Source organism: Occallatibacter riparius, assembly GCF_025264625.1.
GTDB lineage: Bacteria > Acidobacteriota > Terriglobia > Terriglobales > Acidobacteriaceae > Telmatobacter > Telmatobacter riparius.
Genome location: NZ_CP093313.1, coordinates 1 through 57,671 on the forward strand (window position 1 = coordinate 1; position 57,671 = coordinate 57,671).

Annotated in this window: 39 protein-coding genes and 1 tRNA gene (1 of these 40 running past the window's edge); 12 read left to right on the plus strand and 28 right to left on the minus strand. The window is 60.1% G+C overall.

From position 1 onward, the window contains the following. Positions 1-112: 112 nt before the first annotated feature. The 5 genes from MOP44_RS00005 to MOP44_RS00025 all read right to left on the minus strand — a co-directional run bounded on the left by MOP44_RS00005 (position 113) and on the right by MOP44_RS00025 (position 10,018). Positions 113-2,044, minus strand: coding sequence for a serine/threonine-protein kinase (locus MOP44_RS00005; RefSeq protein ID WP_260793836.1), 1,932 nt, complete (start codon positions 2,042-2,044; stop codon positions 113-115). A gap of 258 nt (positions 2,045-2,302) precedes the next feature. Next, positions 2,303-3,928: a SpoIIE family protein phosphatase gene (locus MOP44_RS00010; protein ID WP_260793837.1), complete on the minus strand. Its 1,626-nt coding sequence runs from the start codon at positions 3,926-3,928 to the stop codon at positions 2,303-2,305. Between the two features lie 122 nt (positions 3,929-4,050). Next, positions 4,051-5,535 (minus strand): PAS domain-containing sensor histidine kinase, encoded by a 1,485-nt coding sequence (locus tag MOP44_RS00015; protein ID WP_260793838.1) that lies wholly within the window; start codon positions 5,533-5,535, stop codon positions 4,051-4,053. 144 nt (positions 5,536-5,679) lie between these two features. Continuing rightward, complete coding sequence (locus tag MOP44_RS00020) at positions 5,680-7,890, minus strand: OPT family oligopeptide transporter (RefSeq protein WP_260793839.1); 2,211 nt, start codon at positions 7,888-7,890, stop codon at positions 5,680-5,682. Between the two features lie 154 nt (positions 7,891-8,044). Further along, on the minus strand, positions 8,045-10,018 hold the full coding sequence (locus MOP44_RS00025) for a glucosidase family protein (protein WP_260793840.1): 1,974 nt from the start codon (positions 10,016-10,018) through the stop codon (positions 8,045-8,047). Positions 10,019-10,096: 78 nt separating this feature from the next. Here MOP44_RS00025 and MOP44_RS00030 point away from each other — a divergent pair, with 78 nt between their 5' ends. The 4 genes from MOP44_RS00030 to MOP44_RS00045 all read left to right on the plus strand — a co-directional run bounded on the left by MOP44_RS00030 (position 10,097) and on the right by MOP44_RS00045 (position 14,732). Beyond that, positions 10,097-11,044, plus strand: coding sequence for an EamA family transporter (locus tag MOP44_RS00030; RefSeq protein ID WP_260793841.1), 948 nt, complete (start codon positions 10,097-10,099; stop codon positions 11,042-11,044). Between the two features lie 182 nt (positions 11,045-11,226). After that, positions 11,227-12,387, plus strand: a complete 1,161-nt coding sequence (locus MOP44_RS00035; RefSeq protein WP_260793842.1) for an acyltransferase family protein — start codon at positions 11,227-11,229, stop codon at positions 12,385-12,387. Positions 12,388-12,395: 8 nt separating this feature from the next. Beyond that, on the plus strand, positions 12,396-14,006 hold the full coding sequence (locus MOP44_RS00040) for an alpha-galactosidase (protein ID WP_260793843.1): 1,611 nt from the start codon (positions 12,396-12,398) through the stop codon (positions 14,004-14,006). Between the two features lie 9 nt (positions 14,007-14,015). After that, positions 14,016-14,732, plus strand: a complete 717-nt coding sequence (locus tag MOP44_RS00045; protein WP_260793844.1) for a CPBP family glutamic-type intramembrane protease — start codon at positions 14,016-14,018, stop codon at positions 14,730-14,732. Positions 14,733-15,126: 394 nt separating this feature from the next. Here the strand turns inward: MOP44_RS00045 and MOP44_RS00050 are convergent, their stop codons facing one another. Both MOP44_RS00050 and MOP44_RS00055 read right to left on the minus strand, forming a co-directional pair. Then, positions 15,127-15,648: a hypothetical protein gene (locus tag MOP44_RS00050; RefSeq protein WP_260793845.1), complete on the minus strand. Its 522-nt coding sequence runs from the start codon at positions 15,646-15,648 to the stop codon at positions 15,127-15,129. A 130-nt stretch (positions 15,649-15,778) separates the two neighbouring features. Continuing rightward, positions 15,779-16,747, minus strand: coding sequence for a stage II sporulation protein M (locus tag MOP44_RS00055; RefSeq protein ID WP_260793846.1), 969 nt, complete (start codon positions 16,745-16,747; stop codon positions 15,779-15,781). Here MOP44_RS00055 and MOP44_RS00060 point away from each other — a divergent pair. The 5 genes from MOP44_RS00060 (at position 16,746) to MOP44_RS00080 (ending at position 28,615) form a co-directional block, all read left to right on the plus strand. Next, positions 16,746-17,564 carry an RDD family protein gene (locus tag MOP44_RS00060; RefSeq protein ID WP_260793847.1) on the plus strand — a complete coding sequence of 273 codons (819 nt, stop codon included), beginning with the start codon at positions 16,746-16,748 and terminating at the stop codon, positions 17,562-17,564. The two genes, MOP44_RS00055 and MOP44_RS00060, sit on opposite strands and share 2 nt — an antisense overlap. Before the next feature lie 513 nt (positions 17,565-18,077). Continuing rightward, entirely contained in the window at positions 18,078-21,644 is a 3,567-nt protein-coding gene (locus MOP44_RS00065) for a TonB-dependent receptor (RefSeq protein WP_260793848.1), read from the plus strand. A gap of 224 nt (positions 21,645-21,868) precedes the next feature. Further along, entirely contained in the window at positions 21,869-22,909 is a 1,041-nt protein-coding gene (locus MOP44_RS00070; RefSeq protein ID WP_260793849.1) for a tetratricopeptide repeat protein, read from the plus strand. A gap of 697 nt (positions 22,910-23,606) precedes the next feature. Beyond that, positions 23,607-27,263: a TonB-dependent receptor gene (locus MOP44_RS00075; RefSeq protein WP_260793850.1), complete on the plus strand. Its 3,657-nt coding sequence runs from the start codon at positions 23,607-23,609 to the stop codon at positions 27,261-27,263. Between the two features lie 179 nt (positions 27,264-27,442). Continuing rightward, entirely contained in the window at positions 27,443-28,615 is a 1,173-nt protein-coding gene (locus MOP44_RS00080) for a tetratricopeptide repeat protein (protein ID WP_260793851.1), read from the plus strand. Here MOP44_RS00080 and MOP44_RS00085 read toward each other — a convergent pair. The 10 genes from MOP44_RS00085 to MOP44_RS00130 all read right to left on the minus strand — a co-directional run bounded on the left by MOP44_RS00085 (position 28,612) and on the right by MOP44_RS00130 (position 38,766). Further along, the gene (locus MOP44_RS00085) at positions 28,612-28,839 is read right to left on the minus strand and encodes a hypothetical protein (RefSeq protein ID WP_260793852.1); all 228 of its coding nucleotides are present in this window, start codon (positions 28,837-28,839) and stop codon (positions 28,612-28,614) included. The genes MOP44_RS00080 and MOP44_RS00085 overlap by 4 nt on opposite strands. Before the next feature lie 172 nt (positions 28,840-29,011). Then, entirely contained in the window at positions 29,012-30,265 is a 1,254-nt protein-coding gene (locus MOP44_RS00090) for a lactonase family protein (RefSeq protein ID WP_260793853.1), read from the minus strand. Between the two features lie 166 nt (positions 30,266-30,431). Further along, positions 30,432-30,704, minus strand: a complete 273-nt coding sequence (locus MOP44_RS00095; protein ID WP_260793854.1) for a hypothetical protein — start codon at positions 30,702-30,704, stop codon at positions 30,432-30,434. Then, positions 30,701-31,465 (minus strand): ethanolamine ammonia-lyase subunit EutC, encoded by a 765-nt coding sequence (gene eutC, locus MOP44_RS00100; RefSeq protein ID WP_260793855.1) that lies wholly within the window; start codon positions 31,463-31,465, stop codon positions 30,701-30,703. The genes MOP44_RS00095 and eutC overlap by 4 nt, the downstream gene beginning before the upstream one ends. Next, positions 31,462-32,841, minus strand: a complete 1,380-nt coding sequence (locus tag MOP44_RS00105) for an ethanolamine ammonia-lyase subunit EutB (protein WP_260793856.1) — start codon at positions 32,839-32,841, stop codon at positions 31,462-31,464. The genes eutC and MOP44_RS00105 overlap by 4 nt, the downstream gene beginning before the upstream one ends. 132 nt (positions 32,842-32,973) lie before the next feature. Beyond that, positions 32,974-33,591, minus strand: coding sequence for an HD domain-containing protein (locus tag MOP44_RS00110; protein ID WP_260793857.1), 618 nt, complete (start codon positions 33,589-33,591; stop codon positions 32,974-32,976). A 93-nt stretch (positions 33,592-33,684) separates the two neighbouring features. Then, a complete protein-coding gene (glk, locus tag MOP44_RS00115) occupies positions 33,685-34,707 on the minus strand; it encodes a glucokinase (RefSeq protein WP_260793858.1) in 1,023 nt (340 codons plus the stop codon). Further along, positions 34,704-35,501 carry a 6-phosphogluconolactonase gene (pgl, locus tag MOP44_RS00120; protein ID WP_260793859.1) on the minus strand — a complete coding sequence of 266 codons (798 nt, stop codon included), beginning with the start codon at positions 35,499-35,501 and terminating at the stop codon, positions 34,704-34,706. Before pgl ends, glk begins: the two co-directional genes overlap by 4 nt. A gap of 281 nt (positions 35,502-35,782) precedes the next feature. Continuing rightward, entirely contained in the window at positions 35,783-37,084 is a 1,302-nt protein-coding gene (locus tag MOP44_RS00125; RefSeq protein WP_260793860.1) for a TolC family protein, read from the minus strand. Positions 37,085-37,332: 248 nt separating this feature from the next. Then, entirely contained in the window at positions 37,333-38,766 is a 1,434-nt protein-coding gene (locus MOP44_RS00130) for an MATE family efflux transporter (RefSeq protein ID WP_260793861.1), read from the minus strand. Between the two features lie 476 nt (positions 38,767-39,242). Here MOP44_RS00130 and MOP44_RS00135 point away from each other — a divergent pair, with 476 nt between their 5' ends. Then, on the plus strand, positions 39,243-39,620 hold the full coding sequence (locus MOP44_RS00135) for a hypothetical protein (protein ID WP_260793862.1): 378 nt from the start codon (positions 39,243-39,245) through the stop codon (positions 39,618-39,620). A 521-nt stretch (positions 39,621-40,141) separates the two neighbouring features. Here the strand turns inward: MOP44_RS00135 and MOP44_RS00140 are convergent. The 8 genes from MOP44_RS00140 to purL all read right to left on the minus strand — a co-directional run bounded on the left by MOP44_RS00140 (position 40,142) and on the right by purL (position 53,704). Next, positions 40,142-41,419, minus strand: a complete 1,278-nt coding sequence (locus MOP44_RS00140) for an RNA polymerase sigma factor (RefSeq protein ID WP_260793863.1) — start codon at positions 41,417-41,419, stop codon at positions 40,142-40,144. Between the two features lie 68 nt (positions 41,420-41,487). After that, a complete protein-coding gene (locus tag MOP44_RS00145) occupies positions 41,488-41,874 on the minus strand; it encodes a YciI family protein (protein WP_260793864.1) in 387 nt (128 codons plus the stop codon). Between the two features lie 797 nt (positions 41,875-42,671). Then, the gene (locus MOP44_RS00150; RefSeq protein ID WP_260793865.1) at positions 42,672-42,968 is read right to left on the minus strand and encodes a hypothetical protein; all 297 of its coding nucleotides are present in this window, start codon (positions 42,966-42,968) and stop codon (positions 42,672-42,674) included. A gap of 160 nt (positions 42,969-43,128) precedes the next feature. After that, on the minus strand, positions 43,129-45,279 hold the full coding sequence (gene fusA / locus MOP44_RS00155) for an elongation factor G (RefSeq protein WP_260793866.1): 2,151 nt from the start codon (positions 45,277-45,279) through the stop codon (positions 43,129-43,131). A 641-nt stretch (positions 45,280-45,920) separates the two neighbouring features. Beyond that, the gene (locus MOP44_RS00160; protein ID WP_260793867.1) at positions 45,921-47,264 is read right to left on the minus strand and encodes a glycoside hydrolase family 172 protein; all 1,344 of its coding nucleotides are present in this window, start codon (positions 47,262-47,264) and stop codon (positions 45,921-45,923) included. A gap of 94 nt (positions 47,265-47,358) precedes the next feature. After that, positions 47,359-49,455, minus strand: coding sequence for a fused MFS/spermidine synthase (locus MOP44_RS00165; RefSeq protein ID WP_260793868.1), 2,097 nt, complete (start codon positions 49,453-49,455; stop codon positions 47,359-47,361). A gap of 242 nt (positions 49,456-49,697) precedes the next feature. Further along, positions 49,698-51,248: an amidophosphoribosyltransferase gene (purF, locus tag MOP44_RS00170; protein ID WP_260793869.1), complete on the minus strand. Its 1,551-nt coding sequence runs from the start codon at positions 51,246-51,248 to the stop codon at positions 49,698-49,700. Beyond that, entirely contained in the window at positions 51,245-53,704 is a 2,460-nt protein-coding gene (gene purL / locus MOP44_RS00175) for a phosphoribosylformylglycinamidine synthase subunit PurL (protein WP_260793870.1), read from the minus strand. Before purL ends, purF begins: the two co-directional genes overlap by 4 nt. Positions 53,705-53,830: 126 nt before the next feature. On the opposite strand from purL, the gene MOP44_RS00180 reads away from it, so the two are divergent. Next, positions 53,831-53,918 (plus strand) — tRNA-Leu (locus tag MOP44_RS00180). Between the two features lie 565 nt (positions 53,919-54,483). Here the strand turns inward: MOP44_RS00180 and MOP44_RS00185 are convergent. Then, positions 54,484-54,666: an RHS repeat-associated core domain-containing protein gene (locus MOP44_RS00185; RefSeq protein WP_313901083.1), complete on the minus strand. Its 183-nt coding sequence runs from the start codon at positions 54,664-54,666 to the stop codon at positions 54,484-54,486. A gap of 795 nt (positions 54,667-55,461) precedes the next feature. Here MOP44_RS00185 and MOP44_RS27930 point away from each other — a divergent pair. Beyond that, positions 55,462-55,959 (plus strand): tyrosine-type recombinase/integrase, encoded by a 498-nt coding sequence (locus MOP44_RS27930; RefSeq protein ID WP_390905458.1) that lies wholly within the window; start codon positions 55,462-55,464, stop codon positions 55,957-55,959. 341 nt (positions 55,960-56,300) lie between these two features. Here the strand turns inward: MOP44_RS27930 and MOP44_RS00190 are convergent, their stop codons facing one another. Beyond that, positions 56,301-57,620, minus strand: a complete 1,320-nt coding sequence (locus MOP44_RS00190; protein WP_260793871.1) for a carboxymuconolactone decarboxylase family protein — start codon at positions 57,618-57,620, stop codon at positions 56,301-56,303. An 8-nt stretch (positions 57,621-57,628) separates the two neighbouring features. Then, a protein-coding gene (locus tag MOP44_RS00195) for a TonB-dependent receptor (protein ID WP_260793872.1) crosses the window boundary here: on the minus strand, positions 57,629-57,671 show its 3' end. It continues 3,290 nt past the right edge of the window; only the last 43 of its 3,333 coding nucleotides appear in the window; its start codon lies off the right edge, out of view; it ends in the stop codon at positions 57,629-57,631.

A 57,671-nucleotide genomic window follows, 5' to 3' on the forward strand; every position in this document is an offset into this window, starting at 1 on the left:
GCAAAGTCCGCATGACGGAACGAACAGAGCGGGCGAATCAGCAGTCGGAAAACGGCAAAACCTGCGAAAGCTGTTTTCCGGTTCCCTATTCCCTATTCCCTATTCCCTGCTTTTAGAACATCGCATCCGAGCGTTCGCTGAGGCTGATCCTCGCGCTGCGATCTAGCGCGCCGGCGCCCGGAACGGGCAGCGGCCGAACATCCGTGCTGAGAACTACGCGCTTGCCGGGAGTCAGATCGGCGCTCACGCTGTTCGACGCAACAATACCGGCCCCGGCCGTTGCAGTAATCCGAAGCTGATGCCGTCCCGTCGGGATCACAAACCCGGTGTAATTGCTCTGGCTCGACGGCGTCCCGCTCCAGTAAGGCCGGCCATCCACGTCGAGCGAAGTGGTCACGCTTGAAGGAATCCCAATGAGTTCGAGGCGCAGGTGGCCGCTTCGGCTGGGATCCAGACCGTGCGGGTTGTACTCGGTTGTGGCAGTGCTGGCACCGAGCGTCGGCCCCGAGGAAGGCGTGGCCGAGTGCGATTGCACCCTGCCGGTCGCTGCCTCTTCCATCGATTGCTGCACCTTGTCCTGAAGCATGTAACGCATCGCGAAGATCGCTCCAATGGCGATCACGACCCAGACCAGGATGCTAAACCCGCGTTTCTTCGGGGCTTCCTCATCTTTGCCGATCTTGATCCCGCTGGTGGTCTTGATCACCGGAGCAGCAATCGACGTCGTGTAGACCGTGGCCTTAGCAGGCGCAGACGCCGCAAGCGGCGCACCTGTCGTGGCACGCGGCGGCACAGACGAGCTCATCGGTGGAGCCGAGCCATTTCCAGGCGCTTCGGTCGGGGTGCGGCCAACGGGTGGAGGAGTCGATCCGATCGAAGCTGCGGTTCGCGGAGGAGCAGGCAGCGGCGCAGCAGGCGGCGCCACTGCTTGAGGCATGCGCGGTGTACCAAGCGGCTGGCCTGCTGGATATTGCACGGGTGGATACGAAGGTCCTGCACCAGCAGCTTGAGGATAGGCCTGCGAAGCAGGCTGCGGCGCCTTAGGATATCCTGCCGGAGGAATCGGTGGCGCAGAATAAGGCGGCTGCGGCGTTGGATTCGATACAAACGAACCACGAGGCGGGGTCTGGGCTACATCAACCGTCGCGTCGGAACGATAGCCCACGACAGTCACCTGGGCGGGATAAGACGCTGGCGCGGCAGTCTGTCCTGTGAACCGGACGGCAGCAAGTGCGGCTGCGAGCTCTTCTCCAGATTGGAAACGCTCCGCTGGATTCTTTGCCAGGCACTTCAGCATGACCGCTTCAACCGCCGGCCCTATCGCCGGATTCAGCCGCGCCGGAGGAATGGGATCCGTGTGGACGATCTTGTAGGAAACGACAGTCAGGGTCTCACCCGCGAACGGCTGTTCTCCGCAAGCCATCCGGTACAGGATCACGCCCAGCGAAAAGAGGTCGGTGCGCCCGTCGATCGGCGCGCCGGTGAACTGCTCAGGTGGCATGAAAGCGGGCGTTCCAAGAAGTTGGCCCGTGGTAGTGACCTCGCCCCCGGCAAGCTTGGCCACTCCAAAGTCGGTGATGCGGGGCCGCTCCGAACCGTAGACCTCGCGAGCGGTCATCAATATATTGGCTGGCTTGATGTCGCGATGAACAATGCCATTGCGGTGCGCATAGCCAAGCGCTTCGGCGATATGCTGGCCGATCTCGCATACCTGGTCGATCGAGTAGCGGGTCCCCTGTTTAAGGCTGTCGGCGAGAGTCTGCCCCTGGACCAGTTCCATCACCAGGAACGGCACGCCATCGTCCTCACCGGCGTCGAACACAGGGACAATGCCAGGATGCGCAAGGGCACCGGCGGCCCGCGCCTCGCGAAAGAATCGCTGACGATACTCGTTGGTCTGATCGCTGGAAAGCGCTGCCGCGTGGATACACTTCAGCGCAACGGTGCGCCCCATGACCGGATCGTGCGCGCGATAGACCGCCCCCATTGCGCCGCGACCAAGTTCGCCGACGATTTCATAACGAGCTATCCTTTTGCGGTCCATGCGGTTTCCGGGTTAGGGGCGAGTTCAATCTAACATGCCCGGAGTTCTGGGGCCTAATGCAGTTCCTGAGTCGCTGTATCCGGGACCCGATGCGATCAAGTCGACGCGACCTCAAGGAGCGGCGGCCCTGCACGCAATAGGCAAGGACACATTAACTCAGGAAATGCCGTAGCCCGTTAGGACCCATGAAGGCGGTCACTAACCCCAAATCGCAGAAGGAATCCCGGCTGCCGACACCTCAATGGTGGCACAAATCCGCTATGCGGTAACCGGCGTGCGATAGCGCAGGATCAGCAGAGTTACGTCATCCGACGGTTCGGCGCCGCGCGTGAAGTCCTCCACGTGCTTGAAGATGGAGCTTTGCAGCTCCTCCACAGTCTTGCTGCTGCCGCCTGCAACGATCTCGCGCAGCTTCTTCAATTCAAGCATTTCGCCGTCAGGGGCCGTCGCTTCAGAAACTCCATCTGTAAACAGCACGAGCGTATCGCCCGGATCGAGACGCGTCTGTGCGGCTGTCACCTGCGCGTCTTCGAGTATCCCAATGGGAAGCGAGCCCTGCGCGTAGAGATCGGTAACCTCACCGTTCCGAATCAACAGGGGTGAAGGGTGCCCGGCGCGCATGTAGTCGAGGGTACCGTCGGTCGCCAGAATGCCGAAAAAGAGGGTCACATAGCGGCCCACCTGGGTGTGATCGCAGAGGAACCGGTTTACGTGGTTGAGCACCTTGACCGGATCAACGCCCAGAGTCATGCCGGAGAGCGCGCCCTGCAGCATAGTCGTAACGAGCGCCGCCCCGAGACCGTGTCCCGAAACGTCAGCGATGAGGAACGCGGTGCGGTCGCCCAGTGGGAAGACGTCGAAGTAGTCGCCGCCAACCGAGTGACAGGGGATCTGCTTTCCGGTCAGCTCGACGTGAGGAAAGTCGCGCAGCCCGTGGGGCAGCAGACCCTGTTGGATCTGGTACCCGATCTCGAGTTCCTGCTCCATGCGCTGACGCTCGCGTTCGCGCTCCACCAGCCTCGCATTGTCGAGAATGCTGGCGGCCTCGCTGCCGAGCGCGGCCAGGATCTGGATATCGAGGGTGGAGAAGGCAGTCGGCCCGCGGGAGTCGAGGTAGATAGCGCCCAGCAACTGGTTGTCCGGCGAGGGGCTGGTCTCATGCGCGGTGGCGCGGGAAACCGGATAGAGCGGAATAGCGACAATCGCGCGCAGTTGCTGCGCCATGATGCTCTCTGCCGCCTGGAGATCGAGCCCGCCGATGCTCACGTCGTCGGTGATGATGGGCGAGCGGCGTTGAACCGCCTGGCGAAGTGCCGTCTGGCTGGGAGCGATGTTTTCAGGCGGCAGGTCTCGCTTGTCGGAGCTCCGCGCAACTCGCACTTTGAGCACGCCGTTTGCATCCGGCTCGATCAGCGCGGCCCGGTCGGCGCGGGTGAGCGAGATCGCGTGGTCCAGCATGCTGCCCAGCACCGCATCCAGCGGCAGCGTCGAATGCAGAAGCGAAGTCGCCTCGAGGAGAAGATTGAGATTGCTGAGCCCGACTCCGCCTCCACCGCCGACGCGATTCACTGAAGAAGACATGCTGCCAATCCGGGTGAGCATGTTCTCGACCGAGTCTTCCTGATCTTTACTTGAGCGGAACGTGATGCGGTAGGAGTCGTCGAGGCCGAAGCCGATCACATCGCCATCGCGCAGATCTCGACGTTCAATGCGGATGCCGTTCACGAAGATGCCGTGGCGCTGCCCGCGGTCTTCTATTCGGAAGACTCCGCGCTCCTCCACGATCGCCGCGCAGTTTCGCGAGATGCGGGGATCTTCGAGGACCAGATGATTCCCAGTCTCAGCTCCACGGCCAAGCAGGAAGGGATTGTGAGCAACGGGCACGAACTCTGGCATTTTGCCGGGCCGTGCTACTTCCAAAACTACTTCAGAAACAGACACAGGGGTGGACATGAGTAGAAAAGAAGATTATCACCGGCCCGCCTTGAATCCTGTAAATCTCAACTTCATTCAGTTTTCGGCTCTCCTGCGGCGAAGTCGAGAGACGGCGCCAGCAGGTTGTCAGAGATCCTCAGCGGAATGCACACGTCAATCCTGGTGCCACCCTGACCCCGAATGGAGAATTCACCGTCGAGACGCCGCGTGCGTTCGCGCATGGCCAGCAACCCGAGCCCGGAGCGTGTCGCCGCCACATGAAAGCCGGCACCTCTATCCCAGAACGCCAGGCGTATTTCAGCACCGTTGCTGGTGAGTTCGATCCAAGCCTCGCGCGAGCCGCTATGCTCAACCACGTTGCTTAGCGCCTCCTGCACAATGCGATAGAGGCAAAGTGCAATATCCGGAGGCAGAAACGCAGGCACACCTTCATGCTTGAACGCGACGTGGAGCCCATAGAGATGCAGCGACTGGCGGCAGAGCACTTCAATCGCCCAGGGCAGGCCGGTGTAGTCAAGACCCGAGGGATGGAGGCTCTGCGAGATGATCGCGATCCCTGAGGCGATGTCCTGGATCTTGGCGGAAATGGCCTGGAGTTCGCGCCCGCACTCATTGTGGAGGCTGCGGAAGAGGTGAGAGACCTCAAAGCTCACAGCGGCCACAGACTGGCCGAGGCTGTCGGTCAGCTCCGTAGAGATGCGGCGGCGCTCTTCATCCTGGGTTTTGATGAGCTGACCGCTTAGGTCCTGAAGCTCGATCTCCATCCGCTTTCGATCCGTGATGTCCATCGCGGCTGATAGAACGCAGGGTTCCCCGTCGATGTCGATCGGTTCGGCATAGCCCATGGCAATGCAAACCCGGCCATCACGGGTCCGAAAGCGATATTCGCCGCTGACTCTCTGGCCGGCAAGGGCAGCCCTGGCGATCATCATCCTCTGTTCCGGATCGAGGCAGAGATTCATTTCCATTGGTGTGTGCCCGATCGCCTCGGCGCGCGCGTAGCCCGTGAGGTGCTCAAATGCGTCGTTCACCTCGAGATAGCGGTGATCTATCGCGCTCGAAATCATGACGGCCATAGGCGTCTGGCGAAATGCCTTGGAGCATTTCTCTTCAGCCTTGAGCTGCCGGTCCCGGGCGGCTTTGTACTCGCTGATGTCGTCGATGACGGCAATAAGCTGGGTTTGCCCCTGAGTCATTTCGTCGACCATCGGCGTGACCGAGAGCTTTGCCCAGAAGGCGCTGCCGTCCTTGCGCATGTAGCGTTTTTCGATCGAGTACGCCTGGATGTTGCCTTCGCGGAACTTAGCGAAAAGTTCAAGGCAGCCGGGCAGTTCCTCCGGCGGTATGAGAGCGCCGACATCCGCGGCAAGCAGCTCTTCGCGGGTGTAGCCAGTGAGGTCGCAGAGCCGCTGATTCACGTAGAGGTATCGGCCGTAGAGATCGTTGATGGCGATACCGGTGGGCACCTGCTCAAAGGCTGCGCGGAATGTGTCAGGGCACTGCACGGGGCTCGTTTCCTCCCCTGGGATTGTGAAGTTCACCCGTCCCGCGTTCATCTAGCGGTCTTCGACCGGGGCTTCAGATATTCACAAGATGAGAATCATCGTAATCCCTTGGTGATGCGGTTTACAAAGGGATTCTGGGCGCACCTCGGGCGAGCGAAGAGTCACACGGTCAAAGTGCTTCAAGGATCAGGTCGCTTAGCTTTTCACCGGCTTACGGGCGAAGTAGTAGAGACTGTAGGCCAGCGCTGCGAAGGCGAGAACGCTGACGAAGCTGTTGTCGAGGAAGGTGTGGGGCACGTTGAGCACGTCGCGGTTGTCGTAGTAGGTGGCTTCCAGCGCCTTTAGCGCTACGCCCACCAGGCCTGCGATGCCACCGGCGGCGATCAGGCCCGAGGCGAAGAGAGACCCCGATGAGATTTCGCTATCAGCATCGGATTCGCCGGCACGGCGTGCGGCACGATCGACAAGCCAGCGGACGACTCCGCCGCAGAAGATCGGCAACGTGGTTCCGATGGGCAGATAGAACCCGACGGCGAATGTCAGCGAGCGTATGCCCAGCAGTTCGACGGCTATGACTAGGCAGACGCCGAGAAGGACGATCCCCCACGGCAGCTTGCGGCTGAGGATGCCGTTGATGACAGTCGCCATCAGCCGTGCCTGCGGTGCCGGCGCCGACGGGCTACCGATGCCTTGCACCCATGACACTTCGATCTGCTTTGTGGTGGGTGAGTAGAGATATTTGCCGTCCTGGAGTTCCGTCGAGCCGATGGCGTTGAGAATGACGTACTCGGATTTCTGATGGTTGGTAGCCGTCTTCCCGTCCGCTCCAACGACGCGGATTTCGTTAGGCAGGTGCTTGTTGTCGGTCTGGATGGCCACGCCGGCGTGCGGGGCGTTGATGTCCCATGCTTTGCCGAGCGCGTGGAACTCCTGCAAGCCGGTGTTCATGAGGTTGAGGGTGACTCCGATGATGAGCGTTGAAACGACGACGCCAATCATGAGGGCGATCTGCTGGAGGCGGGGCGTGGCTCCAATAATGTAGCCAGTCTTGAGGTCCTGCGAGGTGTCGCCAGAGTTTGAGGCCGCGATGCAGACCACTCCACCAATGGTGATGGCGAGTGCACCGAATGCGGGTGCGGTCCAGCCCTGGACAAGGAAGACGGCGGCGGTGGCCATGAGGGTGGCGATCGTCATGCCGGAGACCGGCGAGGCCGAGGAGCCGACGAGGCCGACGATGCGGGAGCTGACGGTGACGAAGAGGAATCCGAAGACGACCACGAGCAACGAGGCGGCGAGGTTAGCGGCCCATCCGACGAAGGCACCGGGAACAGGCTTGAACTCCAGAAACAGGAACATGCAGGCAACGATGAGCAGCGATCCGATGAGAACGACTGACATGGAAAGATCGTTCTCCGTGCGGACCGGCTTGGCTTGCGCGACCGCCGAACCTCCGCGCATGGACCTGACGCCTTCCGTGAGCGCGGACCAGATCGTGGGAACGGTCTTGAGCAGTGTGATGAGCCCGGCGGCCGCCACTGCTCCCGCGCCCATTGGCTTGATGTAGGCGGCCCAGAGGTCGCTGGGACCCATCTGCGCGATCGGAACCTGGCCGGGATAGATCGGCCCGGGCAGAGCCTTTCCGAAGAAGTAGATGAGTGGCATGACTACCAGCCAAGAGAAAACGCCTCCGGCGAAGATGACGCCGGCGACGCGCGAACCGATGATGTAGCCGACGCCGAGGTATTCCGAGGTTGCGTCGGCATTAATGGCTCCGCCTTTCAGTACGTGCTGGTCGCCGAAGTCGGGCGAGTAGCCGGGGGATCCCGGCCATACGGCGAGCAGATTTTTGTTCGCGAGGAAGGTGTAGACACCGCCCAGTCCGAGACCGAGGAAGACGCGCGATGCCAGGGAGCCGCCTTTTTCGCCTGCGATCAGCACGTCAGCGCAGGCGGTGCCTTCGGGATACGGGAGAGCGCCGTGTTCCTTGACGATGAGCTGACGGCGCAGCGGGATCATGAAGAGGACGCCCAGCCATCCGCCGATGAGGGCGAGCATGAAGATGCGCGCGTACTCGAGCTCGAAGCCGAGGAAGACGAGAGCAGGCAGAGTGAAGATAACGCCCGAGGCGATGGACTGGCCGGCGTTTCCGGTGGTTTGGACGATGTTGTTTTCGAGGATGGAAGCACGGCCCAGAACGCGCAGGATGGAAATCGAGAGCACCGAAATGGGAATGGATGCTGCGACGGTGAGGCCGGCGCGGAGGCCCACGTAGACAGTGACTGCTCCGAAGATGATGCCGAAGATGCAGCCGATGACGATGGCGCGGATGGTGAACTCGGGCGGCTTGTGATCGGGGGAGATAAAAGGACGGAAAGCCGGCTGCTGGATTTCAACTGCTTCGGGCATGTGTGTCTCCAAGGCGCTCGCGTTACGGTCTCGGGGCGATTTCCTGAAAGGGGAGTGTAGCAGTTCGAAGTACAGGAATTCGAGGGTGGAGATCACCGGAGTTCGTAGGGTGTGCTCAGGTCGAGCCCCCGCTGTGCATCTATTCAGTGCGATTTCACTGCTGCAGGATCCAGCGGGCCTCGCCGTGTGCCGGCAGAGTTATGGTTGACCGGGCGCCGACAATCCCGCGAGTTGTCCTGCTCTCCAGCCTGTAGTGCACGGTTGCTGACCCGAGCGCCGAAAGGTCGACCTTGTAGCGGCGCGGCTTGTCGGAGAGATTCTTCAGTACGAATCCGTCTTTGTTGCTGCTGTAATAAAGCGCGTACTGAGGAGTGTCGAGTTCTACGCTGCCGTAGCCTTGGCTATGCGGAGAAACGGAAACGTCGGCATCCGCGGGAATGGACAGGCCCAGGTATTTCCCGATGAGGACCGCGGCGAAGACGTTGGGGTATTCGTAGTACTTTTTGGCGCCGTGACTGTTCTTGCCATCGATGTAATAGAAATGGTCCATGTCATAGCGTTCATCCATGAAGTAGCTGTTCTTCGCGGCCTCCGTGGCGACAGCCTTCAGTTGATCGAGCAAGAGCCCGTTCTGCTTCATCGACGCGCGAAACGCCGCATCCCAATACCAGTAACGGCCGGCTGCACAAAGGTCGTAAGGGCCGCCGTCGCCAATCTCGGACTTGTCGTAGGCGGCGATATTGGCAGCGACGAAGCTGGGGAACCGCTCGAATTCCGCGGCATTGTCCTCGATGAGGTGGCGAACGGCATCCGACTGAGCTGGCGTTGCGTATCCAAAGAGCACGGGCAGTTCGTTGGCCAGCAGATGGATGTGGTCGTGAGGCTTGCCGTCGCGGTCGACCCAGTCGATAAACCTGTGGCTCTGCTCATCCCAATAACCCATCGGAAGAGGGGCGATGAGGGCGCCGGCCATCTGCTTTGAACTCGCGGTATAGCGCGCCGTCTTCTCGGGCCGACCTAGTTGCTTCTCCATGGCGACCAGGAGCTCGAAGGCGTGCGCGGCGAAGGCCTGGGCCATGGTTTCGCGGCCGTCCTTCATGACCTGGTCTTCGTAGTAGACATCGGACCACACGCGGCCATATTGATCTGTATTCGCGAGGATCCAACCGGCCGCATGCTCGAGGTTCTCGATATTCGCCCGTAGCCACGCAGAATTCTTGGTTGCGGAGTAGTAGTTCCAGGCCTCCTCGATCACTTCGATATCGCCGGTGAGTGGAAACATGGCAGCGTTCACGTGATTGTTCTGGCTGTTTCTGCGCACGTGATATTCGCGCCGACCGTCGGGCTGCACTGAGGTGGGCGCGCGATAGAGGCGCTCGGGATCGTTCTCCATCAGCCTGAACTGAAGTTCGATCATGCGCCGCACAACGTCGAGATCAGCGTCCGAGCCGATCGCCAAACGGGCTTTGATCTGGAACTCGTGGTCAACCGCCGGATAGGAGCCCGCATACGAGGTGATGTTCAGGGTGCTCAGAACATATCCATCGTGGTAGGGGAACTTCGCCGCCATGGTCTTCTCCACCACCGATGGCAGGATGGTGCCCCAATAAAAGCCCGCGAGCGCATTCTCAAGGTCTGCGCCGCCGTCGATGTGGAATGAGAATCGGTGACCGAAGATGTCGCTGTGGGGGCGGGCCTCAGAGGCTGTGAGCGTGGCGCGGTCTGCGTTCACCGTCACCTTCAATCCAGATTCGGTCTTCTCGGCGGAGAGATCGCCCGTGCTCAACTGAATAAACCATGAGCGATCCTTCGAGGCAGCGTCCACGGGAAGTATCCAAAGGCCCTGATTTCCCTCGATGCGCACGCCGGCCGCGCTGATGGGGAGGATCCACCACTGCTTGTTTTCAAATTCAACGCCGACCGCCTGAGAACCGGTGAAGACCAGCGTGATGGACGCGTGAGCGTCGGTTCGCTGAATGAGGAACCTATCGCCAGCCGAAGTAACCGCGGCGTTGTCTATCGACTGGAGAATGCCGCCGGTGATGTGAGTGGCCTCAGTTGAGGCGGTCTGTGCGAACGAATGAGCGAACACTCCAAGGAACAACAACGCTGCGAGAATTGTCTTCATCAGGTATGTGCTGTCTTGAGGATCTGATTCAAGTTTAAATGGATGGTGTTTACTCGAAGAGGAGCGTCTTTGTCGACAATGAGCGAGCGTCCTGCCTGGAAGACCCTTCTGGCATTCGGGATCGTGTACTTCGTGTGGGGTTCGACGTTCCTCGCCATCAGAGTAGGCGTGCGCGAAGTGCCGCCGCTGCTTTTCGCGGCGCTGCGCTTCGCCATTGCAGGCGCGGCGCTGTACGGGTGGACACGCATTCGGCGCGAAGCCGCACCGAAAGGCAAGGAGTGGGGTTCTGTTGTACTGCTGGCTACGCTGATTTTCGTGTGTGACTATGGGCTGCTGTTCTGGGCGGAGACCCGGGTGCCTTCGGGGATAGCCGCCGTGATGCTCGCAGGCATTCCGGCGTTTACCGCAATTGCCGAGGTGTTGCTGCTCCGGACGCGCCGCTTTACCGCCTGGCTGGCGGTCTCGCTGGTGGGCGGTTTGGCGGGTGTAGGTGTGCTGACGCTGCGGACCGCAGGCTTGAGTGGGACAGCGGTCAGCGTAACGGGAGCGGTGGCGCTGGTGGTGGCAGCGGTGAGCTGGTCTTTTGCGACAGTGATGACCAAGCGGCTGCCGCTTCCTCAATCGAAGATGGTGAGTTCAGGCGCGCAGATGCTGGTTGGCGGGCTCCTGATGGTTCCAGTGTCCGGCGCGTTCGGCGAGTGGCCGCAGTTTCATCCGGCTCAAGTGTCATTGGGTGCCTGGGGCGCGCTGGTTTACCTGATCGTCGCCGGCTCCATCATCGGATTCACGGCGTACCTGTGGCTGCTGCATCATGAGTCGCCCACCAGGGTTGGCACCTATGCCTACGTGAACCCGGTGGTCGCGGTTGCGCTGGGCCATTGGCTCGGCGGCGAAGAGTTGCGCATGAGGACGGTGCTCGGCACGGCGCTGGTGCTGGGCAGTGTGGTGGCGATCATGATGGAGCGAAAGAGCGAGTCGCTCAGAGAGCGGGTTAGCGAGCCGGCAAGTCAGAGGGTTGGGAAGTAAGCACCAGAATCCACTCGGCGAGTTGGCGAAAGCGGGGTTCTGCGCGTAAGGTGAGGGCACGAGAGATCCCGGTTTTGTCTCCCTCGCAGCCAGGTTCAAACGTTGCAGATTTGGAGATAAAGATCGGAGGCGGAGCGTTCTTCATGAGTCAACCGGGCCTTGCGGCTTCCCCTGCAAGAACAATGACCAACCCCAGCATAGCGGCGTCGGCTGTGAAGCGGCTGCTGTCGCTGGACGTGGTTCGCGGCATCACCATCTGCTTCATGATCATGGTGAACAACAACGGTGGGCCGGGCTCATGGGGATTCATGAACCATGCGCAATGGAACGGCCTGACGCCGACCGACCTGGTGTTTCCTACATTCGTATTCGTGATGGGAGTGTCGATTGTCTTCGCCGCTGAGGCGCGGCTGGCGAAGGGCGCGGTCAAGGCGCAACTGGCGAAGCATACGGTGATTCGGGCAGTGGTGCTGATCTGCCTTGGAATTATCGTGAACAGCTTCCCGTTCTTCCGGCTGGACCATATGCGGTTCTACGGCGTGCTGCAGAGGATCGGGATCTGCTATCTGGTTGTAGGGCTGTTCTACCTCTATGACCGACGCGCGTGGACCAAGGTGGTCGCTCTGGTAGTGGCGCTGGTGGGCTACTGGGTACTTGTCCGCTGGGTTCCGGTGCCAGGTTGGGGAACGCCGGGGCAGGATCTGCCGTTCCTGGACGTGAACCGTAACCTGGTGTCGTGGATCGATCAGCACCTGTTCCCGTATCACCTGTATCTGTATCCGCCCGACCATAACGTGCGTGATCCTGAAGGTATGCTGAGCAACCTGCCGGCGTTCGGCACGGCGCTGATGGGCGCGCTGGCGGGCATCTGGCTGCGATCGACGCGCGCGGTTTCGACCAAGACTTTGGGCCTGTTGGCGGGGTGCGTGGCGAGTCTCGCGATAGGCTATGTGTGGTCGCTTGAATTTCCGCTGAACAAGAACATGTGGACCAGCTCGTTTGTGCTGGTGGCAGGCGGGTATTCCCTGGCGCTGCTCACGTTCTGCTACTGGGCGGTGGAGCAGATGAACTGGCGCAAGGGATGGACGTATGTGTGGATTGTATTCGGGTCGAACGCGATTGCGGCTTACATGTTCAGTGAACTGGTGCCGGGAATCCTTTACAACATACATGTTGATGCCGGCCCCTGGCGCCGGCAGACCCTGCTCGAAGCGTTGGCCAGTCCGCTTCACCATATTCCCGATCCGGGATGGGCCGCGTTCTCTTACTCGGTATCATTCGCGGCATTTTGCTTCATCCCTGTGTGGGTCCTTTACCGGAGGAAAATCTTCCTGAAAGTGTAGGAAGGGACATGCGATTAAGAGTCTTCGCGACACGCGTCGCAGTTGCAGTGCTTGCAGTTGCCTTGGAGATCTCAGCCTATGGTCAGAGCGCGCCGCGGGTGATCCCGGTGGCGCCGCCGCCAATGGGCTGGTCGTCGTGGAACAGCTTCTCCAACACAGTGAATGCGCAGATCGTGATGGAGCAGGCGAAGGCGATGGCCGCCAACGGCATGCAGAAGGAAGGCTACCAGTACATCAACATCGATGAGGGCTGGTGGCTGGGCAAGCGCGACGCTGCAGGCAACTTCATTGTCGATCCGCAGGCGTGGCCCGCGCTGGCCCCGGGCGAGACCGCGGGCGACATGTCGAACATAGTGCGCTTCATTCACTCGCTGGGACTTAAAGCCGGCATCTACACTGACGCCGGCAAGGACGGCTGCAGCATGTATCCCGACCTGGGTCCGAAGATCTTCGGCGCAGGAAGCGAGGGACATTACGAGCAGGATTTTCTGCAGTTCGCCAAGTGGGGCTTCGACTATGTGAAGGTGGACTGGTGCGGCGGAGACAAGGAGAACCTTGACCCGGCCGTGCAGTATGCGCAGATTGCGCGCGCGATCGCCAAGGCAGAGAAGGCAACCGGCCATCGGCTTTATCTTTCGCTGTGCGAATGGGGCAAGCAGAGCCCGTGGACGTGGGCTCCGCACGTGGGCGGCGCGCCTGGCGATGTGTGGCGGACGAGCGGCGACATCGTCGATCCCATTGTGGCAGCCGGTGAACACAAAGATCGCAAGGCGGGCTTCGACAAGATGCTGGCCAACTTCGAGCAGGGGATTCATCCGGAAGCCCAGCACACAGGGTTCTATAACGATCCCGACATGATGGTAATCGGCATGCCGGAGTTCACAGATGTGCAGAACTGGGTGCACATGTGCCTGTGGGCGATGTCGGGTGGGCCGCTGCTGGTGGGCGCGGATCTGACGAAGCTGACGCCGGTGACGCTGCAGATACTGACCAAGCCCGAGGTGGTAGCGATCGATCAGGATCCGCTGGGGCTGCAGGCGGTGAAGGTGACCGAGCCGAAGCCGGGGCTGCAGGTGTGGTCGAAGCCGCTGGCGAAACCGGGGACGCGAGCCTTGCTGCTGCTGAACCGCACCGGCGACGCAGCGGAGATCACGGCGCAGTGGAAGGACCTGGGATTGGCGCAGACGCCGTCGAAGGTTAAGGACCTGTGGACAGGCGAGGAGTTGCCGACCTATGGCTCCTACACAGTGAAAGTGCCGGCAAAAAGCGCTGTGCTGGCGCGCGTGGACGGAATGGACCTGGGCGCGGTGACCTACCGGCCGGAGCCGCAGACGCGGACGCCGTGCCGCGGATGCGAGGTGCGGTTCTCGAAAGTGGCTGCACATGTGGGCTGGGCGCGCGTGCTGATTGCATATGTGAATCCTGATAAGGGGTCGCGCTTTGCGGAGCTGCATGTGAACGGGCAATCGCCGACGGCGATTGCTTTTCCGCCTACCGGACCTACGGCGGGCGCGGTTGTGGTTCAAGCGATGTTCGATCGCACGGACAATACGAACGTGTTGACCTTCTCGGCCGATCACGACGCGATGCCGGTCATCCAGACGATTGCGGTGCAATAGACGACCGGTATGGACGATGCGGTTGAGTTCGGCACTGACGCGGGACGGCGCGGCAGATGGCTGGCACTGGTTGAGCTTTGTGTTGGCTATGGGCTGATTGTGGCAACGGTGTGGACGCCGCGGCCGGCTCAGGCATGGCTCTGGTGGGCGTCGGCGCTTTGGATCGCTGCTTCGACGTGCTGGTCGTTTCCGGGCTGGCAGGCGATGGGTTTTCGGCGGGGCGGGTTTGTGGCTTCGCTGTGGGTGGTGGCGCTGGCCGCGGTGGTCTCGGCTGCGGCACTAGCGATTGCGATTCAGCTGCATACGCTGCGGATTCCGCACACGGTGAAGGGCTGGGTGCTGGCGTGGGGCGGCTACACGGTGTGGTCGTTCGTGCAGCAGTTTCTGCTGCAGGGTTATTTCCTTTTCCGGCTGCTGCGGTTGTTGCCACGACGTGAAGCTGCGGCAGTGACGGCGGCGGCGATCTTTGCGGCGGCGCATCTGCCGAATCCCCTGCTGACCGTGGTGACTCTGATCTGGGGCACAACGGCGTGCTTTGTTTTTCTGCGCTGCCGGAATGTATACACGCTGATGCTGACGCATGCGATTTTGGGCGTGAGCCTGGCGATCACCGTGCCGGGGCCGGTGATTCATAACATGCGTGTGGGAATCGGTTATCTGAGGTATCGACAGCCAGCAAAGGGGAAGCCGATGTTGATTGATCCGCAGACCGGCAGAGTGCTATAGACGGACTGTACCTCTTCTGTTTACTGCGAAGTAACCTCTTGAGTCTGATTTTCCAAAATGGGGCAGAAATGCATATGAATTTCTGTATTTCGTTAAGCCATGTATGTTGAGTCATTTAACTAAAATTTAGCTCGAAAAAGCGAATATATGGAGAAGCAAAAACAGGGGGAGGGGTAGCTAATTTTCTAGTAACCCCACTCTGATACGGTGAAGGGCTGAGCTCTGGTGAACAGAGCTCAACCCTTGTTGTGAGAGTAGCGACTTCGAGGCGCGGGGTCTGTGATGACGGTCACGGGTGCGAGACAGCCTCAAACGTAGTTAACAGGGGCCATTGCGGGCGGAAGTAGGCGGGTAAAAGGCCGGCCACTCGCCCAGAACATGAACGACGCTCTACTCATGAGATCGCGGACTGGGGATATGTTCCAGTGATGTGCCCCTCTGAATCGCAAATCAACGACCACTGATCTCGGTCAACATCATCTATCGGAAGCTCCAAGAACCAACTTTCTGCCCACTCAGGGTTGGTCCCCTGAATGTTCACGACTCGTCCGTCGGAAAGAATGAGGGTAAGGCCCCCACTCTCGTTTACCCGCAAACTGGAAATACCGAGGCCCAGCATTGTCATCAGGGTGCTGGCTTGAAGCGGCGCTTCCAACGGTATTGGCGGCACACCTTTGAAGGGGAACTGTTTTAGCGAGGTGGACCATTCTTCTTCGGAGCCAATCCACCACCTTCCGCGAAGCCGAACGCAGAATAGCGGGGGTATCCGGCGTTCGCCGAACCACTCGCGCAGTGCAGAGCGTGTCGTGGATTCGTCTCGCTGGAGCCGGATGATGAATTCTGCCCAGTATTCAAAGTTCGCAATCTCTGCCCCTTCAAGGAGGAGGGTTAGCAGACGGACGTATGGTTCGGCCATTTGGAGTCCCATTCTCGCAAGGAACTGGTTGCGGGCGAGCGGTCGTCAACAATCGATTCTGCTTTCAGTTCTGCCCTTTGGCCATGCTTCTCGAATAGGGCGTCGGCGAGGTTCAGCAGCTACTCAGGTGTCAGGACGGTAGATCTGACTTGAGGGGCCGGAAGAGCCAGAGGTTCAACAGCGTGAAGAGCATCGCGCCGACGGTGAACTTGAGAGCGACTGGAGCCTGCGAGGGCGAAAAGAAGCCTTCAAGGCATCCGGCGATGACGAGCAGCGGGATGATTCCGGAGACGAGACGCGTGGCTTCGATGCCGCCGCGGGCGACGGAATCTTTCCAGCGGTAACCGGCGGGAAACAGCATGGCATGGCCGAGGCGCAGTCCGGCGGCCCCGGCGATGATGATCGACGGTAGTTCGAGGGAGCCGTGCGCGGCAACGAAGCTCCAGAGCGAAAGCGACATGCCGTAGTGATGGCAAGCGGCGCCGATGACGCCGAGCATCATTCCGTTATTGAAGAGCGAGAACAGAGTGAAGAGGCCGAAGGTGATGCCGCCGGCGAAGGTCAGGAAGCTCACCGACAGGTTATTGGTCATGATGGCGCTGGTTTCCATGGGCGCGACGCTCACGATGGAGTGCGTCCACATTTCGTGGCGCTCCATGGTGGCGATCATTCTGGGCCCCAGGAAGTGGCGCATGAACTCCGGCTGCGTGTTGGTGAGGATGAGCCCGAGCGCTCCACAGGCCAGGGAGATGATGAGCGACGCGGCAACGTATCGGAGATTGTTCTGGAAGATGCGGGGGTACTCGTCGCGCAGGAAGCGGAAGAGGCCGGCGATGCTCGTCTTTCGGCCCGAATAGATGATATGGTGGGCGCGAGCCAGCAACTGATTCACGTGGGTGGCGTAAGTGCGGGCCGTCGTGTCCTGGCGAAGGACCGAGAGGTCGGCGGCGACCTGCCGGTAGAGGAGGGCCAATTCCTGCAGCTCGGCGCGCGAAAGGCGGCCGAGTCCGATCGAGTCTGCCTGGCCGAGCAGGGCCTGCAGACGGTCCCAGTGAGGACGTCGCCTGGCGAGCCATTGATTGGATAGGATGTGTGTCATGAACCCGGGTTCTGATCAGCTTAGCATCGACACGCCGGAACTGGTCTCGATTGAATTGCCGCTGGCGGGTATCGGCAGCCGCTTCATTGCTGTGCTGGTGGATACGGTGCTGTGGTTCGTGGCGTTGATCGTAGTTATCTTCCTGATCAGTTTTGTTGGGCCGGCGATTGCGGCGTTCAACAAGCTTTCGTATCAGTGGACAGTGGCTCTCGTTATCTTTCTGCTTTTCCTGTTCAACTGGGGCTATTTCACGCTGTTCGAGGCGTTCTGGAACGGCCGCACGCCGGGCAAGAAGATTGCGAAGATACGGGTGATTCAGAAGTCGGGCAGGCCCATAGGGCTGTTCGAATCGATGGCGCGGAACTTCATTCGCTATATCGATCAGATTCCTTCGTTCTATGCGGTCGGCGTGATCACGATGTTCATCACGAAGCAGCATCAACGGCTGGGCGACCTGGCTGCCGGGACGCTTGTGGTGCAGGATCGCGAGCAGGAGGCGCCGCTGTGGGGCGAGTCGGGGTCGCGAACTTTCACCGCGGCGAGCTTTACTCCGACGCAGGCGCCGAGCGAACCGCATACGCGTGTGGTACTGCCCGCTGGAGGAATCTCCAAACTGACCAGCAGCGATCTCGAAGTGCTTGAGGGATTTTTTGCGCGGCGTCTGGATATGCCTCTCGAGGTACGGCAGAAGCTGGCCGATCGGATCTGCGCTGCGCTGATAGCGAAGTCTGGTCTCGAAATTCCCGAAGGCGTGAGCGTTGAGACATTTCTGGAAGCGGCGGCACGGGATCTGCGCGACCTGGCGCGGATGAGATAGGCCTCCGAGTTATTCATTCATTCTTCCCTAACTCAGTCCAGTTATCTGTGCCATTTTGGGAATTGCGATATTTCCCCGAAATCGTCTCCTTGTCACACGCACGCGTGATCGCCGATACAAACCTCCCTCTATAACCCACGGTCCAATGTCATGGGTTGGAAGGATGCTTGGTTTATTCGCTCAAACGTTTGAGTGGATAGTTTCCATAAAACGGATACTGTAGATCATCTTCCTCCCATCTGACGTAGGTTTCTGGTTTTGCGGGAACGCATACGGGAAGTTACGTCTGGGACAGAAGCGCCTCGCCTGAATTAAGAGAGCTGCGATGGCGAGGATAGGACAGGAACGGACCCCGCGCGGCGAAAAGAGCCGACGGCGGCCTGAAGATGTGGCACGCCGGAGAGACGGGAGGCCATGGCGAGGATGCGCAATCGCAGCCCCAAGGGGAGCGTGAAGGAGGAAGACGCGCACCGGGATCCGTGGCGTTAACTGCAGTAGTTCTAGGACGGTCAAATGAAAAACGCGAAGTACTGGTTTTTGCTCTTGCCGTTATTCTTCGTGCTGGTGAGCGTGGGGGCATTCGCGCAGGCCAACTCGACGGTTACCGGCATTGTCACTGACCAAACAGGCGCAGTTGTACCCGGAGCACAAGTGGTGCTGACGGATACGGCCACTGGCGCAATAAGAACCACGACAAGCAGTGATACAGGCCTGTATTCATTCCCGGGCTTGAACGCCAGCTCGTTTGACATGAAAGTTACTGCCAAGGGCTTCCAGACGTTTGAGCAAAAGGGAATCGTCGTCAACATCTCGGCAACATTCCGCGTTGATCCCAAGCTGACGGTGGGCGCAGAGACGGCCACCATCACAGTGACGGCAAACGCGTTAACACCGCAGGTTGACTCGAACGTGGTGAGCACACTCATCAGCGAGGAGCAGATCACGGATCTGGCGACGAACGGCCGGAACATCGTGAGTCTTGCGACCCTCGGCCTGGGCGTCAGCGGCAACCTGCCTGACATGAACATGCCAACCTCAGTAGGTTCCAGTTTCGTGATCAGCTTCAACGGTCTGAACCAAGGCCACAACGTCTGGATGATCGACGGAGCTGAAGCTTATGACCGCGGCAGCGGCGGCAAATCGTCGATGATGCCGTCTCAGGACGCGCTAAGCGAGTTCCAGGTGCTGGCCAGCAACTATCCTCCGGACTACGGTATCTCGTCCGGCGGCACCGTCTCGATGGCGCTCAAGAGCGGCACGACAGCCTTCCATGGAGAGTTGTGGGAATTCCTTCGCAACGACGCCGTGCAGGCGCACAACTATTTCGACAACGATCAGGGGCAGAAGAAGGACAAGCCCGAGTTACGCCTCAACATCTTCGGCGGCAATCTCGGCGGCCCGTTCTTCATTCCTCACGTGTACAACGAGCAGAAGAAGAAGACCTTTTTCTTCTATAACCAGGAATGGCGCCGCATCATTCAGGGCAGCTCGCCTGCCGGAATTCACGCTGTTCCAACGGCCGACTTCATCACGTCCGCGCAGGACTTCACTTACGTGCTGCCTGCCTATGCGGCATCTGGCCAGAATCAGGTGTTCATTCCCTATACGGAGAACCCTGCTTATAACGCGAAGCTGGTTGCCGCCGGTCTGACGCCTCCCACAAAGAACGAGGACGGAACCATCAATTACGTGGCGTTTCCGGGCAACAAGATCCCGGCCACGCTTATTGATCCCGCGGCCCTCTCGTACAACGGCGTGGGCGCAATACCCAAGGCCAACACAGCGGGCGACTTGATTTCGGTCTCGAGCAAGCAGCCCACGAATGTGCACGAGGAGGTTGCCCGCGTCGATCACAATTTCAACGACAAGTGGCAGATGTTTGCCCACTATATTCACGATGGCGTGAGCCAGACCTACGCCACCTCGATGTGGAGCGGCGACAGCTATCCGACGGTTGGCTCGAGTTTCAGCAATCCGTCGGACATGGGAACGATCAAGCTGACCGGCACCATCACGCCGAGCCTTCTGCTTGAAGCGTCTCTCAACTACAACAGCAACCAGATCAACATCCAGCCCTCCGGTACCTCCTGGCAGAAGCCTTCGGACTATCCCGGCCAGTCGTTCTTCCCGGCTGAGAAAAACGCCAAGAACCGGCTGCCTACGGTGAACCTCAGCTCCTGGGGCACGGCGTTCGATCCGTGGTCGCAACCCTGGCACAATGCCGCGCAGGACATCAACGAGGTCTTCGGACTCTCGGTGACACACGCCCAGCATTCGCTGAAATTCGGCGGCGGCTACAACCGGTACACCAAGAACCAGCAGCTATTTGGCAACACGAACGGCAACTTCACGTTCAACGACGGCTGGACCAAAGCCAGTGGCGATACGCCCGGGCATCCGAACGGCACGCTCACGGGCGACTCCTACCTGGACTTCCTGATGGGCCTCAGCACCGGCTATGCCCAGATGGAGAATCAGGACATCCGTCACTACGTGAACCAGACCACATCGGTTTACGCGCAGGACAACTGGCACCTGAATAATCGCCTCAGCATCCAGTACGGCATCCGCTACGATGCCATGCCTCATGCCTGGGAGCGCAACAATCGCGTGGCCAGCTTCGATCCGACGCAGTACCAATCGGCTGCAAAGCCTATCCTGGATCCCGGCACTGGCGCCTTCTGCACGCACGCCGGCGGGGCATGCGCGCAGGTCAGCCCGGGGCTTCAGCAATTCGAAGGTAATACGTACTATCTGAACGGCGTCACCGTTGCCGGACAGGGCGGTACGCCGGCCGGACTCACCAAGAACGACTACAACACCGTGATGCCGCGCGTTGGCTTCTCGCTCGACCTGTTCGGCACCGGCAAGACGGTCCTGCGTGGCGGCTTTGGTACGTTCTACGAGCGCATCCAGGGCAACGACATCTACAATGTCGCCACTGCTGCTCCGTTCACCAACACACCAGGGGTGAACAATACGCTTCTGGCTAACCCGTACTACAGCTGGCAGAACGGTTCACAACTCTCCAGCGATATGCTGCCGGTGGTTCCGCAGGGACCCACCACGATCGCCAGCAATTACAAGAACCCGGGCGTCGCGCAGTATAGCCTTGGGATCCAGCATGAGTTCCTGCCGTCCATGGTCGCCGTCGCGCAGTTCGTCGGCAACACTGCATGGCACCAGCTCTTGCAGTTCCCCATCAACCCGTTCCCGCTCAGCACCTCGATGGCGACCCGCGAGGCAGCGGCAGGAGGACAGCTTAACAGCGCCCAAACTGCGATGGCCCGGACCTTCCCGGGATTCAGCAATATCGTCCAGGAATCGACGATTGCAACGGGCAACTTCAACAGCTTCCAGCTGGGACTGCGTCAGCAGGCTCGTCATGGTCTCAGCTTCGAGGTGGACTACACCTACGGGCACGAGATCGACTCTCAGTACGGCAGCGCCGATCTATCCGCCAACTCGAGTAATCCATTCAGCGTCAAGTACGATCGTGGATCTGGCAATCTCGATCGCCGGCACATCATGAACGCCAACTACATCTACAAGTTCCCGTTCTTCAACTCGTCTCAGGGCCTGACGAAGAGCTTGTTGGGTGGCTGGACTCTCGCCGGGACGGTCGTCGTGCAAACCGGTCTGCCGTGGGCGGGCAATAACACTCCCGGCTATGGTGGCGCAGACACGGTCGGCCTCGGTGGGAACTACAGGATCTTCCCTGACAAGGTGAAGAGCGTCACTTATCCGAAGAAGCATGTTGGGAACGTCTACCAGTGGGTTTCTGGCGATGCCTTCGCAGCGCCGATGGCCGGCTGGCTGGGCGGCCGGAACTACGGGTTCGGCAACGCTGGTCGCGATGCCGTGGTAGGTCCGGGAAACACCAACTTCACTACCAGCATCTACAAGGCGTTTGCGATCACGGAGCGCACTCACTTCGAGTTCCGCGCCGAGAGCTACAACACCTGGAATCACACGCAGTTCAACAACTTCCGTAACAACTGGAGCGGAAGCGACTACGGCCAGGCAAGCGGCGCGCGTGATCCGCGCACGTTCCAGTTTGGCGGTAAGGTCGTTTTCTAGAACATCAACAATGCGTGGCGGGATTCCACCCGCCGCGCATCTTTTCTCTCTGGCTCTTCACGTCCTTTATGCGGTTGGTTCAAATTATTGGGAGTTCAGCCATTGTTCTTACGGCATGGCTCGCACCATTGGTGAGTGTGTCTGCGCAGACCAGAGACGCTGCGACGTCGCGCGAAACAGCGATCTCGCTTGAACAGCAAGGAAGGATCCCCGAGGCCCTGGCGATGTGGCGCATCCTCGGGCAGAGCAAGTCCCCTTCCCCCGAACCTTACATCCACATTGGCTTGCTTGAAGCGCGCCTCGAGCATTACAACGAGGCAATCGCCGCCTACCGCAAAGCCATCGCGATGCAGCCCGCGGATGCCGCGCTTCGCCTCAATCTGGGGCTGGCTTTGTTCAAATCAAGTCAGTTCGCGGAGGCTGCCCGCTCGTTCGAATCCGCACGCAAGCTTTTTCCGCCCGACTCGCCGGACATCCAGCGCATCGACATCCTCCTTGGCATGGCGCATTACGGATTGAGGGAATACGCGACTGCTGCGCCCTATCTGAAGAAGGCGGCGGCGAAGGATCCCCAGAATCTCGAGTTGCGATTGGTGCTTGCGCACAGCTGTCTGTGGTCGAAGCAGTATCAGTGCGTGCTCGATGTGTACCGCGAGATGCTGCTGTTGAACCCGGATTCGGCGGAAGCCGACATGCTGGCCGGCGAGGCGCAGGATGGCCTGAAGAACCGCAGTGGAGCGATCGAGCAATTTCGGGCCGCGGTCAAAGCAGATCCTCGTCTGCCTGAAGTGCATTTCGGGCTCGGGTACCTGCTCTGGACACAGCACCAGTACGAGGAAGCCGTCAGCGAGTTCAACGCCGAACTGGCGAACAATCCGAACCACGTACAGGCGCGGGTTTATCTGGGGGACGCGCACCTGCAGATGAGTCGTCCGGACCTCGCGCAGCCAGTCCTTGAAGACGTGACCTCGCGGGATCCGTCTGTCTGGCTTGCTCACCTCGATCTCGGGATCATCTATGCCGACTCCGGCAGGCAGAAGGATGCATTGACCGAAATGCAGAAAGCCGCCAGTATCGCTCCCGGGGAAGTGAACACGCACTGGCGGCTGGGAAAGCTCTATCGGTCGATGGGCCGAAACGAGGAGGCGCAGGCGGAATTCGCTAAAGCGCGCAGCCTGCATACTGCGGAAGACCAGGATCTGCTGCACAAGATGAGCCCGGCAGCAGCCGTTGCGGACAAGCCGACGGGGCCTGGGTCACCTTAGGCATTTTTCGATAATAGGTATCTTATTTACAATAGTTTGCCCGCTTACACCTGACTGCGGCACCAGAGCGAGTTCCGGCAGAAAACGTTGTCATTTGCCACAGGTCAGTACCGACGGTTATAGCCCTCATTTGAGTCCAATTTAATTGCTTGACAAGCGTTCTCTGAGGCGGGTTAAATGTTCCCCGATCCATCCATTCGGGTTTTGTTGAACGCTTTACTTAAACGATTCAGTTTGGGCATTCCAAAAACTGGATAGGGAGTCGTTCCCTACTTCACGAAAGCGGAGAAATGCCGCGTTCTCCGGCCGGTTTTTAGTGAATAGCCTCGTGGTGATGTAACGGAAAATTCAGGCGCACGGAACTCCTACAGAGGGGAATTAGAGGCGATCTGGATCCGGGAAAAGCAAACCACTCCTTGCATTTTTCTTTGAGTCACCCCTGGGCTGAGGAAAGATTTGAGATGGCAGTAAATCGATATATCTGAGGTTTTCGGCGTGCAGAGAGATATCTCGCGGCGCCGTGTTCGTTTGGATAGGGATCGGTTTTCCGGGTTTGTTTTGACTTGCAGAGATGTTATGGGCCACTGGTGAACTACTCATTCAACTTCATTCATACGGGCTTCATACCTCACGGGGCACGAAGCAAAAAGAAGTAGAACCACCAAACGAAGCAACACGATTTGAAAAGGAAGGTCACATGAGACAAGCGAAATACAGGTTCTTCCTGTTGCCGCTATTCCTGTTGTTGGCATGCGCAGGGCTATTTGCGCAGGCCAACTCGCAGTTGACAGGCATAGTCACAGACCAGACAGGAGCGGTGGTGGCGGGAGCGACGATCACGCTCACCGACCCGGCCACTGGATTCACGAAATCAACCGAGAGCGGAGCTACCGGTCTGTACGTATTCGGCGCTCTCAACCCCGCAAACTACAACTTGAAGATCGCCGCCAAAGGATTCCAGTCGTACGAGCAGAATGGAATCGTGGTCAACGTTTCCGCGACGGTACGCGCGGACATCAAGCTGACCGTAGGCGCCGAGACCCAGACCGTCACCGTGGAAGCGAACGCACTCACGGTGCAGACCGACTCGAACGTGGTGAGCACGCTGATCAGTTCCGAGCAGATCAGCCAGATCGCCACTCAGAACCGCAACTTCGCTGCGCTGGCCTCGCTCGGCCTCGGCGTCAGCTCGGCTCTGCCGGACTCGAATACACCGAGCTCGGTGGCAGCCAACTTCACCATCAGCGTCAACGGCCTTCGCCAGAGCCACAACATCTGGCTGATCGACGGTGGCGAAGCTGATGACCGCGGCGGCGCCGGCGGCATGGACATCATGCCCTCGCAGGAATCGATCGCGGAATTCAACATGCTGACCTCGAACTATCCTCCGGACTACGGTATTTCTTCGGGCGCCACGATGAGCCTTTCGCTCAAGAGCGGAACGCAGAAGTTCCATGGAACGCTGTTCGAGTTCAACCGCGAAACGGCATACAACGCGAACTTCTTCTTCAACAACTTGAATAAGCAGCCGCGCCCCTCGCTCCACTACAACATCTTCGGCGGCAACATTGGCGGACCACTGTTCATTCCCAAGGTCTACAATGTCAACCGGCAGAAGACGTTTTTCTTCTGGAACGAAGAATGGCGCAAGATCATTAACGCCGCGGGCACAAACATCCAGAGCACCATGAACAACGCGGATCGTCCGACCGCGGGCTCGTCTTTGACGTATGTCGCTCCGGAGTTCACCAAGAGCAACGACAAACCGAACGGAAACCAGATCGTGGTTCCGAAGGTTGACACGAGCACAACCTACTACCAGACCAAGCTGAAGCCTCTGGGACTTATCCCGGGCGGATGCTGGAATACCGCCCAGACCACATACGACGCTAAGGGGAACGCCCAGTGCACGGTCGCGACGGGACAGGTGATTCCGTCTTCGCTCTTTGATGCGAACGGTGTGCTTTATCTGAACTCTCCTGCCCTGCCGAAACCGAACAACTCGAGTGATCAGGCTGTCTCGAGCAACTCGGTTCCGCTGGACGTTCGCGACGATGTAGTCCGCATCGACCACAAGTTCAATGACAAGTGGGCAATCCTCGGTCACTACATGCACGACACGGTGACCCAGGGCAATGCTTCACCGATGCTGGGCTGGCTGTGGGCGAGCTACAACTCGATCACCTCCACACTATCGAACCCGTCGAACTCGGCTGCCATCAAGATGAGCGGAACGATCAGCCCGAACCTGCTCGTCGAAGCCAGCATGAACTACGATGGCAACGTCATCAACATCACGAACAGCGCGGCCGGCAACCTTCCTTCGGGATGGAGCGTAACGCCGGTAGCGTCGTCGTTCAAGGTGACGAAGAACTCCCTGCCGGGTATTGGCTACCTTGCGCCCTACGGCACTGCGGAAGACACGGGTTCTGCTCCCTGGCACAACGCGGCGCAGGACTATGAGCCCAAGGTTGACGTTTCGTACACGATGGGCAAACATGCCATGAAGTACGGCTTCAGCTACAACCGCTACACCAAGAACCAGCAGCTGTTCGGCGATCAGCAAGGCAACTACGGCCCGAGCAACCTGACCAATGACAGCGCTATGGACATTCTGCTCGGATTGACCGGGAGCTACTCGCAGTTCCAAGCCACTCCGATCCGCCACTACGTCAACCAGACTCCCTCGGTCTATGCGATGGACAACTGGCACGTGACTCCTCGCCTCAGCCTGCAGCTCGGCCTGCGTTACGACGCCCTGCCGCACGCCTGGGAACGTGGCAACTACGTGGCCAACTTCGATGCCGCCCGCTACAACCAGGGAGCGCTTCCGAAGTGGACCAACGCGGGTACCATCGACCCGTCCAGCGCCGGAATCTCCACCGTCAATTCCGTGCAGTTCTATCTGAACGGCATGGGCCAGGCGGGCAAATATGGATTCCCGCGCGGTCTGGTTGTTAACGATTACCGCACTCTGCAGCCGCGCGTCGGCTTCTCTGAAGATGTCTTCGGCACCGGCCGTACCGTGCTCCGCGGCGGCTTCGGAACGTTCTTCGAGCGTATGCAGGGCAACGATATCTACAACGCGGCGACCAATGCACCGTTCGCCTACAACCTGCAAATCAGCAACACCTACTGGAGCGATCCCGGAACCAACTACCAGACAGGCAACTCGGCTGCTGCCGAGGGCTTCCCGGTGTTTGCAACCAGCGTGACCAACCTAGCGCAGGACTATCGCGCCCCGGCGGTTGCCCAGTACTCCCTCGGCGTACAGCACGAGATCAAGCCCTCTGTCGTCGCCGTTGTTCAGTATGTAGGCAACCTGGCGTGGCACCAGAACATTCAGCGCCATATCAACAACATCGATCCCAGCTTGGGCCTGCAAATGATCCCGACCGGGACCGGCGCAACGACAGCGGCAATCTCTTGCCTGGCGGGTGACACTAACAACAACGTGCCGAAGAGATTCGGTGATGACGGTGCTTGCAGCCCCGGGTTTGGCGGAAAGACTGCCGCAGGCGCGCCCCTGTATCCCGGCGGTCTCAACCAGTTCCGCTCATACCAGGGGTACGGCGACATCAACCAGCAGGAGAACACCACAAACGGAACCTACAACGGATTCCAAGCCGGTGTTCGTCTGCAGAACAGATGGGGTCTCTCCGGCGAGCTCGATTACACGTACTCGCATGAAATTGACATCACCAGCTACGACCTGAACGGCGTGGACAATCCCTGGAACCTCAAGTACGACAAGGGTTCCGGCGCACTGGACCGCCGTCACATCTGGTCTGCGAATTACATCTATCAGCTTCCCTTCTTCAACAAGGACCAGGGCCTTGTGAAGACGCTTCTGGGCGGCTGGGAGATCGCTGGAACGTTCGTCGACCAGACGGGCGTGCCTCAGAAGGTCACCGGTGCTGGTGGCAACTATGACCCCGTCGGACTTGGCGGAAACTACACGGTGCGTCCGAACGTGAGCGGCAAGATGCGCTACAACAAGAGCATGTGGAACTACTTCGATGCGAACATGTTCTCTGAAGTGCAGCCACAGTGGTTGGGTGGTCCAAACCTCGGCTTCGGCAATGCGGGCAAGGACGCGGTTGTCGGACCGGGACGCGTGAACTTCACGACTTCGCTGTACAAGTCGTTCGCGATTAAGGAAATCTGCCACTTCGAACTGCGCTTCGAGTCGTTCAACACGTTCAACCACACTCAGAAGAACAATCTGAACGTGTCCTATAACCCAGCGAACGGCGCCCCGTATACCGGTTTTGGCACGGGCAACACGTTCGGCCAGGTCACCAGCACGTGGGATCCGCGTACGCTGGAACTCGGCGGCAAGTTCGTGTTCTAAACCTCACCCTCTAACCAAAAGCGCGGCGGGCGATGCCCGCCGCGCTTTTTTGTGCACCTTGTTTGCCTGCGATCAGCGCAGGGAGAGAGAATCGAAGGACGAGTACGTCTAAACCATCCATGAGAGCTGCGGGGAAAACGCGGCGCAAAAGGACTATGAGGCCTGTAAATCAAGCAGGGGTGACATTGGCATTGTGCCTGGCGGCAACGGCCGCTGTGGGGCAGCAAAGCTCGTACACGATCCAACGTCAGCAGGCTCTCGCATTGGAGCAGCAGCGTAATTTCAGTGAGGCGGAATCCGCCTGGCAGACGTTGTCGAAGACTCACCCCGAGAATCCCGAGCCGTATGCGCACATTGCTGTGCTGGAGGCGCGGCAGGAGCACTACAAAGAGGCCATTCCGCTTTATCGCAAGGCGCTGGAAATGAACCCGCATGTACCTGGTCTCCGCTTCAACTTGGCGCTCGCGCTTTTCAAGGACGGGCAGTTGAAGGAGGCCATTCCGGAGTTCTCGGCGTTGCTCAAGACTGCGCCGCCCAACTCTCCGGACTCGCAACGGCTCACCATCCTGCTTGGCATGTCACATTACGGGCTGGCCGAATATGCGGAAGCAGTTCCCTTCTTGAAGCAGGCAGCGGGAAACGACGCGCAGAATCTTCCGCTGCGGCTTGCGCTTGCGCACAGCTGCCTGTGGTCGAAGCAGATGCAGTGCGTGATGGATGTGTATCACGAGATTCTGAATCTCAATGCGGAATCGGCCGAAGCGGACATGCTCGCCGGCGAAGCCCTTGATGAGATGAAAGACAACGAGGGCTCCACCAAGATGTTTCGCGCGGCGGTGAAGGCGAATCCGAAGGAGCCGAACGTCCATTTCGGATTGGGCTACTTGCTTTGGACCCAGAAGCAGTACCCCGAAGCTGCAACGGAATTTCAAGCTGAGCTGGCCAATGATCCCGCGCACGCGCAGGCAATGCTCTACCTAGGAGACACATACCTGCAATTAAATAAGCAGGAAGAGGCGCGGCTATTGCTGCAGAAGGCGGTCGGGCTGGATTCGTCGTTGTGGCTCGCGCACCTAGATCTTGGGATCATTGACTCGGATGCGGGTCGCAATGACGACGCCTTGCGCGAGTTGTTGGCTGCGGCGAAATTGAAAGACGACGACGTTAACGTGCACTGGCGTCTTGCGAGGCTCTATCGCACAATCGGCAAGAAGGACGAGGCGAAGGTTGAGTTCGATAAGGCCAGCAAGCTGAACAAGGCGGCGGACGAAGATCTGTATCGAAAAATCGCAAACGGTCGTCAGCGCCCGCCTGAGTCTTCACCGCCAGCAGCGGTAGCACCTAATCCCTAGCGAACTCCGACTGGCGGGGTGGGTGTGCTTTGGGTGTTGTGCGCGAGCAGTTCGGCCAAAGCGTGTTCCGGACACACATGCCGCGCTTCCATCCGATCGAGTTCCTCGTCGGACTCTACATCGAAAGCAACCGTCATGAAGCAATAGAGACAGCGGGTGTTGTAGGTCCCGTTCTCGTTCTGCGTACGGCTGTACATGCGGCTATACATAACTTCCTCTTCCATGCAGGTTTCCTGATGCTATGACGAAGCTGGGAACGTGCGACGTGACTTGTGTCACGATTGCAGGTGCTTTTACACTGCGAAGCGTCACAGGTGCGCGTGATAACTTCCCAAAATGAGAAGGCAGCTCAGGGTAACAGCAGCCTTCGTGCCTGAATGCTAGCCGGTGCGTGCCTCAGGGTAGCGACGTTGCCGGTGTATTTCGGACATCAGCGCGCGCTGACTGAGCCGCGCCAGGTTGGGTTGTGCTCCAGGGCAAGGGCCAAGGCTGAACGATGATGTTCTGTGCGCCGGGAATTGGCCATGGCGAACCGGGCGCGGAGGCAAATGATTCCTCGGTGGCAGTGAACACCCACAGCTTTCCGGCGGCCTGGCCGAGGGCATACAGATGGTCGTCGTTGTCCCAGAACATCTGGTCGACTTCCTGCCGGGTCAGCAGTCCCGTAAGCGGGGTTATGGGATTTGAGCCGTTGAAGCGGAAGAGCTGCAATCCGTTCGAGCCGGCCACGGCGAGCAGCTTTCCGGAAGGCGACATGTAGATATCGGTTACTTCGCCTACAGCGACCTTCGGCATGTTTTCAGAAGTGCTGGATGTGGTGAGCGTGCCGTTCTCATCCTGTGTGTAGGTTGCTAACTGATAGGGTCCGCTTACCTGATGTCCATTGGAGGTGGGATACATGGCGACCGCTACATGATTGGTCGTGTCGGCAGCGGCAAGGTGCGGGCACCATAATTGGTCCGAGGCTCCCGCTGGAACTGTGATCCGAGTATCAAGGCGCTCGAGTGAGCCATCACCTTTGCGAATGTAGCCGTAGATGGACGTTTTGGACCGACCGCAATTTGCGCCGTACGCGAAGCTGTTGTTGCCGGCAAAGCGCAGAATCGATCCGGTCATGCCGGCAGGAGTCTGGTTCACCAGGCGAAGACTTCCGGTGGTCTTCTCCACTGCAAAAGCCTGGTAGGCCGCATCGGAACATCCGGCGCCGTAATAATCGACGTTGTAAATGGTGGCACCCGTGTGGTCGAGGAAGAGAGCGCCGGCGCTGTCGCAGCCGTTCTTCGCCTGGACAACGCTGGTGGAAGCGGCGGGACGAAGTGAGCCTTCGGGACCAATCTGGTAGGCATGGATGTAGGTGCCGGATGCATCGGAGCCGAAGAGATAGAGCCCGTTGGTCGCCAGGAACGTCACGTTGTATGGGAACGGCGCGTCTGCTACCTGCGTCAGTTTTCCGTCAGATGCCGCTGCAAAGGCGTAGATCTGTGCGCGGTGGGTGTTTGCGACGGTGGCAGAGACATAGACGTAGGCACTGACGCCGGCACTGTCGTTCGTAGCTTCGGGATTCGAACTACCGGGGCCGCGTTGCGCAGACACACCTGCCGTGCACAAGCCCCCGCAAAGGCATGCGATGAGGAAAGCGCGGGTTTTCACGGGACACTCCACGGACGCCTGGGCCAGCGTTCCGCTCGACGAATGAAGGGGAGCTCTTGCGCCGGTCGAAATAGGGCGGAACGGCCGAGCCCAGCAATCTAATCGGGTATGATGCGGAATTTGGCTTTTGCGGCTTTGCAAATGCGGGTGGTGCCGTTACGCAGGATCAATATGTCGTGACCTGGTTAGTGTGATGGCGCAGCCACCAGCACGGCATGAGGTCATCTTGAGGATAGATACTGAGAGAACACGGGACGTCTTCAGACCCCACGTAGTCGATCTCTTCCTTGTTGTTCTTGAGTGGGGCCGAAACGAAATGGCTCACCATAAATTTCGAATGAGGCGACCCTGTCAACTTGAAGATGAACCAATCGAGCGCGAACGAGATGACGGCGAAGGCCAGTATGCCCAACGCGATGATGCGGGTCCAGCGCCTCATCGCCGCCCTCCTTCCGGCAGAGGAGGCCGGCTGTCGCGGGCACCGACGCCCGTAAGTTGGTTGCGCATTGCAGCGGACAACACCGATATCAACTGGGCAGCCGCGTCCATATAGCCCAGGCCTTCGGGGCGGATGTTCGAAATGCAGACGCGTTCGGCGTCAGTGCGGCCGTGCCGGGGCATCCATGTAACGTATGCGCCCAACGAATCGGGTGAGCTGAGGCCGGGACGTTCGCCGATGAGCACGACAGCAATGCGGACATGGAGTGCTTCGCCGATTTCATCGCCGATCGCAACGCGACCCTGCTCGACTACGCTGATGGGCGCGATGTTCCAGGCATCGAGTTGCGGCAGAGCGATCTGCAGGAGAGGAATGGCGTGACGTTCCACCGCAAGGGCCGAAAGGCCGTCAGCGATGACGATCGCGAGATCGAAGTGGCTCGCAGAGAAGACATTGATGAGATCACGGCTGCGGCTATCGAGAGTACGGCCGAGGTCTGGCCGCTGCAAATAGGTTCGCCGGTCTGCTGCGGCCGAATGCAACGTAAGCACCTCCCGCAGGCCCAGGCTCTCTGAAATCGATGCGGCGAACTGGATGGGATCAATAAGCGCGTGAACCGCGTCGCGAGCCGTTGCGTGTGCACGCTGGAATTCGAGCACATGGCGGAGCTGCTGGCTGACGCCGGAGCGACCCAAACCCACGCGCGCATGTGTGAATGCGCGTAAGCGGGCGGCCATCGACGGCTGAACGGGCTCGCTCATGCGGTGAGCAGTCTCTCGGGTTGGCGAGCCTCGATTGTGAGCCGCTCGAAGTGCTCGCTTGAGAGCCACGCTTCGAACTCCGGCGCAGGCCGAAGCCCGAGCAGGCGGCGCAGGTAAAGAGCGTCATGAAAACTGGTTGATTGATAATTCAGCATTACGTCGTCAGCGCCGGGTACGCCCATGATGTAGTTCACCCCCGCGGCACCCAACAGTGTGAGCAGCGTATCCATGTCGTCCTGGTCTGCCTCGGCATGATTGGTGTAGCAGACGTCGCAGCCCATCGGCAGACCAAGCAGCTTGCCGCAAAAGTGATCCTCCAGGCCGGCGCGCACGATCTGCTTGCCGTCGTAGAGATACTCCGGGCCGATGAATCCTACGACCGTATTGACGAGCATGGGCTGAAACACCCTCGCAACACCATAGGCGCGCGCTTCGAGCGTTTGCTGATCGACGCCATGATGCGCATTGGCCGAGAGCGCCGAGCCCTGGCCGGTTTCGAAGTACATGATGTTGTCGCCGAGAGAGCCGTCGGCGCAGGCTCCTCCGCGCTGCAGGGAGCGGCCGGCATCGTGAGCCTCGTGCAACAGCGAGAGACTGACGCCGAAGCTGCGATTGGCCGCCTCAGTGCCCGCGATGGACTGGAAGAGCAGATCGACGGGCGCACCAGATGCAAGCGCGGCAAGCTGTGTTGTGATGTGCGCAAGCACGCAGCTCTGCGTGGGAATGAGGAAACGCGTGCGTAGCGCATCGATGAGCCGCAGGAGCCGGGCCATCGTCTCCACGCTGTCGCCTGCGGGATTGATGCCGATAACCGCATCGCCCGATCCAAGCAGGAGGCCATCGAGGATAGACGCGGCGATTCCGGCCGCATCGTCGGTCGGGTGATTCGGCTGCAATCGCGCACTCAGCCTGCCGCGAAGCCCCACGGTCGTACGGAATCGTGTAACGACGCGAATTTTCGAAGCCACAGCGATGAGGTCCTGATTGCGCATCAGCTTGCTGACGGCTGCCGCCATCTCCGGTGTGATGCCGGATGCCAGGGCCGAGATACGCTCTGGCAAGGCTTCATCCGAGAGCAGCCAATCACGCAGGTCTCCGACGGTGAACGACCGGATCGGTGCGAATGCCACGGCGTCGTGGGAATCGACGATGAGCCGTGTTACCTCATCGGCCTCGTAAGGAACCACGTGCTCAGACAGGAAGCGCTCGAGCGGCAGATCGGCAAGCGCGAATTGCGCCGCCACCCGCTCGCGTGCGGACCCGGCCGCGACGCCGGCGAGCACATCGCCGCTTCGCAGCGGCGTGGCTTTCGCCAGCAGATCGCGAAGATCGGCGAAGGCGTAGTGAACTCCGTCGATGGTGTGACCGAGAGCCATAGCGATTGCTATCAGAATAGCGACAAGGGCCTAGAACACAATCGTTGCATGGGCGATTCACCTGTTGTTCAGGAATGACGTGCGATTTTGGGGGATTCGCGACAGCATGTTCAGCCGTGAGGGATAGAGCGTCTAGTCGTTGGCTGTTGCTCCGTCCAATTCGGCCACAACGCGTTCGAACTCCTCCACGATTCGGTTCATGGGCTGGGCCTTAAATACGCACAGCAGTTCACGGTAATACCACATCTGCTGGTCGCGGCCGCGTTTGAAGCGCTTCCACACCTCAGCGCCGATGTCTCGATGGTCGCTGAGAATGGTGCGAGCGTTGTAGAGCTTGTCGGCGGCGGAGATGAGTTGCACGTCGAGGGGCTCGTTGGCCAGCCGTTCGATATAGCCAGACTTGCGCTCTTCCCATGACTGCTTCTGATTGGAGTCCTCGGCAAAACTGTCGGACAGGCCTTCGACCATACGCGCGACGTTCGCTCCGAAGCTGTGCTCGATGTCGCGCAGGCGCATCATGCCGCCGTGGTCTTCGACTGCATCATGCAGGATGGCGGCGATCGCCATATCTTCGGTCACCGGCACAGGCGCGTGGCCGTTTTCGCCCATCACGAGCGAGGCAACACCTAGCAGGTGAGCCATCGCGGGGATGTCACTTCCCTTCCGTGTCTCAATGTGCAGATGGCGAGCGTAATCGATGGCGGCGGTAAACCGTGTGCTCAGAAACAGGTTCGTTTGACTGCTCTGCATGCGTACTTCCCCTCAACGTGACAGCTTAACGGAGCGAAAAGCAAAGAGGCCAGCCGCGCGGCTGGCCCCTTTGATAACTGAGACGAATCAAACTCAGTGATGAATCGAAGCTGCACGCGGTGAGGCCCCGGTGATCTCGGCGGCGCGGGCTTCAGCGTATGCCGCAGCGCCCAGCACGGCGGCACGGCTCTCAAGGATAATGCGAACCGGCATGTTGATGAGCAACTGGCTTAGGCGGCCCTTGTCTGTGAACGCCTTCATGAAGGTGCCGTCCTTGAGCTTCTCAAGCAAGCGAGGGGCAATGCCGCCGCCCACATAGAGTCCGCCCACCGACAGGACCTTCAGCGCGAGGTTGCCGGCCTCGGCACCATAAGCCGAAACGACCATGTCGAGCGTCTTCACGCAGATCTCGCTTTTGCCGCTCAGGCCGTCGACGGTGATGACGGCGTTGGGATCGTCGACTGAGGCAATCTCCTCCGCGAGAGACTTCGGCACTTCCATGCCGCGCACATCGCGCAGGAACTCGAAGACGCTGGTCATGCCCATGCCGCTGATGACACGCTCCCAGCTGATGCGGCCGTTGTATTTCTGGCGCAGGAAGCGGAGTAGGTCGATTTCATCTTCGTTGCGCGGAGCGAAATCGGCGTGACCGCCTTCGGATGCGTAAGGGACATGGATGCGGCCGTTCCACATCAGCAGGCCCTCACCCAGACCAGTTCCCGCGGCGATCAGAGCGCGGTTACCGATCTGACTGGGATCGCCATCTGCGAGGGTGAATATCTGGTCGGGCTGCAGCTCGGCGATTCCGTAGCCGTTGGCCTCAAGGTCATTGATCAGGAACACGTGGTCAATGCCGAGACTCTTGGACAGATCGTGGCTATCGAGCGTCCAGGGCAGATTGGTCAGGCGCAGGCGGCCCGCACGAACCGGTCCCGGCACTCCGAAACACGCGGCGGTTACCTTGTCTCCGCCAAGGAACTCCTTGACGATGTCTTCCAGCCCGGAGTATTCCTTGGCCGGAAAGCGCTCCTCGCGCCGGTATTCAAGTTTTCCTTCGTTGAAGTCGTAAAACGCCAGATGTACTTTGGTGCCGCCTACATCGCCGGCAAGAATCATCTTTCTCTCTCCAGTACCCCGCACCCTTCTCCATTCGTCGCGGGTAGAAGAGCAGCAGCGGCCTTATCCAGAAACAAGGTGAGTATACCGCTTGCGGGCCAGATGAGTTGACTTGGCAGCCGTTCGGGATCGCGCGGGCCCATGAATACATCGCGAACGCGCTCGGCTTTGTCTTCTCCGGCGATCTCGAAGAAGACGGAGCTGGCGTGGTTGATCACCGGCCAGGTCAGGGTAATGCGCCAGGTATCCTTCTGCGGCACATGATTGGCCGTGACCAGACGACTCATCTCGTGAATTGCCGTTGTATAGGGGAACAGCGAGGCGGTGTGACCGTCGTCGCCCATGCCGAGTGAGACCAGGTCGAACCGGGGACTCTCTGCGCCTTCAAGGCGGAAGCTGTTTCGCAGCTCGGATTCGTAGCGAGCAGCGGCCGCTTCGGGGTCCAGTTCGCCTTCCATGCGATGCACCTGGTCGGGCGGGAGCGGCACGTGGCTCAGAAGCGCTTCGCGGGTCATGCGGTAGTTGGAATCCGCATCGTCCGGTCCGACGCAACGTTCATCCACCCAATAGAGGTCTAGCCGGTCCCACGGCATGGCGGCCCGAAAGTGCTGGTGCGGGTCGGCCAACAATTGAAACGCGGCCTTGGGAGTGGAGCCGCCGCTGACGGCGATACGTGCCTGCCCTCGGGCGTCCACAGCCTCGGCTGCCATCTCCACCAGGTACTGTGCGGTCCGGCGGGCCAAAGCCTCCCGATCATGCTCGACGTAGTAGTTGATTCTCAACTTCCGGGTCATTCCGACTGCTCCTCTCGTCGCTTGATTCTGCCAACGGCCCAAACGCCTCGCGGCGCAGAAGGCTGATTTCGCAGGAATGTGCAGAACGACTCAGATAAATAGATAACGGTTGGTTGAAAAGAGGCGCGATGCAGGTTTGGCTGGCTCACGCCAGCATGGTTGAGCGGGACATGCACTCCCAGTCATAGAGTACCGCAGGTACGACAAATACTTTGGGGGATTGTAGCCGATTTGTCGGCGACCTAAGTTCGTCCTAGTGGCACTCGATGGGAGTGGCCGGCTTACTTACCGAGATAGTAGTGGTACTGCTGCTCCAGCACTCCCGCCGCGCGTGCCAATGACAGCTTAGACAAATTGTACTGATAGATGCTCTCCACGCTGCTCGTCTGGGCGTTGGCCAGCGCGGCCTGCGCGGTCACCAGCGGCAGGGTGTCGTCGATTCCGGCATTGGTGCGCTCTGTCTGGTCGCTGAGAGCACGCGTGGACAAGTCCACGTTCGAGCGCGCTACATCGACCAGCTTGCGGGCTGCACTGACATCGAGAAGCGCCGAGCGCACCTGCTGATCGATCCGGCTGCGCAGATCGTCAAGCTGAGAATTAGCCGCTTTCAGTTGGGCTTGCGCCGCGTCGATATCGCCGCGAATGCGAGCCTCACGGAAGATGGGAACGCTTAAGGTGCCGACCGCCGAAAACACGCCGTGCGAGCCGATGGTCGTGATCGCCTGCACTCCATAGTTGCCGCTAAAGCTCAGCGTCGGGTAGCGCTGGCTGCGATAGGCCGAGTGCACCGCCTTGAGCTCCTGGACTTGATTTTGCAGGTTCTGGTAGTCCTGACGGCTCTTGTAGGCCAGAGCCCGGAGTTCCTCCGGTGTCTGATCGGTCAATTCGCTGAACGGAGCCTGGTCGGTAAGCACGATCTTCTGTCCGGGGTCGAGTCCGATCTCACGCTTAAGCAGGATCAGGTCCTTATCGAATTCGTTCTGAGCGACAATGGTCGCCTGCTGCTGCGTCTGATACTGCACACGGGCGCGAAGCTCGTCGAGACTGGTCCCCACGCCGGCAACCCGCTGTTCGTGCGCATGATTGAGCTGAACCAGGTCGGCCTGTTCAAGGGCCTTGGCGTTGTCTACTTCGCTAGATGACGCAAGGGCATGCAGATAGGCCGAGGCTACCTGCTGGATCACTTCGCCGCGGGCGGTCATCTTAGCAAAGTGCGCTACCCGCGTAGCCGCGCCGGCCGCCTTCCATCCGGCGATGACCGGACCTGAAAACAGAATCTGGTCGTAGTGGATCTGGCCTTCTGTTAGCGTGTCGTGGGTGACGGCTGGGAACTTAACGCCCAGACTGGGCGGCAGGCTCGATCCCTTAAAGCCCAAAGCAGCCAAATCGTGCTGGTAATAGCCTGTATCGCCGGTGAGCGTAATGGTGGGCAGAAACTCCTGCAATGCCTGAAGCTGTTGGCCGCGGATCGTCTTTTCTGCGTTCTCCGCCTCTTTCAGTCCGAGATTATTGGTAAGGCCACGCTGGATGGCATCGTCCAAGGAGAGTTGAATCACCTGGTCGGTCGCTGGCTTCAGTGTCACGCTGCCAAAATAAGGATTCACAGCCGAAGACGGGTTCGCCGACTGGCTGTGTGCCGCGGAAATTCCGCAGGCGGCGCAAAAAAGCGCACAACAGACCGCCAGAATTCGCCGCGGCGCGGCTGATTGTCCCAATCCGTTCACTGACATCATTTTCTCAGATGTTCCTGAGTCCACTTGAGATTCGGATCACAGCACATAAAACGCGGACCGGGATGGATTTCCTGGTCCGCAGTTGGCTCGCCGCTCGGCTAGATTTTCTTTCTCTTCCACTTCCCTTGGCGGAACAGCACGATCCCAGCTGTCGCCATCGCGCATTCGGCAATCACGATGGAGAGGAACGCACCCTCCGCATGCATTCCTACTGTTTTGGCTAGTAGCCAAGCCAGCGGAAGCTCAAGCACCCAGAAGCCGAAGAAGTTCACGATCGTCGGCGTGACCGTGTCTCCCGCTCCGTTGAAGGCCTGCAGCATCACCATTCCATAGGCGTAGCCGATGTTTCCGCAGGCAAAGGTTCGCAGGGCAACCGCGGCAATGGGAATGACTGCCGGATCGTCCAAAAACAGCTTCACGACGGGGGTGGCAAAGACGATAAAGAAGAGACCGAGGCCGCCGAGGAACAGCATGTTGTAGAAACCCGTGCGCCAGACGGCCTGCTCGGCCCGATCGGGCCGCTGGGCGCCCAGGTTCTGGCCCACCAGCGTGGCCGCTGCGTTACTCAGTCCCCACGACGGCAAGATGAAGAACATCACGATGCGGATTGCCACCGTGTATGCCGCGACGGAGGCCGCACCGAAGAGGGCAACGATCTGCACGAGGAAGATCCAGCTCACATGACCGATCGCGAACTGGAGGATTCCGGTAGCTGATACGCGCAGCAGACGGAGCATCACGCCGATGTTCAGCCGCATATGACGGGCCAACGCCGGCAGCCGCTCCGTGCCCTGCGCGAGACGCCAGAACTGATAGAGCACGCCGATGCTGCGCCCCGTCAGCGTGGCCATGGCCGCGCCCGTGACGCCCATCCGCGGGAAAGGACCGAGACCGAAGATCAGGCAGGGATCGAGGACTAAGTTGATGATGTTAGAGACCCATAGCAGCCGCATGGCGATTGCCGCATCGCCCGCGCCGCGGAAGATCGCATTGTTGAGGAAGAGCATGAGGATTGCGCCGCAGCCACCCAGCGCGATGCGTGCGTAACCGGAGCCTGTTGCGACAATGGCGGGAGTTGCGCCCATCCAGGCCAGCAGGCGCGGAGCCAAGATGCCGGCCGGGAGGCCAACGAGCAGCGAGATCGTGAGGCCCAGAATTACTGCCTGCATGCCTGCGATTGACGCGTCTTCGGGGTCTTTTTCACCGATGCGGCGGGCCACCATGGCCGTTGTGGACATGGACAGGCCGATGCCGATGGAGAAAACCAGAGCTAGCATTGCCTCCGTAAGCCCAACGGTGGCAACAGCATTCGCGCCGAGGCGACCTACCCAGGCGACGTCCACGACGGCGAACAGGGACTCGAGGACCATCTCCAGGACCATGGGAATGGCGAGCAGGAGGATGGAGCGATTGAGGCTGCCGGTGGTGTAGTCCTGGTGGGAGCCGCGGAGGGCCTCCCGTACCGAGGACCATAGGGAAGATGCGCGCGCATCATGCGGCTGCTGCGGCGCTATTGATTCAAGAGTAGACATGGAGAACTCCACAATGCCCTGCAAAAGATGAGGGCACGAGCGAGTGGGCTCACGCTGCTAAGTACTTTAAGTTGTGTGCAGTGCGATTCCCGGGGCTGAGGTCATCCTCGGGGTGCCGCGGGGGGCGGCATGCGATTGGGATCCCGAGGCAATGTTCAGCGAGCAGGTCGAATTCTGACAACGGTGACGAGCTGGAACACTGTTCCCTCCCAAGGCCGGAGAGTCCGGCGGGTGTTATGAAAGTACCACGATTCGAGAAATCGCGCCAGTGAACGTGATTTGGTTTCACCGCAAAAAGGGCTCAAATACTGCGATTGGGTCAGACGTACTGAACAGGTGACCGGGCGGTCGGGTGATCAGGCGGCCGTGAGGTCAGGTGGCCAGGAACCCCTCCAGTTGTCCATTCTGAAGTCAAGCGCGTCAGCGCGGTGAACTTCTACATCTAACGAACCATGGGTCCTGGTGCACATGACGACGTGTTGCGCGACATTGTGCGAAGTGTCGAGCAAAACTCGGATCTGGATCCGGACCATCCCGATTTGCTCGCGCTGAAGCGCATTTTGCTCGAGAAGATCTCCCCGGCCGAGACGGGAGACAGTCTCGGCCCGGAGAATACCACGCGTGCAGACCTATCAGCGGCTCTTCCGGCCGAGGTGTCGCTCGGTAACGCGTTGGGTGTGAGTGCGACGGGAGATCCATTGGTGCTCCCGAAGGACCCGGTTGTTAGTCAGGCGTTGGGACTGGGTACGAGCATAGATCAACGAGGTTTGCCGGCAGAAACTGGCGATAGTCAGCCGTCAAACCAAAGCGCGGCCGCAGATCCTTCGTTACCACCTCCGATCGAAGGCGCCTGATGGCAGGCCGCTTCGCGGACGTTTTGCATCTTATGAACCTAGTACCGGATTGGAGACGCCCCTGACCCGATGCGACATTCCCTGCAGTCTCACATAACCTATCTTGAAAAGCTAATTAAGGAAGTTGGAGATCGCTTGACTCAGCCGGGTCTGACGGCCGAAGAGGTCGAGGATTTGCGGCTTCAACTCTTCTCAGCCCAAGGCGCACTCGAGCATTATCGGCAGGCTTACGCGCTCGAACTTAGCGCTTCGGGCTCTGAGCCGCCGCCCGGTACCGGCGAAACCCACTCCAATGGCGGAGTACCTGGTCGAGGGAAACCGAACTCTGGACGTGCAAAGGCAGGCCGTGCCACACCCGGTACACTCCTCAGGAGAAGGGGCGCGCGCACTCAGAACATAAAGATTGCGTTGGCTGCGTCCGCTCCGCGCGCCAAGATTCGTAGGCGGCAAGCGGAACGTGTTGCGCGCGAGCGGGCAGCATGACCTGAACGAGAAGCCCTCACCACCCACTTCTAACTTTCTCACTGCACCGATTGTTCCGCGTTCGCGCTGGCAAGGGCGCGCTCCTGGAGCAGCTTTCGCTCTTGCTCATTCTGAGTCATGCTTGCTGCCCGCTCGAACTCGACGCGGGCTTCGGCGTGGCGGCCCAGCATGGCGAGCAAGTCGCCGCGGACGCTTGGCAGCAGGTGGTAATTCCTGAAGAGTGGATCGGCGCGCAGAGGCTCCAGCAGTTCAAGGGCTGGGTGCGGTCCCGCGTACCTGCTCACGGCTACAGCGCGGTTCAGTTCCACCACGGGTGAAGGCGCGACTGCCGCAAGCTCATTGTAGAGCGAAACGATCCTTCCCCAATCCGTTTCGCTGGCGGCAGCAGCACGTGCGTGGCAGGCCGCGATCTCAGCCTGCAAGCGATAAGGCCCACGACGTTGCGCGAGAGTGTTTGCGCGATCGAGAGCATCGAGACCGCGGCGGATGAGCGCATGATCCCATAGTGTGCGGTCCTGATCCATGAGCAGAATCGGCTCGCCGGATGCACCCACACGGGCGTGCGAACGCGATGCCTGAATCTTCATGAGGGACAGGAGCCCGTGCACCTCGGATTCGTTCGGGTCCAGCTCGGCCAGGATACGGCCGAGGCGAAGCGCTTCCTCGATCAGCGAGGTGCGGGTGAGATTTTCTCCAGCGGTGGCTGAGTATCCCTCATTGAAGATGAGATAGATAACTTCAAGCACCGATGAAAGCCGCGCGGCAAGATCGAGTCCGCGCGGAACCATAAAGGGAACCTGTTTTTGCGCCAGTGTCTTTTTGGCGCGGACGATGCGCTGCGCGATGGTTGGTTCGGGAACCAGGAACGCGCGAGCAATCTCGTCGGTGGTTAGGCCTGCCACGACGCGCAGGGTAAGTGCCGCACGAGCCTCCGTCGACAGGACCGGGTGGCAAGCAGTGAAGATCAAACGCAGGACGTCGTCACCAATGTGATCGTCAAGCGCGGTGACGAGGTCAGGTGGCGTACGCTCCAGTTCCTGCAGCTCGCGGCTGAGCACTTCATATTTTCGTCCGTTGCGTTCGGAAGCGCGATAGTGATCAATGGCACGGCGCTTGGCTGTTGCCATGAGCCAGGCGCCGGGGTTGGGCGGAATGCCAGTTGACGGCCACTTCTCCAGCGCAGCCACGAGCGCTTCCTGCGCGAGATCTTCAGCGAGGCTCACGTCGCGAACGATGCGCGTGAGCCCGCCGATGACCTTGGCGGCCTCCAATTTCCAGACCGACCCAATGGCGTGACGGGAATCGGCAGCAGACATTCCTACCGATCACATCACGGGCGACGTTGGCCGGGCAAATTTTGCCGCGAGAGGCTGAGCATCGCGCCTCAGTGCGCCGCGGCGGCAGTCTCGATCTGGTCGGTGATGCTGGCACCGCAGTTTGCGTCGAAGAGCTGGCGCAGTTCGCATTCGCCCTGGCCGGTGACTTCCAGGAACTCCTTAACGAAGGCCACGGCTGCTTCTTTTGAAGGAGCGTCGAGAATGGCAAAGCCGCCCACGACCTCTTTGGCCTCAGAGAACGGGCCATCGGAGACGGTGAAATTGCCCTTATCGACGCGGATGCGGGCGCCCATGGCGGTGGGAAGGCAGCCTTCGGTACTCAGCAACCTCCCGCTTTTCATCCAATCCTCAACCAGCTTGCCCATGGCAGACATTTCTTCCGGGCTGGGTGGGGTGGCACGTTCAGGACACTTGTAGATGCTCAGGAATCGCATGATGTAGAACCTCCGTTGGTTTATGTTGCCGGAGAATCGAAATTGCATTCAGCCGGTTTCATCTACACATCGAACGGAGAATGCCCAAATCGACATGGCCTACGATCTTTTTTATCGTGAGTGGGCTGAGCCAGCGAACGAATTGTTTCCAGTGGGCAAAAGCGGGGGACCTGGAGCAGCGGGCCCGGCGTGGATCGAGGCGGCAGGCACGTGGCCGCGCAAACGAGCAGGAAGAAGGTTGAGGCGTTAGTGAGATGCCGACGAGCGCGCGTTTCGCACTCGCAGGAGGCTCACGTGTCCGCAGATTTCGCAGATCCAGGGATAAAGGCCGAACCACGGCAGCACGAGCTTCTGGAGCAACCCTTTGCGGGACACTCGTAACAAGTTGGGAGAGCTACACGTTTGGCATTGCATGGAACTCCTTCCGGGCGTTCAAAAGGCGCTGAGTTGGAGTGCTTCGGCGCAGATCAGTCAGCCGCAGTCTGGTCTGGATGGTGCGCGCAAACCAGTGCGTATCGTTCCGGCTCCAGTTCTTCCATTTCGAACCGACAATGATGGACGCGCGAACTGGTTGGCGCGCTGTTGAGCAGCTTCACAAGGAACTCGGCGCGCACTCTTCGCATGGTAAAGCACGGTGTGGCACTCAAACTTATCCCTTGGCCCGTGAGGTCAGCAGTGCGGGCATCACGGTGACAGACGTAAGCCTTCATGCGACTAGACCTTACTCCTCGGGGCAGCCGGAAGGGAGCTAGGGTTTTCACGGGGGTCCCTTGGCTCAAAGCGGTTTGATGAGGACGCTAACCGATCGATTCGCGCTGCTCCGGGCGCTTGCGCTCGCGGAGGAAGATGCGGAGCAGAAGCCAGCAGAGGCTGAAGTGGAAGGCGGCATTGGCGCAGATGGCAAGCGAAAAGGAACCGGCGGTGGTTCCGATGACCACGCCGGGCATGATCAGCCAGAAAAGACAGCGTTCTACTAAAACGTAAAACTGGTTGTCGGACGCGACGGAGAGCGGGCCTTCCAGAAGAGTGAGGAGGGCCATCAGAGATCCCCAGAAGGCGGCGAGAATGAACTTAATGGGCAGAGGCAGCCCCATGGCGCTGCGGAGATTGCTTCCATCATACTGAGCGGCGATGAGGATGACATAAGGGGATTCGGGAGGACGCTGCGGATTCGTTCAGGGGTGCTGGCGTGCCGAGTCCCAGGTCCGACCGGCGGGACCTGGGCTCAGCACTGCGTGTGAGTCGAAGCAGCGGCTATTCTTCTTCTTCGTCGACAGGGCGCTTGGCGTTGGAGAGGATCTTGTCGGCTACGATTTGCGGGACAAAGTCGTAGTGATCCATTTCCATGCGGTAGCTTCCCTTGCCTTGGGTCATTGAGGTGAGCTGGGTTCCGTAGGTGAGCATTTCGGCCATGGGAACCTCGGCGTTGACGACGGTGGTTTTGCCCTTGGAGTTCATGCCCTGGGGACGTCCTCGGCGGCTGCTGAGGTCGCCCATGATGGCGCCGGCGAACTCGTCGGGAGCTTCGATCTCGACCTTCATGATGGGCTCAAGCAGCGCGGGCTTGCAGACTTCCATGGCCTTCTTGAAGGCGAGGCGTCCGGCGGTCTTGAAGCTCATTTCATTGGAATCGACGTCGTGGTAGCTGCCGTCGTAGACGATGACTTTGAAGTCGACGACGGGATAGCCGGCGAGGTAGCCGCGCGCGGCAGCTTCGATTACGCCCTTTTCAATGGCCGGGATGAACTGCCTCGGAATGGCTCCGCCGAAGACCTCAGAGGCGAACTCAAAACCGCCGCCGCGAGGCTGGGGTTCCATGCGGATCTTGCAATCGCCGAACTGGCCGTGTCCGCCGGACTGCTTCTTGTGGCGGCCGTGAGCTTCGCCCTTGGCACGAATGGTTTCAAGATAGGGCACTTTGGGCGACTTAAGGGTAACTTCGGCGTGGTAGCGCTTCTTGAGGCGGGAGACGATGGCCTCGATATGCGGCTGGCCGGCGCCGGCGATGAGGAACTCGTTGGTTTGCGGGTCGCGATAGAAGCGGATGAGCAGGTCCTCTTCCATTAGCTTGTGGATGGCGGGGGCGAGCTTGTCTTCATCGGCGCGCGACTTGGGCTCAATGGCGTAGGTCATGGCCGGCTCCGGCAGTGGGTGGAGGTCGACGAGGATGTCAGAGCCCTTAACCCCGAGCGTGTCGCCGGTGAGCGTATCTTTCAGCTTCGCGACTGCGCCGATGTCGCCGGCGTGGAGTTCGGGGATTTCGACGGCCTTGCGTCCCTGCATCACGCTGAGGTGTGAGAACTTCTCCTGTCCGCGGCGCGAATAGTTTTCAAGGGTGGCATCATTCTTGACGCAGCCGCTAACGACCTTGAAGAAGCTGATGCGGCCGGCGAACGGGTCGGACATGGTCTTGAAGACCAGCAGAGCGGCGGGCTCAGAGTCAGAGACGGCCCGCGTGGCAGTTGCGGCTTCGGCGGCATCAGCCGATCCGCCATTGCCGTTGGCTGCGGCAGCGAGTGCCGGCGTGCGGACGGCGATGGGGGCGCGCTCGATGGGCGCAGGCGCGTAGACCTTGAAGAAGTCGAGGAGGTGATCGGTGGCGACGTTGGTCTCGCCGCTGGCGAACAGGACCGGGAAGATGCGGTCTTCGCGAATGGCCTCGTGGAGTGCGGTGATGAGGTGCTGCTCGGGGATGGTGCCCTCGGCGAAGAACTCTTCCATTAGTTCGTCTTTGCCTTCGGCGACCAGCTCGACGAGAGCCTCATGGGCTTCTTTGGCGGCGTGGGCCAGTGTGGCGGGAATCTCGCCGATCTTGCCGCGGCCATCGCCGTTGGGCGTGTAGTAGAACGCTTCCATGGTGACGAGGTCGACTACGCCCTGGAATCCTTTGGCATCGACGATGGGCAGTTGGACAGGCGTGCAGGTGCGGCCCCAGCGCTCGTGCAGATCTTCAATGAGGGCCGTCAGTCCACCTTCGCCGCCAGCCTTCGGGTGGTCCATCTGGTTGATGACCACGATGCGGGGGACGTTGGCTTCTTCGGCGTACTTCCAGACGCGCTCGGTAACGGGCTCAACACAGTTCTGCGCATTGACGACGACAGCAACCGATTCAACAGGGAGAAGTGCGGCGCGGGCTTCGTGGCAGAACATGTGGAAGCCGGGCGTGTCGACGAAGTTGATCTTGGTGCCCTGCCACTCGGCGAACGCAACGGCGTTCTGCATCGTAGTGCCGCGGGCGACCTCTTCTTCGTCATAGGCGGTAACAGCGGAGCCGTCGTGGACGCGCCCCTGTGCGGGAGTCATCTTGGCGGCATGCAGCAAAGCAGCGATCAATGTGGTCTTGCCGCTGTGCGCATGCCCCACTACAGCTACGTTGCGGATCTCACTTCCCTGGTACGTTTTCATGGGTGTTCTCCTTGGCACCTGCGGTGCGGCTGACCGCGCCTTCGGCGCCGTTCCCGGCTGGCCGGGACTGTTGTTTTTTGAAGGGGGCGTTGAGGGGTGGAATTAGGTCGAGGTTGGTAAGGGGGCGGTAGAGGATTCCACGAGGGCGGTCAAAAACAACCGCAGATCCTTCCCCATCGCATTGCTCTGGGTCAGGATGACAGGTCATAAGAGCGCGGGAGAGTTGTGCCATGCCGGGGCTTGAGCCCCGGCCTTCCTCCCTGAAGTACGCGGTCAATGTGGATTTCGGTTCGGTGGTATCCGGATCGTGGTCTCCCGCCCAAGCGGAGCCTGGATGGGGCACCCCGGTTGGATTCGGCGCCCGAGGGCTGGTGAGGCACAGGGATTTCGGGAGGGCGTCCTGGAGGGCGTCGAATTGGCCAGATGGTGCGGCCAAAGATCCCGGTCTGCCGTGTTCCTCGTCCATGCGGAGAGTCTCAGGCAGGCGCCAGGCGGATCAACGGGGACAGCCGCCGCCGGGCGTCTATCAGTTGAGGACCGAAGGCTATCACACGGGGAGTGTGAACGTCTTGTGACACGGGCCACAGGATTTCCGGCTCGCATGGGCTTCGGTCAGAACGGCGCGAAACGCGAATTACGATTCAGGGCTGGGCCGGCTTGTATTGGGGGTATTTGCGCAGGATCGTCTCCATCGCTTGCACGCCCTGAAGGAATTCATCGTATCGAAAAGTGTGGAAGGCTCTGTTGCGGGACGCTTCGAGCTTCTCCCACTCGGCCTGATCCGTTTCAGTCAGCTTTAGCTTGCCGGCGGCGCGGGTGAGTCTGGCTTCCGCGTCCAGTGCGGATGCGACTCCATCTGGCCACGCGGGGAGGCGGACAGCCGCGGTCGGCAGAGGCGGGAAGGGCTTGTGCGGCTCATCCTGGTACCAGATCGCAGTGGACGTGTAATCGTTCTCGAAGTTGTTGTCGTGCCCATGTTCGATGGTAACGCGAATTGATTTTCGAAAGCGCACGGGATCGTTCACGTAGAAGCGATACATCTGGTTCTTGCCGCCAAAGGGCGCTTTGTAGTTCTCGATGAGATAGAAGCCGGTGTAGAGGCCGGAATACTCCTCGTCGGGGCAGCAGCCGGCGTTGAATACCTCTTCGTGCCCGCTGCCGGGATAGGTTGGCGGCCACTTCTCGCCATCGACGAAGATCATGTCGTCGCCTTCTCCGTACCAACCGCCCGCGATGTTATCGACGGTGAGGAAAAGGCCGACGAAGTTGCCGTGACCGGCGGCGTCGAGGATGACAAAGTTGTTGTCTCCGGTTGTGTTTCGATAACCATTTGCGCCGAGTTGCGTGTTCCTAGGTACGCCGGGCGGAACGGGCGTTCTGGGAACGCGGCGCCACTGCGCGTGAAGGCGGCCGGTGTGAGGCGGTAGTTTCCCGTCCGGATAGCGTTCGTAATCGAAGTGATACCAGACGATAAGATCTTGCATGCCGCCGTCGTTCTCCAGCGTGATGCGTGCCCCGCTGGCGAAGGGCATGGGGAGATAGGAGACCATGGCGTCGAAGTCGCGGCCGCGAATACCCGGATTCACGTCCATGGCGATGGAGTGGAAGTAGCGCAGGGTGCCCAGGCCCGAGCCGAAGAAGTCGCCGAGCGGCACCTCAACGCATGGATCCTTCTGGCCGTCCCAGTAGATGCGCAGGATCATTTTGCGATAGCGCATTCGGTCGCTGGCGAGAGGGGCGAAGTAAAAGCGCCGGATCACACCGGCGCCGGAGATTTCGGCGAGAGTCTTTGTTTCCCCTGGGGCGATTTTGACGAAGTCGTAGTTGCCGCCGGAATGATCCCAGGAGGAGACGCGGGCGGTGGTTGTGTCCTGGAGGTGAGAGAGACCGTCGAGAAGGCTGCCGGTGTATGGGTCCTGTTGGGCATGCGAGCGGCTGAGGAGAAGCAGAAAGACGAATGCGATGCCAATGCGCCAGCGAGTCATGAGCCGCTCCGATAACTATGGGTTGGTGCATGACAGTATATGCGGCAAGAGGAGCCGGGAGATGTGGCGTCGGTATCCGGGGCAAATCCGGGTCTCACCAGCGCAGCACAGGGAGCAGGGCCGAGTAGTCGTCGGTCCACAGCTTGAGGCCGGGTCTGGGCTTGGTCATGTGCGCGTGTGGCGCGATATCGGGCAGCTCGAAAAACTGAGGATCGGCGGTAACCAGCATCCAGGTGGAGACGTATTCGCCGGGGCCGCTGGGGCTGTTTACGTCGAAGCGGCGCGCCTGCATGCCCGCGGACTGGGCCAGTAATGCGATGGGCGGAGCGAGATCAACGTGGCGATTCGAAATGTGGAAGGCGAGGATGCCGTTGGGGTTGAGATGCTTGCGGTACAGAGCGAGCGCCTCGGCTGTGAGCAGGTGAATGGGGATGGCGTCGCCGGAGAAGGCATCGACGACCAGGACGTCGAAGTGCTGCGGGGGTTCGGAGGCTAGCGAGTTGCGGGCGTCGCCCTGGATGATGTCGATTTGCGCGGGGGAGTCGCGAATGTAGGTGAAGACGTTGCGCGCGATGGGGACGACGGCAGGGTTGATCTCGTAGAAGCGGATGCGGTCGCCAGCGCGGCCGTAGGCGGCCATGGTTCCCGCGCCGAGGCCTATGACGCCGATGCTCATCGGGCGCTGCGGCACCTGTGGTGCGGCCAACTGCGCCTGCGGCGCCGACTGGGGGTCTATGGTCTCCGATTCCCGTGCGAGGCAGCAGTACTGCATGGCTAAGCCAACGCCGGAGTTGCGCGCGTAGTAAGTGGTGGGGGTGCGGCGGAGGTCGTCGGTGCCGAAAATCTGCGTGCCGTGCTGGATGCTGCCGTTCATCAGTGTGCGCACGGTTGCGCCGGGATAGCTGAAGAGGTCCTGCGTGACGCGCAGGCTGGCGTAGAAGTTGCGCGTGGCGACGGTGGTGTTGTGACTGTACGAGTGCCGGACCATGAATGTCACCGCCACCATGGCCACACTGGCAACGCCCCAGAGAAGACGCTGGTTCCATCCACTGCGCCAGTTGACAGCGAGGGCAAGCAGAGCGGTGACGAGAAAGGTGAGGGGCAGATCGAGGTTGTAGTCGAACAGGAGCGGTGCAGCGATGCCGATGAGGAACGATCCGATGGCGCCCCCGGCGGCGAAGAGCAGATAGAAGAGCGTGACCTCCGATGGGCGCTCGGGGCGAAGGCGCACCGCTTCGACATGGCAGAAGATGCAGGCGAAGAACAGCTCGCCCAGGAAGAAGAGGAGCGAGACCCAGAGGGGCCAGCCGGCATTGGTGTTGTGGAGGGAGTAGGCCAGGCCGCCGAGAAGGACAACCATGATGCGCGCAATGATGTTCCAGGGAAGGGCGAGTCGGAACTGGAAGGCGAGGATGAGAGTAAGCAGGTAGACGCCGAGAGGCAGGATCCAGAGTAGCGGGATAGCAGCTACGTTGGCCGTGATGTAGGCGGTGACGGTGCTGAGCTGCATGGTGGCGCCCATGGGGAGCAGAACCCAGAGGAGCTTGTCAGCAAATGAGGCAGTTGGTGCGGCGGCGTTCGGTTCGACGGTTTTGGCGCTGACGTTTTCAACGCCGCGCATGCGGAATGCGAGAAGCACTAGCAGAGCTGCGAAGACCAGGAAGCCTGAGCACCAGACGAGTCGCTGGTTGTGCAATGTCAGGTTCGGCTCGACCAGAGCGGGATAGGCTGCGAGTGCCAGGAACGAGGCGAGATTGGACAGCGCGTAGAGCCGATACGGCACTTGACTGGACTCGGACCGCGCCCACCAGACCTGCAACAAAGGACTGGTGGCGGAGAGCACGATGAAGGGAATGCCAATGTAGGCGCCCAGAACACGAAAGACTGTCCAGATGGGATGCCCCGCGCCTTGAGACTGATCGGGGTGCACGAGGGACCAGGCGATTGCGGTGGCCACCGCTGCGGCGAGAAGGATGAGGACCAGGACTGAGCGCGGGCGCTGCGAGAGCCAGTGCGCGTAGAGGTAGCCGACGAGGAGCGCAGTCTGGAAGAAGACAAGACAGGTGATCCAGACGGAGGCAGACCCGCCGAGAACTGGAAGAAGCTGACGGGCGGCGATGGGCTCGACAAGGAAGAGCAGGAAGGCAGCGAGAAAGACCGCGCCACCGAAGAGAAAGCGCACCTGGGTCATGCACAACCTCGGGCCAGTGAGAAGTATTTGGCCGAAGGTTGAGTTTATCGGATCAGGCTCTGGGATCAACTTGCGAGCGCGGCGCTTCAGCCTTTGATATGGATCAAACGCGGAGTAGTCTGCCTGTCAGAAGCAACCGCAGATGCTTCGATCCGCAGGTGCGAAAAGCCGCACCTGTTCCACTCTGGATGAGATTGCGCTGATTTATAGAGCAGCCGGAAGAGAGTGTTGGCCGAGACTGTCTAGACGTTTGCTGCAGCGGGCAGAATGTCTTCCACGTCGACCCACTGGGTGGGGTAGTTGCCGGTATAGCAGGCGACGCAGTAGCCGGTGTTCGCGCCTGGAGTGCTGCCGCAGGCTCTCTGCAGGCCGTCGAGCGAGAGATAGGCAAGTGAATCGGCTTCGATGAACTCGCGGATTTCATCGATCGTCTTGTTGGCGGCGATGAGGTCGCGCTTGCTGGGCGTGTCGACTCCGTAAAAGCACGGCGAGATGGTGGGCGGGCAGCTGATGCGAAGATGAACTTCCTTGGCGCCGGCGCCGCGGACCATGCGGACGATTTTGCGCGAGGTGGTGCCACGGATAATGGAGTCGTCGATGAGGATGACGCGCTTGCCTTCAAGCAGATTGCGTACCGGGTTGAGTTTGAGCTTCACGCCGAAGTCGCGCACGCGCTGCTCGGGCTCAATGAAGGTGCGGCCCACGTAGTGATTGCGGATTAGGCCGAGACGGAACGGCACGCCGGCCTCTTCGGCATAGCCAAGCGCAGCGGTGACGCCGGAGTCGGGCACGGGCACGATGACGTCAGAGGGCACGTGCGACTCGCGGGCGAGCTGACGGCCCATCTGGTCGCGGCTCTCCTGAACCCAGCGGCCATAGATGCGCGAGTCAGGACGGGCGAAGTAGACGTGCTCGAAGATGCAGCTTGTCTGTTCGACTCCGCTGGAGTACTGGCGACTGGTGACACCGTCCTCGGTGACCATGACCAGTTCCCCGGGGAGCACGTCACGCTCGTACTCGGCGCGGAGCAGATCGAAGGCGCAGGTCTCGCTGGCGAACACGATGGTGTCGCGGCCGCCGGGATTGTGGATGCGGCCCATGGAAAGCGGGCGGAAACCGCGGGGATCGCGCGCCGCGAAAACACGGTCGCGAGTCATCATGACAATAGAGAAGGCGCCATCGACCTGCGAGAGCGATTCGGCGATGGCATCAACCAGCGTGCCCGCATGCGAGTGCGCGATGAGCTGCACGATGATCTCGGAGTCGGACGTGGTCTGAAAGTATGCGCCGGCGCGCTCGAGCTTGGCGCGAACCGTGCCAAGGTTGACGAGGTTGCCGTTGTGCGCGATGGCGATTAAGCCCTTGGTGGATTCGACGCGGATGGGCTGCGCATTGAGAAGCGCAGAGTCGCCGGTAGTGGAGTAGCGCGTGTGGCCGATAGCCATGTCGCCGGGGAGCTTCTGGAGCACATCATCGGTGAAGATTTCGCTAACGAGGCCCATGCCCTTGATGTTGGCGAGGAACTGGCCATCGGCAGTGGCGATGCCCGCAGACTCCTGGCCGCGATGCTGGAGCGCATAGAGTCCGAGGTAGGCCTGGCGCGCAGCGTCGGGATGACCGTGGATGGCGACTACGCCGCATTCTTCGTGAAGCTCGTCAGCTCCGCCGGCGAGCTCCGATGAACCGGGATCAGGGCTCAGGGGACAGGAAGGCGCGGTGCCGCTCGATTGCGCTTTGATCTGTTCTGAGTGGTCTGGGAGGCCTTCGAATCCCTGATAGAGGACCCGGGTCATGCGAGCACCTCTTCGTGGAGTGCGAAGTCGAGGGCAGCGGCCCAGGGCCTGCGAAGGTCATCAACGGGCGCGGAGATGAAGGTCTCGCCGTAGACTTTGATCTCGAGGCGATTGCCGCCGGTGGTGCCGATGCGGGCGCAGTAAAAGCTGTATTCGTCGGCCAACTCGTCAATCGCATCCACCTGGCTGGGATCGCAGGCGAGGAGCACCGTGGATGCCGGCTCGGCGAACAGGCCGAAGAGCGGATGGATCATGAGCGCCTGTTCCTGCTCGATTGTAGCGCCGATTCCGTGGCGGAAGGTGGATTGCGCGAGAGCGACAGCGATGCCGCCATCGGAGAGGTCGCTTGCGGAGCTGATGAGCTGGCGGTCTGCCAGCACGCCGAGCAGCGTATGCAGGTCGGCTTCGGCTTCAAGGTCGATATCGGGCGGTGTGCCCCAGATTCCGCCGAGCACGACCTTGGCGTATTCAGAGGAACCGAAGGCGGCGAGCTCCGCTGGAGCAATCTCGTCGGTCAAAGGTGCGTCTTCCGAAACGATGGTTGGCTCGTCTCCCATGACTCCGGGAACGCTGCTGGACTGCGCGTCGGTCGGCTCACTGTCGCGCGGAACTTTGAGCGCGGGGTTCGGCTCTTCGCCCCGGGGAACGGGCCAAAGCATCACGATGGCTTCTCCGCCGCGCTGGAAGTGCGCCGGGACAGCCTTGGTAACATCGTCGAGGATGCCGACGATACCGAGCACCGGTGTGGGATAAATCCCCTCGCCGCGCGTCTCGTTGTAGAGCGAGACGTTGCCGCCAGTGATGGGCGTGCCGAGCGTGGTGCAGGCTTCGGAGATGCCGTCGATGGCGGCCGAGAGCTGCGCCATGATTTCGGGCTTCTCAGGATTGCCGAAGTTGAGGCAATTTGTAGCGGCAACAGGAAGGGCGCCGGTCATGGCGACTTTGCGCGCAGACTCGGCGACCGCATGAATCGCGCCAAGCTTGGGGTCGAGATAACACCAGCGACCATTGCCGTCGAGAGCCATAGCGAGGCCACGTTCACGGCCGTCCGTACCGGTGCCCTTGATGCGCATCACACCGGCTTCGCCGCCGGGACCGATGACGGTGTTGGTCTGCACCATGGTGTCGTATTGCTCGTGGACCCAGCGCTTGGAGCAAACGTTGGCGCTAGCGAGGAGAAACTTGAGATCCTCAGTGTAGTTGCGGTCCTGAGCGAGCTGGGCCTGCGCCGACACCGGCGGAATCTGCCCAACGGGAGCCTTCCACACACCGACAGGTCGGTGATACAGAGGTGCGTCGTCCGTCAGCGACTCGTTGGGGATGTCGGCCTCAAGCACACCATGATGGCGAATGCGCAGGCACGGCTCGGGCCTGACGGTACCGACGATGACTGCGTCGAGTCCCCACTTGGCGAAGACCTTGAGCACTTCGTCTTCCCTGCCCTTTTCTGCAACGAGCAGCATGCGCTCCTGGCTTTCAGAGAGCATGATTTCGTAGGCGCTCATGCCGGTTTCGCGCTGGGGCACGAGATCGAGCTCGACATCCAGACCGACACCGCCTCGCGCACCCATCTCGCAAGTAGAGCAGGTGAGGCCGGCTGCGCCCATGTCCTGAATGCCGACGATAGCGCCAGTCTTCATGGCTTCAAGGCAGGCCTCAAGGAGGAGTTTCTCCATGAAGGGATCGCCCACCTGGACGTTGGGGCGCTTCTGATCGGAGCCTTCCTTGAACTCTTCGCTGGCCATAGTGGCGCCGTGGATGCCGTCGCGGCCGGTCTTGGCTCCTACATATATGACGGGGTTGCCGGTGCCGCTGGCCTTGGCGTAGAAGATTTCGTCCTTGCGCACGAGGCCGAGGGCGAATGCATTCACGAGCGGATTCCCACTGTAGCAGGGCTCGAACTTGGTTTCGCCACCGAGATTGGGCACGCCGAAACAGTTGCCGTAGCTCGCGATGCCGTCGACGACACCTTCGACGATGGTGTGGTTCTTGTGGATCAGCTCCTGTTCCACGCCAGGCTCAGGAGTGATAGAGCCGAAGCGGAGCGAATCCATCACCGCGAGAGGCCTCGCACCCATGGTGAAGATGTCGCGGAGGATGCCGCCGACGCCGGTGGCCGCACCCTGATGGGGCTCAATGTAGCTGGGATGGTTGTGGCTCTCGATTTTGAAGGCACAGGCCCAGCCGTCGCCCACATCGATGATGCCTGCATTCTCGCCTGGCCCCTGAACCACGCGATCACTCTTGGTGGGCAGGCGCTTAAGGTGGACGCGGCTGGACTTGTACGAGCAGTGCTCGCTCCACATCACGCTGTAGATGCCGAGTTCCGTGAGCGAGGGGACGCGTCCGAGCGCTTTAAGGATGCGATCGTATTCGTCCGGGGTGATGCTATGTTGCGCAAGAACCTCCGGCGTTACAGTCGTCGGCGAAGGGACAGATGAGGGTGCGGCGGTCATCTCAGTCACCCTTTATTGTCGCATGACCATTACGTTTGTCGAGAGGCCTGAATTCGGTGGAGGTGTCGCGGCACGGTGGCGCGGCCAGTTAGGCCTGTGCGATACTTTGAGGTGCCCACCCATTTAGCCGGGATGGCGGAACTGGCAGACGCAGCGGACTCAAAATCCGCCGACCCTTGCGGTCATGGGGGTTCGACCCCCCCTCCCGGCACCATACAAAAGTAATTAAGAATCAAAGATTTAACAGATGCGCAGAACCTTTGTGCCCAGGATTGTGCCCAGACTGTGCCTAGGTTTTCCCCTTCTAGGCATCACGTCTAGCAGATTCAAGACTGCTCATCGTCAAGGTTGCTTTTCATTAGGCGCGGCGCGCCGTTACGGCCACTGGATTGAACCGCGACCTTGTAAAATCCTCAATCAGAGTTGTCACTCCGCACTGATATCGGACGATCGTTCTAGTCGTGATAAAGCTAGCGTGATGCTGAGCTCTTATAACGGGCGATTATCCGGGGGTCAGGGCTTCAAAAAGTTGCATGGCCGGGCATCTATCCAACAGTCTGCTCCCGCCGTCAGGCAGGGCCTCGAAAACACGCTAGCTGATTTCAGTGATGGATACTGAATGCCGGCTTCAAGAACGAAGACCTTTCCAGGCAAGTCGCGCTGAATTGGTGCCGAGGGACTTGTTCGGCACTCAGCGCCGACTGATTCGCGCTCGAAGCGCAGCCGCCAGAGCTCTCAAGCTTCGATGGACCGCCGTCTTCATAGCCTTGTCGCTGGAGTTAAGAATGCTCCCCGTCGCCGACGCTTCGTCCCGAGTTGTCGATAAAGTCGAGCGGGTTGGAGCGTGCGTAGCTGTACCGATGGAGGCTGGCGGGGCCGTAGATGGAGCCCGAGTACGGGTCGCGGGTCATGAAGCGGCCGCTGACCGGGTTGTACGTTGTACCAGCGGGCGCGGAGATAATAGAGGCCGAGGTTCGTTTGAGTACTCAAATAGGATCTGAAGGCAAACGCTCACAAAGCGCAACTCGACATTCGGGTGGATTCTGCCCACGCCGAAATTGATAGTCGATCTCAATCGATCCGACAATGCTCCTGGCGCTCGACTCAGGTTTCGATCTCCTGCGGGCTGTCAATAAGCGCATCATCGCCGATGCGCTCACCGAGGCATGATCGGCGAGATATGTGGCCGGATGCCCTGGTGCCCGGATCGGCCAAGTTGCCGGGGAAACGGGTTACGGGTCCGACTGCACGAATAGGCTCATTGCCACCGCAGTGGAGGCGGTCGTAATGAGCAAAAATGCCCGTAAGAGCCTCGCGAAGCCAAAGCGACCGAAGACGAAACTTGGCCTTCCTGATCTGGACCATAGCAAATCGGCTGTCCTGGACAGCCTTCGCTCACGCGAGTCGAAGCGCGGATACCGCCACGCGATCGATGAGTTTATTCAGTGGTATTGCTCTGACCCTCGCCTATCGTTCAGCAAAGTAGTCGTCACGCGCTACCGGATTTTCCTCGAGAATCGAAATCTGGCCGCCGGCACGATCAATGGACGGCTCGCCACGGTGCGACGCTTGGCCCACGAGGCTGCGGACGCTGGTCTGCTCAGCCCTGAACTCGCCGCAGGAGTCCGGCGCGTAAAGGGTGTCAGGAAGCTAGGAGTTCGGTTAGGAAACTCGCTCACGGCTGAGGAGGCTCGTCGGTTCTTGCAGTCACCTCGGCAGACACTCTCAAAGGGAAACGTGATCGCGCAAAACTCGCCGTGTTACTTGGTTGCGGACTGCGGCGCCGCGAACTGTCTGATCTGGAGTTCACGCATTTGCAGCAATGCGAGGAGCATTGGGCCATTGTTGATCTCATCGGCAAAGGCGGCCACATTCGGACAGTTCCTGTACCGGATTGGGTCAAAGCGACCATAGATATGTGGGTCTCAGCGGCCGGGGTTTCGACTGGGCGATTATTCCGATGTGTCTGCCGCGCGGGCAAAACCTGGGGCGATATGGTTTCGGAACGCGTTGTGTGGCACGTCGTAAAGCAGTATGCGAAGGCAGTTGGTCTTGCTCAGGTAGCACCCCACGATCTGAAGCGCTCTTGCGCAAAACTCTGCCATGCGTGCGGCGGCGAATTGGAGCAGATCCAATTCCTACTCGGACATGTTTCCGTCCAAACTACCGAACGATATCTGGGGTGCAAGCAGCGAATCCGCGGAGCTGTTAACGACAACATCGGCATCGAACCGCAGCAAGGATCCGCGAGATAGGAGCGCGTAGGCGACTTTGCGGCCAGGTGGCGAGCTGGCACCACATTTGTCGGTGAGCGATTTAGCGATTTGTCAGAAGATACGCCTTGAAGTCCTCTTGGGTTCTGCTTCTGATTCCAGCATCGATTCCCCGGTCCCCCAAGTGCGAGGGACCGAGGCACCAACTGCACATCCCTCAGCCCCCTGACGATCACCCTACGAACTAAGACCTGTTCGCGGGCACCCCGCATGCGCGCACGGTCCTTCGGGATGACACGGCGTTTGGCGGGTTGAAGCGGGGATTCGCGGATATGTCTTTCGAGTCTCGCCACAGGAGAAGCCCCGTGGCGAGCTTGGACTCTTTATTGCAATGACGAAGTACTCGTCTGGGCTGTGTGGTAGACCTCGCGGTAAGTCTGTACCGCTGCGTCTTCTGAAGGAAGATGCAGGCCATCGGTAAAGCGGTTGAAACCGGCAAAGCTGCAGATCTGCATTAAGACATCGAGAGCCCCTTGTTCTCCAAATGCCGCGCGAAGAGTCTGGTAATCGGCATCGGTGATCGAAGGAGGATCGAGCGCAAGTTTGCGAGCGAAGAGAACGGCGGCGTGCTCGCGCGGGGTGAGGGCATCATCGTCCTTCTTCATGGCCATGAGCTTGCCCATGGAGACGCCGAGCTTGTGGAGACCGAGCACTTGGTGGAGCGTGCAGTAGCGGCATCCGTTCGCCAGAGAAACTGCGAATGAAACCTGTAATTGTTCTTCGCGGCTGATGACCCAGGATTGCCGCGCTGTGGTTCCGAAATTCATCCAAGCGTCCGCCAGTTCGGGGCAACGCAGGAGTGCGCGCATGGAGTTGGCAAAGCCAATTCCCCAGCCGTTTGAAGGGACCTTGGGATCCTTCATGGCGGCCAGGCGGTCGCTTGTCGCTTTCATCTCTCCATCGGAGATGAGCCCGATGCGCGCCGTGGGTAGACTGGCCGCAGCCTCTGGTTCCGTCGCTGGGGAATCGAGGACCCAGCTCTCGACAGGAAGATTCAGAGCCTCGGCAAAGCGGTCGAGGTAATTGAAGATGCAAACCGTCATGGTCATCTCGACGATTTGCGAATCGTTGTAGAAGCCGCGCACTTTCGCAAATTCGCTGTCGCTGACCCCGTGCACACCACCTGTGAGGCCCTCAGCGTATTCGAGTGCGAGCCTGTCGGCGGGTTGCAGGGAGTCGAAGTTGCCGGACTGGAGCGCCGCGAGAACCTCGCGGCCTCGGTCAGTGGTGCGGAGGTAGCGCTCCATGTGCGCGACCACATAGGGACTGCTGTGCAACTGCGCCATGCGCAGGCCCATCGCTAATTTAACTTCGGGTGCGACAAATCCGCCATAGAGCAGCGTCTTCATCACGTGTGCGAACGAAGCGGGAACGCCGGGCATGGAAGCCATAGCGCGGAGATAGTTCGGCACGTGACCGCTGCCTGCCGGTTCGAGGCTGTCAATTCCGTTGAATGCTTCGGCGGATTCCGGGGCCAGTTGGATCCTGGCAGTTGCGGTGATCTGCTTTCGCGCCTGGTCCTGGAGACTCGAAAGCGAAACCGTTGGAATATTTCCTGCGTCGCTGGCCGACTCAGGAAGCGCCGGAGAAATCGAGAGACACAGGAGGGCGGCGATGGATGCAATGTACCGAGTCGTCTTCATGTTCCCCCTCAGAAGGCAAATTTGACGCTGGCCTGCAGCGTGCGAGGATCA

Coding starts and splice junctions, on each gene's coding strand:
- MOP44_RS00005 (WP_260793836.1), bottom strand. CDS start 2,044: ATGGACCGCAAAAGGATAGCTCGTTATGAAATCGTCGGCGAACTTGGT.
- MOP44_RS00015 (WP_260793838.1), bottom strand. CDS start 5,535: ATGAACGCGGGACGGGTGAACTTCACAATCCCAGGGGAGGAAACGAGC.
- MOP44_RS00020 (WP_260793839.1), bottom strand. CDS start 7,890: ATGCCCGAAGCAGTTGAAATCCAGCAGCCGGCTTTCCGTCCTTTTATC.
- MOP44_RS00025 (WP_260793840.1), bottom strand. CDS start 10,018: ATGAAGACAATTCTCGCAGCGTTGTTGTTCCTTGGAGTGTTCGCTCAT.
- MOP44_RS00030 (WP_260793841.1), top strand. CDS start 10,097: ATGAGCGAGCGTCCTGCCTGGAAGACCCTTCTGGCATTCGGGATCGTG.
- MOP44_RS00035 (WP_260793842.1), top strand. CDS start 11,227: ATGACCAACCCCAGCATAGCGGCGTCGGCTGTGAAGCGGCTGCTGTCG.
- MOP44_RS00040 (WP_260793843.1), top strand. CDS start 12,396: ATGCGATTAAGAGTCTTCGCGACACGCGTCGCAGTTGCAGTGCTTGCA.
- MOP44_RS00045 (WP_260793844.1), top strand. CDS start 14,016: ATGGACGATGCGGTTGAGTTCGGCACTGACGCGGGACGGCGCGGCAGA.
- MOP44_RS00050 (WP_260793845.1), bottom strand. CDS start 15,648: ATGGCCGAACCATACGTCCGTCTGCTAACCCTCCTCCTTGAAGGGGCA.
- MOP44_RS00060 (WP_260793847.1), top strand. CDS start 16,746: ATGAACCCGGGTTCTGATCAGCTTAGCATCGACACGCCGGAACTGGTC.
- MOP44_RS00055 (WP_260793846.1), bottom strand. CDS start 16,747: ATGACACACATCCTATCCAATCAATGGCTCGCCAGGCGACGTCCTCAC.
- MOP44_RS00065 (WP_260793848.1), top strand. CDS start 18,078: ATGAAAAACGCGAAGTACTGGTTTTTGCTCTTGCCGTTATTCTTCGTG.
- MOP44_RS00070 (WP_260793849.1), top strand. CDS start 21,869: ATGTGGCGCATCCTCGGGCAGAGCAAGTCCCCTTCCCCCGAACCTTAC.
- MOP44_RS00075 (WP_260793850.1), top strand. CDS start 23,607: ATGAGACAAGCGAAATACAGGTTCTTCCTGTTGCCGCTATTCCTGTTG.
- MOP44_RS00085 (WP_260793852.1), bottom strand. CDS start 28,839: ATGGAAGAGGAAGTTATGTATAGCCGCATGTACAGCCGTACGCAGAAC.
- MOP44_RS00095 (WP_260793854.1), bottom strand. CDS start 30,704: ATGAGGCGCTGGACCCGCATCATCGCGTTGGGCATACTGGCCTTCGCC.
- eutC (WP_260793855.1), bottom strand. CDS start 31,465: ATGAGCGAGCCCGTTCAGCCGTCGATGGCCGCCCGCTTACGCGCATTC.
- MOP44_RS00105 (WP_260793856.1), bottom strand. CDS start 32,841: ATGGCTCTCGGTCACACCATCGACGGAGTTCACTACGCCTTCGCCGAT.
- MOP44_RS00110 (WP_260793857.1), bottom strand. CDS start 33,591: ATGCAGAGCAGTCAAACGAACCTGTTTCTGAGCACACGGTTTACCGCC.
- glk (WP_260793858.1), bottom strand. CDS start 34,707: ATGATTCTTGCCGGCGATGTAGGCGGCACCAAAGTACATCTGGCGTTT.
- pgl (WP_260793859.1), bottom strand. CDS start 35,501: ATGACCCGGAAGTTGAGAATCAACTACTACGTCGAGCATGATCGGGAG.
- MOP44_RS00130 (WP_260793861.1), bottom strand. CDS start 38,766: ATGTCTACTCTTGAATCAATAGCGCCGCAGCAGCCGCATGATGCGCGC.
- MOP44_RS00140 (WP_260793863.1), bottom strand. CDS start 41,419: ATGTCTGCTGCCGATTCCCGTCACGCCATTGGGTCGGTCTGGAAATTG.
- MOP44_RS00145 (WP_260793864.1), bottom strand. CDS start 41,874: ATGCGATTCCTGAGCATCTACAAGTGTCCTGAACGTGCCACCCCACCC.
- MOP44_RS00150 (WP_260793865.1), bottom strand. CDS start 42,968: ATGGGGCTGCCTCTGCCCATTAAGTTCATTCTCGCCGCCTTCTGGGGA.
- fusA (WP_260793866.1), bottom strand. CDS start 45,279: ATGAAAACGTACCAGGGAAGTGAGATCCGCAACGTAGCTGTAGTGGGG.
- MOP44_RS00160 (WP_260793867.1), bottom strand. CDS start 47,264: ATGACTCGCTGGCGCATTGGCATCGCATTCGTCTTTCTGCTTCTCCTC.
- MOP44_RS00165 (WP_260793868.1), bottom strand. CDS start 49,455: ATGACCCAGGTGCGCTTTCTCTTCGGTGGCGCGGTCTTTCTCGCTGCC.
- purF (WP_260793869.1), bottom strand. CDS start 51,248: ATGACCCGGGTCCTCTATCAGGGATTCGAAGGCCTCCCAGACCACTCA.
- purL (WP_260793870.1), bottom strand. CDS start 53,704: ATGACCGCCGCACCCTCATCTGTCCCTTCGCCGACGACTGTAACGCCG.
- MOP44_RS00190 (WP_260793871.1), bottom strand. CDS start 57,620: ATGAAGACGACTCGGTACATTGCATCCATCGCCGCCCTCCTGTGTCTC.